This window comes from Azospirillum sp. (assembly GCF_035627195.1).
Lineage (GTDB): Bacteria > Pseudomonadota > Alphaproteobacteria > Azospirillales > Azospirillaceae > Azospirillum.
In genome coordinates this window covers 1-54,642 of record NZ_DASPMG010000099.1, presented here as the reverse complement: position 1 = coordinate 54,642, position 54,642 = coordinate 1, and the positions used below count along the sequence as shown (strand labels likewise).

At 70.5% G+C, this 54,642-nt stretch carries 56 protein-coding genes (1 of these 56 only partly in view); 24 read left to right on the top strand and 32 right to left on the bottom strand.

Going from position 1 to position 54,642, the window contains the following annotated elements; translation table 11 throughout:
• The 4 genes from VED21_RS09095 to VED21_RS09080 form a co-directional block, all read left to right on the top strand.
• Positions 1-127: the final stretch of a hypothetical protein gene (locus tag VED21_RS09095; protein ID WP_324882019.1), read on the top strand. It extends 185 nt beyond the left edge of the window; 127 of the gene's 312 nt are visible here — the last part of the coding sequence; its start codon lies off the left edge, out of view; its stop codon occupies positions 125-127.
• A gap of 1,134 nt (positions 128-1,261) precedes the next feature.
• Positions 1,262-1,525 carry a hypothetical protein gene (locus tag VED21_RS09090; RefSeq protein ID WP_324882018.1) on the top strand — a complete coding sequence of 88 codons (264 nt, stop codon included), beginning with the start codon at positions 1,262-1,264 and terminating at the stop codon, positions 1,523-1,525.
• Between the two features lie 17 nt (positions 1,526-1,542).
• Positions 1,543-1,929 (top strand): response regulator, encoded by a 387-nt coding sequence (locus tag VED21_RS09085; RefSeq protein WP_324882017.1) that lies wholly within the window; start codon positions 1,543-1,545, stop codon positions 1,927-1,929.
• A gap of 1,117 nt (positions 1,930-3,046) precedes the next feature.
• Positions 3,047-5,569, top strand: coding sequence for a PAS domain S-box protein (locus VED21_RS09080; protein ID WP_324882024.1), 2,523 nt, complete (start codon positions 3,047-3,049; stop codon positions 5,567-5,569).
• Between the two features lie 84 nt (positions 5,570-5,653).
• Here the strand turns inward: VED21_RS09080 and VED21_RS09075 are convergent, their stop codons facing one another.
• A complete protein-coding gene (locus VED21_RS09075) occupies positions 5,654-6,547 on the bottom strand; it encodes a LysR family transcriptional regulator (protein WP_324882016.1) in 894 nt (297 codons plus the stop codon).
• Positions 6,548-6,683: 136 nt separating this feature from the next.
• On the opposite strand from VED21_RS09075, the gene VED21_RS09070 reads away from it, so the two are divergent.
• Entirely contained in the window at positions 6,684-7,301 is a 618-nt protein-coding gene (locus VED21_RS09070) for a class I SAM-dependent methyltransferase (protein ID WP_324882015.1), read from the top strand.
• Positions 7,298-8,746, top strand: coding sequence for an MFS transporter (locus VED21_RS09065; RefSeq protein WP_324882014.1), 1,449 nt, complete (start codon positions 7,298-7,300; stop codon positions 8,744-8,746). Before VED21_RS09070 ends, VED21_RS09065 begins: the two co-directional genes overlap by 4 nt.
• A 75-nt stretch (positions 8,747-8,821) precedes the next feature.
• Here the strand turns inward: VED21_RS09065 and VED21_RS09060 are convergent, their stop codons facing one another.
• A complete protein-coding gene (locus VED21_RS09060) occupies positions 8,822-9,889 on the bottom strand; it encodes an EndoU domain-containing protein (RefSeq protein ID WP_324882013.1) in 1,068 nt (355 codons plus the stop codon).
• Positions 9,890-10,114: 225 nt separating this feature from the next.
• Here VED21_RS09060 and VED21_RS09055 point away from each other — a divergent pair, with 225 nt between their 5' ends.
• Together VED21_RS09055 and VED21_RS09050 are read left to right on the top strand one after the other, a co-directional pair.
• Complete coding sequence (locus VED21_RS09055) at positions 10,115-10,666, top strand: pyridoxamine 5'-phosphate oxidase family protein (RefSeq protein ID WP_324882012.1); 552 nt, start codon at positions 10,115-10,117, stop codon at positions 10,664-10,666.
• Positions 10,663-11,523 (top strand): RibD family protein, encoded by an 861-nt coding sequence (locus VED21_RS09050; protein WP_324882011.1) that lies wholly within the window; start codon positions 10,663-10,665, stop codon positions 11,521-11,523. The genes VED21_RS09055 and VED21_RS09050 overlap by 4 nt, the downstream gene beginning before the upstream one ends.
• Here the strand turns inward: VED21_RS09050 and pqqE are convergent.
• From pqqE to pqqA, 4 genes are all read right to left on the bottom strand, one after another.
• Positions 11,516-12,628 (bottom strand): pyrroloquinoline quinone biosynthesis protein PqqE, encoded by a 1,113-nt coding sequence (gene pqqE, locus VED21_RS09045; RefSeq protein ID WP_324882010.1) that lies wholly within the window; start codon positions 12,626-12,628, stop codon positions 11,516-11,518. The genes VED21_RS09050 and pqqE overlap by 8 nt on opposite strands.
• On the bottom strand, positions 12,625-12,945 hold the full coding sequence (gene pqqD, locus VED21_RS09040) for a pyrroloquinoline quinone biosynthesis peptide chaperone PqqD (RefSeq protein WP_324882009.1): 321 nt from the start codon (positions 12,943-12,945) through the stop codon (positions 12,625-12,627). Before pqqD ends, pqqE begins: the two co-directional genes overlap by 4 nt.
• The gene (gene pqqC / locus VED21_RS09035) at positions 12,942-13,688 is read right to left on the bottom strand and encodes a pyrroloquinoline-quinone synthase PqqC (protein ID WP_324882008.1); all 747 of its coding nucleotides are present in this window, start codon (positions 13,686-13,688) and stop codon (positions 12,942-12,944) included. The genes pqqD and pqqC overlap by 4 nt, the downstream gene beginning before the upstream one ends.
• Before the next feature lie 104 nt (positions 13,689-13,792).
• Positions 13,793-13,873, bottom strand: a complete 81-nt coding sequence (gene pqqA, locus VED21_RS09030; RefSeq protein WP_324882023.1) for a pyrroloquinoline quinone precursor peptide PqqA — start codon at positions 13,871-13,873, stop codon at positions 13,793-13,795.
• A 439-nt stretch (positions 13,874-14,312) separates the two neighbouring features.
• Here pqqA and VED21_RS09025 point away from each other — a divergent pair, with 439 nt between their 5' ends.
• Positions 14,313-14,654, top strand: a complete 342-nt coding sequence (locus VED21_RS09025) for a hypothetical protein (protein WP_324882007.1) — start codon at positions 14,313-14,315, stop codon at positions 14,652-14,654.
• A gap of 14 nt (positions 14,655-14,668) precedes the next feature.
• Here the strand turns inward: VED21_RS09025 and VED21_RS09020 are convergent, their stop codons facing one another.
• The 4 genes from VED21_RS09020 to VED21_RS09005 form a co-directional block, all read right to left on the bottom strand.
• Entirely contained in the window at positions 14,669-15,493 is an 825-nt protein-coding gene (locus VED21_RS09020) for a quinoprotein dehydrogenase-associated SoxYZ-like carrier (protein WP_324882006.1), read from the bottom strand.
• 14 nt (positions 15,494-15,507) lie between these two features.
• On the bottom strand, positions 15,508-16,407 hold the full coding sequence (locus tag VED21_RS09015; RefSeq protein WP_324882005.1) for a quinoprotein relay system zinc metallohydrolase 2: 900 nt from the start codon (positions 16,405-16,407) through the stop codon (positions 15,508-15,510).
• A gap of 79 nt (positions 16,408-16,486) precedes the next feature.
• A complete protein-coding gene (locus VED21_RS09010) occupies positions 16,487-17,593 on the bottom strand; it encodes a hydantoinase/oxoprolinase family protein (protein ID WP_324882004.1) in 1,107 nt (368 codons plus the stop codon).
• Complete coding sequence (locus VED21_RS09005; RefSeq protein ID WP_324882003.1) at positions 17,575-18,600, bottom strand: ATP-grasp domain-containing protein; 1,026 nt, start codon at positions 18,598-18,600, stop codon at positions 17,575-17,577. The genes VED21_RS09010 and VED21_RS09005 overlap by 19 nt, the downstream gene beginning before the upstream one ends.
• Positions 18,601-18,621: 21 nt before the next feature.
• On the opposite strand from VED21_RS09005, the gene VED21_RS09000 reads away from it, so the two are divergent.
• A complete protein-coding gene (locus VED21_RS09000; protein ID WP_324882002.1) occupies positions 18,622-19,320 on the top strand; it encodes a HisA/HisF-related TIM barrel protein in 699 nt (232 codons plus the stop codon).
• Between the two features lie 36 nt (positions 19,321-19,356).
• Here the strand turns inward: VED21_RS09000 and fae are convergent, their stop codons facing one another.
• The 7 genes from fae to VED21_RS08965 are packed head-to-tail and all read right to left on the bottom strand — an operon-like array spanning position 19,357 to position 25,702.
• Positions 19,357-19,884, bottom strand: coding sequence for a formaldehyde-activating enzyme (gene fae, locus VED21_RS08995; RefSeq protein ID WP_324882001.1), 528 nt, complete (start codon positions 19,882-19,884; stop codon positions 19,357-19,359).
• 57 nt (positions 19,885-19,941) lie between these two features.
• Positions 19,942-20,808 carry a triphosphoribosyl-dephospho-CoA synthase gene (locus VED21_RS08990; RefSeq protein ID WP_324882000.1) on the bottom strand — a complete coding sequence of 289 codons (867 nt, stop codon included), beginning with the start codon at positions 20,806-20,808 and terminating at the stop codon, positions 19,942-19,944.
• Entirely contained in the window at positions 20,780-21,694 is a 915-nt protein-coding gene (locus VED21_RS08985) for a RimK family alpha-L-glutamate ligase (protein WP_324881999.1), read from the bottom strand. Before VED21_RS08985 ends, VED21_RS08990 begins: the two co-directional genes overlap by 29 nt.
• Entirely contained in the window at positions 21,684-22,649 is a 966-nt protein-coding gene (gene mch / locus VED21_RS08980) for a methenyltetrahydromethanopterin cyclohydrolase (protein WP_324881998.1), read from the bottom strand. Before mch ends, VED21_RS08985 begins: the two co-directional genes overlap by 11 nt.
• Before the next feature lie 10 nt (positions 22,650-22,659).
• On the bottom strand, positions 22,660-23,802 hold the full coding sequence (locus tag VED21_RS08975) for an ATP-grasp domain-containing protein (RefSeq protein WP_324881997.1): 1,143 nt from the start codon (positions 23,800-23,802) through the stop codon (positions 22,660-22,662).
• Positions 23,777-24,673, bottom strand: a complete 897-nt coding sequence (locus VED21_RS08970; RefSeq protein WP_324881996.1) for an NAD(P)-dependent methylenetetrahydromethanopterin dehydrogenase — start codon at positions 24,671-24,673, stop codon at positions 23,777-23,779. Before VED21_RS08970 ends, VED21_RS08975 begins: the two co-directional genes overlap by 26 nt.
• Before the next feature lie 15 nt (positions 24,674-24,688).
• The gene (locus tag VED21_RS08965) at positions 24,689-25,702 is read right to left on the bottom strand and encodes a beta-ribofuranosylaminobenzene 5'-phosphate synthase family protein (protein WP_324881995.1); all 1,014 of its coding nucleotides are present in this window, start codon (positions 25,700-25,702) and stop codon (positions 24,689-24,691) included.
• 237 nt (positions 25,703-25,939) lie between these two features.
• Here VED21_RS08965 and VED21_RS08960 point away from each other — a divergent pair, with 237 nt between their 5' ends.
• The 9 genes from VED21_RS08960 to VED21_RS08920 all read left to right on the top strand — a co-directional run bounded on the left by VED21_RS08960 (position 25,940) and on the right by VED21_RS08920 (position 34,858).
• The gene (locus tag VED21_RS08960; RefSeq protein WP_324881994.1) at positions 25,940-27,178 is read left to right on the top strand and encodes a formylmethanofuran dehydrogenase; all 1,239 of its coding nucleotides are present in this window, start codon (positions 25,940-25,942) and stop codon (positions 27,176-27,178) included.
• Positions 27,172-28,833: a formylmethanofuran dehydrogenase subunit A gene (locus tag VED21_RS08955; RefSeq protein WP_324881993.1), complete on the top strand. Its 1,662-nt coding sequence runs from the start codon at positions 27,172-27,174 to the stop codon at positions 28,831-28,833. The genes VED21_RS08960 and VED21_RS08955 overlap by 7 nt, the downstream gene beginning before the upstream one ends.
• A complete protein-coding gene (fhcD, locus tag VED21_RS08950) occupies positions 28,833-29,729 on the top strand; it encodes a formylmethanofuran--tetrahydromethanopterin N-formyltransferase (RefSeq protein WP_324881992.1) in 897 nt (298 codons plus the stop codon). The genes VED21_RS08955 and fhcD overlap by 1 nt, the downstream gene beginning before the upstream one ends.
• Positions 29,726-30,532, top strand: coding sequence for a formylmethanofuran dehydrogenase subunit C (locus VED21_RS08945; RefSeq protein ID WP_324881991.1), 807 nt, complete (start codon positions 29,726-29,728; stop codon positions 30,530-30,532). Before fhcD ends, VED21_RS08945 begins: the two co-directional genes overlap by 4 nt.
• 78 nt (positions 30,533-30,610) lie before the next feature.
• Positions 30,611-31,801: an ABC transporter substrate-binding protein gene (locus tag VED21_RS08940; RefSeq protein WP_324881990.1), complete on the top strand. Its 1,191-nt coding sequence runs from the start codon at positions 30,611-30,613 to the stop codon at positions 31,799-31,801.
• Between the two features lie 301 nt (positions 31,802-32,102).
• Positions 32,103-33,014 (top strand): PQQ-dependent catabolism-associated beta-propeller protein, encoded by a 912-nt coding sequence (locus VED21_RS08935; RefSeq protein WP_324881989.1) that lies wholly within the window; start codon positions 32,103-32,105, stop codon positions 33,012-33,014.
• A complete protein-coding gene (locus VED21_RS08930) occupies positions 33,011-33,775 on the top strand; it encodes an ABC transporter ATP-binding protein (RefSeq protein ID WP_324881988.1) in 765 nt (254 codons plus the stop codon). Before VED21_RS08935 ends, VED21_RS08930 begins: the two co-directional genes overlap by 4 nt.
• Positions 33,772-34,587 (top strand): ABC transporter permease, encoded by an 816-nt coding sequence (locus tag VED21_RS08925; protein WP_324881987.1) that lies wholly within the window; start codon positions 33,772-33,774, stop codon positions 34,585-34,587. The genes VED21_RS08930 and VED21_RS08925 overlap by 4 nt, the downstream gene beginning before the upstream one ends.
• An 88-nt stretch (positions 34,588-34,675) precedes the next feature.
• Complete coding sequence (locus VED21_RS08920; RefSeq protein ID WP_324881986.1) at positions 34,676-34,858, top strand: hypothetical protein; 183 nt, start codon at positions 34,676-34,678, stop codon at positions 34,856-34,858.
• 223 nt (positions 34,859-35,081) lie between these two features.
• Here the strand turns inward: VED21_RS08920 and VED21_RS08915 are convergent, their stop codons facing one another.
• From VED21_RS08915 to VED21_RS08885, 7 genes are all read right to left on the bottom strand, one after another.
• Positions 35,082-35,276 (bottom strand): hypothetical protein, encoded by a 195-nt coding sequence (locus VED21_RS08915; protein ID WP_324881985.1) that lies wholly within the window; start codon positions 35,274-35,276, stop codon positions 35,082-35,084.
• 53 nt (positions 35,277-35,329) lie between these two features.
• Positions 35,330-36,073, bottom strand: a complete 744-nt coding sequence (locus VED21_RS08910) for a (5-formylfuran-3-yl)methyl phosphate synthase (protein WP_324881984.1) — start codon at positions 36,071-36,073, stop codon at positions 35,330-35,332.
• Entirely contained in the window at positions 36,070-36,648 is a 579-nt protein-coding gene (locus VED21_RS08905) for a DUF447 domain-containing protein (protein ID WP_324881983.1), read from the bottom strand. Before VED21_RS08905 ends, VED21_RS08910 begins: the two co-directional genes overlap by 4 nt.
• Complete coding sequence (locus VED21_RS08900) at positions 36,645-38,063, bottom strand: DUF6513 domain-containing protein (RefSeq protein WP_324881982.1); 1,419 nt, start codon at positions 38,061-38,063, stop codon at positions 36,645-36,647. The genes VED21_RS08905 and VED21_RS08900 overlap by 4 nt, the downstream gene beginning before the upstream one ends.
• On the bottom strand, positions 38,056-38,703 hold the full coding sequence (locus VED21_RS08895; RefSeq protein WP_324881981.1) for an aspartate/glutamate/uridylate kinase: 648 nt from the start codon (positions 38,701-38,703) through the stop codon (positions 38,056-38,058). Before VED21_RS08895 ends, VED21_RS08900 begins: the two co-directional genes overlap by 8 nt.
• A complete protein-coding gene (locus tag VED21_RS08890) occupies positions 38,700-39,122 on the bottom strand; it encodes a dihydroneopterin aldolase (protein ID WP_324881980.1) in 423 nt (140 codons plus the stop codon). Before VED21_RS08890 ends, VED21_RS08895 begins: the two co-directional genes overlap by 4 nt.
• Positions 39,123-39,187: 65 nt before the next feature.
• A complete protein-coding gene (locus tag VED21_RS08885; RefSeq protein WP_324881979.1) occupies positions 39,188-39,673 on the bottom strand; it encodes a DUF3280 domain-containing protein in 486 nt (161 codons plus the stop codon).
• Between the two features lie 60 nt (positions 39,674-39,733).
• Between VED21_RS08885 and VED21_RS08880 the strand changes: the two genes are divergently transcribed.
• Entirely contained in the window at positions 39,734-40,345 is a 612-nt protein-coding gene (locus tag VED21_RS08880; protein WP_324881978.1) for a hypothetical protein, read from the top strand.
• Between the two features lie 6 nt (positions 40,346-40,351).
• On the opposite strand, the gene VED21_RS08875 is transcribed toward VED21_RS08880, so the two are convergent.
• From VED21_RS08875 to VED21_RS08865, 3 genes are all read right to left on the bottom strand, one after another.
• On the bottom strand, positions 40,352-41,668 hold the full coding sequence (locus VED21_RS08875) for a quinoprotein dehydrogenase-associated putative ABC transporter substrate-binding protein (RefSeq protein ID WP_324881977.1): 1,317 nt from the start codon (positions 41,666-41,668) through the stop codon (positions 40,352-40,354).
• 10 nt (positions 41,669-41,678) lie between these two features.
• A complete protein-coding gene (locus tag VED21_RS08870; protein ID WP_324881976.1) occupies positions 41,679-42,149 on the bottom strand; it encodes a cytochrome c in 471 nt (156 codons plus the stop codon).
• Positions 42,150-42,216: 67 nt separating this feature from the next.
• Positions 42,217-44,100, bottom strand: a complete 1,884-nt coding sequence (locus VED21_RS08865; RefSeq protein WP_324881975.1) for a methanol/ethanol family PQQ-dependent dehydrogenase — start codon at positions 44,098-44,100, stop codon at positions 42,217-42,219.
• Between the two features lie 402 nt (positions 44,101-44,502).
• On the opposite strand from VED21_RS08865, the gene VED21_RS08860 reads away from it, so the two are divergent.
• A complete protein-coding gene (locus tag VED21_RS08860; RefSeq protein WP_324881974.1) occupies positions 44,503-44,697 on the top strand; it encodes a hypothetical protein in 195 nt (64 codons plus the stop codon).
• Between the two features lie 85 nt (positions 44,698-44,782).
• Here VED21_RS08860 and VED21_RS08855 read toward each other — a convergent pair whose 3' ends face one another.
• The 5 genes from VED21_RS08855 to VED21_RS08835 all read right to left on the bottom strand — a co-directional run bounded on the left by VED21_RS08855 (position 44,783) and on the right by VED21_RS08835 (position 49,711).
• On the bottom strand, positions 44,783-45,001 hold the full coding sequence (locus VED21_RS08855; RefSeq protein ID WP_324881973.1) for a hypothetical protein: 219 nt from the start codon (positions 44,999-45,001) through the stop codon (positions 44,783-44,785).
• A 155-nt stretch (positions 45,002-45,156) separates the two neighbouring features.
• Positions 45,157-46,995 (bottom strand): ABC transporter ATP-binding protein, encoded by a 1,839-nt coding sequence (locus VED21_RS08850; protein WP_324881972.1) that lies wholly within the window; start codon positions 46,993-46,995, stop codon positions 45,157-45,159.
• Positions 46,996-47,227: 232 nt separating this feature from the next.
• The gene (locus VED21_RS08845) at positions 47,228-47,998 is read right to left on the bottom strand and encodes an enoyl-CoA hydratase (RefSeq protein ID WP_324881971.1); all 771 of its coding nucleotides are present in this window, start codon (positions 47,996-47,998) and stop codon (positions 47,228-47,230) included.
• 31 nt (positions 47,999-48,029) lie between these two features.
• Positions 48,030-49,004 (bottom strand): nitronate monooxygenase family protein, encoded by a 975-nt coding sequence (locus VED21_RS08840; protein WP_324881970.1) that lies wholly within the window; start codon positions 49,002-49,004, stop codon positions 48,030-48,032.
• A gap of 101 nt (positions 49,005-49,105) precedes the next feature.
• A complete protein-coding gene (locus VED21_RS08835) occupies positions 49,106-49,711 on the bottom strand; it encodes a lysophospholipid acyltransferase family protein (protein WP_324881969.1) in 606 nt (201 codons plus the stop codon).
• Between the two features lie 295 nt (positions 49,712-50,006).
• Here VED21_RS08835 and VED21_RS08830 point away from each other — a divergent pair, with 295 nt between their 5' ends.
• From VED21_RS08830 to VED21_RS08820, 3 genes are all read left to right on the top strand, one after another.
• Positions 50,007-51,776, top strand: a complete 1,770-nt coding sequence (locus tag VED21_RS08830) for an acyl-CoA dehydrogenase (RefSeq protein WP_324881968.1) — start codon at positions 50,007-50,009, stop codon at positions 51,774-51,776.
• 49 nt (positions 51,777-51,825) lie between these two features.
• The gene (locus VED21_RS08825) at positions 51,826-53,445 is read left to right on the top strand and encodes a 3-(methylthio)propionyl-CoA ligase (RefSeq protein ID WP_324881967.1); all 1,620 of its coding nucleotides are present in this window, start codon (positions 51,826-51,828) and stop codon (positions 53,443-53,445) included.
• 138 nt (positions 53,446-53,583) lie between these two features.
• A partial coding sequence (locus VED21_RS08820; protein ID WP_324881966.1) for an NAD(P)/FAD-dependent oxidoreductase occupies positions 53,584-54,642 on the top strand: 1,059 nt, incomplete at its 3' end.

Below are 54,642 nucleotides of genomic sequence, written 5' to 3'. Positions count from 1 at the left end.
CGACGGGCGGTACCACGCCAACCTCCGGCTGTTCGGGGATCACCCCGACCGGGAGGCCCTCTTGGCCGGCCTGGAACCGGTGCGGATCGACCCCGAGCCCTCCACCCCGTCGCGGGTGTGGGCCTGACCCAGGGGGCGGCGTGCTCCTGAGCGGGGCCGTCTGACTGGTGGCCGGCGTGCTGGCCGTGACGGTCGGGGTTATGCTGTTCCGGCGGTTCGGTGACGCCCGGCAAGCGGCGAAATGAATCCGGCACATTTCAGGCTCGATGATGTTGGTGGTGAGGTTGCGTTGTCATCCTCCCTGGCCTTGCCTCCCCTCCCGCTCCCGCGGGAGGGGATTTCTTGCGGGCCGCGTCGTAGCCCCCGACGACATTGGCGGCCCGGCGGGGGAGGGGGCGAGCGGCTATGCTCGATGCCCTTCCCCCGCTCTTCGTCTTTCTATGGGATATTTCGCGTTTTCGCTTGGGCTGTGGTAAATACCCATCAGCATAGGGTGCAGGTGGCGGAAGTCGTCACCTCTGTGTAAAGGCTCGGGGGGAACATGACCCCCGGTATCAGGAGCGGCACCCCCCCGAACTCGGGATTTAGTAGTCCCTCCGTGATTGGAGCGAGTGGGGCGAACGGTCGGCCGAGTGTAAACAATCCGACGCAAACGATCCGGGCTCTGGGCTAGACACCAACCCGGACGGACGCGGACAGGTCTCGCAGCTTGCCGTGTCTCGCCGCTGGTCCCCATAGGGGAATAATCAAGACGTAAAGAGGTACAGCCCAACCGCCTCCGCCAAGGTCAAACTTGGTTGTCTCTGCGAGAGTCCAGGCTCCATACCGGAAGTCTGCGGACAGATCGAGCCCTGGAAAGGGCTTGGTCTGTCCGCACCACCCGGAAGGGTTCGAGACTTGAGTTTGACCTTGGGTCAAGCCCAGATCGAGAATGCCGGCGAGCGGACCGGACGCGAGCGACAGCGAGCGGGCGGGGAGCGAGACCGGCCGGGCGGACGCGAACGCAGTGAGCGGACGGCCGTTGGACCGGAACGAGGCCAGGACCCAGGTGGTGATCGAGACCAGCCGGAGATCTGGGCCAAGCTCAAGCCGTCACGCCACGGCGGCCCACTCTTGTCGGGCCGGGGCCAACCTGAGGTAATGCCGTGCTGGTCATAGGCTCACCGGCCGATGAAGCGGCTGGCCTTGACCAACGGACGGATTGCCTGCCGCTGGTTGCCAATGCACATAAGGTTGACGCGAATGTCTGCGACCGCCGGCCATGCACCGACTCCACGAAGATCAACGTCGGCTCCTGGAGTCGCTGAAACGGGCGGAGGAACTGGCCCGGACCATCGCGGTTGATTCGCGGCGGGACGCGGCGAGCGGACACCCGGAAGCCCAGGAGCGAGCCCAGCGGGCCAAGGAGATCCTGGACCGGGCCATGGAGTTGCGAGCCCAGGTCGAGGCCGCGGTGGAGCGGGCCATGCTGACCCAGGCCCAGGCCGCGGATCAGGTCCAGCCGCTCTTCCAGGCTCGGACCTGATTGGCAGGGACTGGGCGATGGACGATGATGGCGGACCGCGGGTCCACATTCTGATTGCGGAAGACGAGGCCCTAGCCGCCATGGCCCTCCAGGATGTCCTGGAGCGAGCGGGATTCCGGGTCACGCTATCCCATGACGGTCAAGCGGCCCTGGCTGACGCCCAGGCCGATCCCCCGGACGCTCTCCTGACCGATCTGAAGATGCCCCGCCTGGGCGGACTGGGCCTGATCCAACGCCTGCGGGCAAGCCGCCTTGACCTCCCGGTGGTGATCATGAGCGGGGACCCGCCGGCTGACTGGGCGGAGCAAGTCGTGGACGATGGCCTAGGCCGCACTGTCCTACTGGTGAAGCCGGTCAGCCCCTTGGAGGTCGTCAAGGCCATTCAGGCCGTTCTGGCGGTCTAAAAAGGCTACACCGTTTTGTAGTGGGAACCATATTCGTCGCATATTGTTTCGCTGAGGCTAAATGACAGCCTTTGCCCTCACCCCCTCTCTCCGAAGGAGAGGGGGTGTTTTGTTATTCAGCGGAGAGGGGTGCACCTCTCGGTAGTCCATTCCGGCAGCAGCATGTGATCGGTGGTCAGCTTCCGACTGCGACCGTGGCCCGAAGCCATTTAGGGAAATACCCCGGAACACCACGACGTGGCCGGCCGGGTTTAGCAAGCGGTGGTGAGGGTGGTGGCCGGCGATAAGTGACCCGTGCAGGCCATCATTGAAAGGCGGCGAGGGGCTTTGGCCCTTCGCCGCCTTTCTCTTCTGTGATGCCCCTGGTGTGCTCCCGGCAAGTACCTTGTCGAAGCTTGCCAGGGGTCCAGATCTGGGGGTACAAGATGGGGGTCCAAACTTGAACTTGACCCCTCTGTAAGGTGCTGAAAAACAAGGGAAATCGGGATTGCTAGGCAAATCCCCTTGGGGACGCCAACCTTTTCAACAGGTTGGCAAAAATCGCGAAACGGCTTTCCACAGAAGTTCCACAAGCCCGTAGCCCAGTGTGCGCCACACCGGGCCCCGAAATCATGCACTCCCTGCTCCCGCGAGGCACCAGGGAAACACATGCATCGGGTTCGATGACGGATGCGGCGATAACGCGGCATAGCAACGCGTTCTCGCTGCACAATGGCCATCCAAATCAATAGAGAGCCGGGGCGGCGAATCCGGATCAGAGCTTTCCAGCGCCCGGCGGCACGCGAGCGGCAGGTCCGCATCGCGGCTGGTGACCGACTCGGGAGGTCGTGTCCTTAGCGCTTGGCGGTACGCACGGCGGGAACGCGGAAGTGTTTCGACTTGGAAGGGAACCGTTGGCGGGTTCGGATCATTTTGTCGACCGTGAGGGTAGATGGTGTGCAGTCAGCCATCCAGTATGGAGGTTGTATATGCCTATCATGCGTTGCTAATACATTGCCTGAAAAAGATGCGTTGGCAGGCGTTCAGTCAAAGGACTGTAGATCTTATGACGCATGCTTTGCGTACGGAGCGAAGAAGTACTCAATCTCCTCGTTCCTATCGGGTGCAGACGTGGTTGGTGCTGCTGGTAATTGCATGCCTCATGCCGCTTTTGCTGTTCTCGGCGGCGCTCCTCCTCCGCAACACGGCGGTCGAAACGAACCAGACGGAACGGCTGGTTCGTGACAGGGTAGACCAGTTGGCGGAGGATGTAGACCGGGAAGTCGCACGCCTCATGGCGGCCGCCGATGTCCTGGCCACCAACGAGAACCTTTTGCGGGGTGATCTCGCCGCCTTCCACCAGCGCGCTTTGATGCTCCGCGACCGGCTCAACACCAATGTCGTGGTCCGTGATCTGTCCAGCCAGCAACTCGTCAACACCCGCGTGCCATGGGGAACCGTGCTGCCCCGCAATCCCGTGTCCGAGGTCGATAGGCGGGCCATCGAAACTCGACAGCCGCAGGTTTCAGGGCTGCTGACGGGTGCGATGGCGCAAGACCCATTGCTGATCGTCGTTGTGCCAGTGATCCGTGATGAGGAGGTCCGTTACCTGCTCAGCCTTACTATCGGACTGGAACGTCTCCAGGCGCTTGTTGCACCTGAGCGGCTTCCGCCGGGCTGGCTGGCCGGTGTCGTTGACGGCGACGGCCTCTACATCGCTCGATCCGCCAAGTCCGAGCAGTTCGTCGGCACCCGCCTCCCAAGCGAGATCTGGGAGCGGAGCAGGGGCGTCCCCGAAGGTGTTCACCGCATCTTCGATGCCGAAGGAAATGCGGCCTTGCAGGCTTACAGCCGCTCGCAAGTCTCTGGATGGCTGATCGGTGTGAGCGTAAAGGAGGACCTGATCGCCGCGCCGTCGCGGCAAACCCTCCTGCTCTTTTTGGCTGGTGGGCTTGTCCTGCTCCTCACCGCCATCAGCGGTGCCTTCATGTTGGGGCGCCGTCTGACGCGCCCGGTCCTACAACTCGTCCAGGCGGCAGAGGCCATGGGAGCCGGGCAACGGCTTCCGATCCAAGGTCGAGGGGTTATCGAGATCGAGAGGGTCAGCGATGCCCTGCAGGATGCTGCGGACCTCATCGAGAACCGCGCTACAGCCCTGAGCGAGAGCGAAAGTCGTTACCGCGCCATCGTGGAAACTGCGGTGGATGCTATGGTGGTCATTGATGAGGCGGGCATCATCCAGGCCATAAACCCGGCGGGCGAGCAACTTTTCGGCTATCAACCCGATGAAGTGATCGGGCGGAACGTCTGCATGCTGATGCCGGAGCCGTATCGTTCCGAGCACGACGGCTACTTGGCGAACTACCGGCGCACCGGCGAACGGAAGATCATCGGCATCGGTCGGGAGGTCGCAGGGCAGCGCAAGGACGGCTCGATCTTCCCGGCCGAACTGGCGGTTGCGGAATGGATTGCCGGCGGGCGCCGCTTCTTCACTGGGATCATGCGCGACATCACCGAGCGCAGGCGTGCCGACGAAGTCCTGCGCACTTCAAAAGCCGAGGCAGATCGGGCCAACCTTGCCAAATCCAAGTTCCTCGCTGCGGCCAGCCACGACCTGCGCCAGCCCGTACAGGCTCTGATGCTGTTCCAAGGCGCACTTGAGGGGCAACTCGCCGGCCATCCTGCCTTCCGCATGGTGGAATCCATGGGTGAACCGCTGGGTGGCCTGCGCATGCTGCTCGACAGCCTGCTCGATGTGTCCAAGTTGGACGCCGGGCTGATCGCCGCCAAGCCGGTGGACATGCCGATCATGATGCTCCTTGACCGACTTGGCGCCGAGTACCATCCCCAGGCCGTGGCAAAGGGGCTGCGCCTGCGCGTCGTCGGATCGAACGCGGTGGTGCGCAGCGATCCCGTCCTGCTGGAACGCTTGCTGCGCAATCTGATCGAAAACGCTTTACGCTACACCGAGCAAGGTAACCTGCTGATTGGTTGTCGGCGTCGTGGTGACCGGCTGCGGATCGAGGTTGTCGATACGGGTATCGGCATCGACCCCGCGCATCAGGCCGACATCTTCGAGGAATTCGTGCAGGTCGGGAACCCGGAGCGGGACCGCACCAAGGGGCTTGGGCTTGGCTTGGCCATAGTCAAACGGCTGGCTCGGCTGCTCGGCCACGAGGTGGTGGTCCGCTCCTCACTGGGGCGTGGCTCAGCCTTTTGCGTCGCGGTGCCCCTGGTCACCCAACCTGTGCATTACGGTTGGCGGAAGACCGAACCAACCAACGAAGATAAGCGCGGCCTCATCCTCGTGATCGACGATGAGCCGCTGGTGCGCATGGGCTTGGAAGCCATGCTGGAGGGCTGGGGTTATCGGGTGCTGACTGCCGGGTCCACCGATGAGGCTGTCAGCCACGTGGAAAGTGGGGCGTGGCCGCACGCCATCCTGGCGGACTACCGGCTGCGCGGGGGTGAAACGGGCCTGGATGCAATCCGCGCGGTGCACAGCCGCCTCGCCAAGCCGGTGCCCGCGACTGTCATTACCGGAGATACCGCGCCCGACCGGCTGGGTGAGGTCCGGGCGGGCGGCTTTACCCTGCTCCACAAGCCAGTTGCGGCTGACGAGTTGCGCAATACGGTCGTGGAGATGATGCGGCCAGACTGATTGCCGCCCCTGTGGCGACCCGGCGCAGGGCTGCTGGCGCCACACGAATTTGCGGCGGTGAAAGATGAGCGCCGCCGGGGCGCTTCACGGCCGCGCGCAGACGTCGCGAACGCAGCGGCGGAGCCAGCGGTGCGCCGGGTCGGCGTCGAGCCTGGGGTGCCAGAGCATCGACACCGTGATCCGGGGGGCGGTCATCGGAAGCGGAAAGCTGTGCATGCCGTCGCGCAGGTTGCCGGTGTGCCGCTCGGGAACGCTGGCGATCAGGTCGGTGGCGCGAGCCAGTGCCAGCGCGGTCGAGAAGCCGCCGACGATGGTGGCGACGTCGCGTTCCAGGCCGAGCGTCTGCAGGGCGTCGTCGATCAATCCCCGGTCGAGGCCCCGCCGCGAGACGAGGACATGCTTGCCGGCGGCAAACCGGGTGGGGGTGATGTCGCCCCGGCAGAGCGGGTGGCCCAGGCGCACGACGCCGATGAATTGGTCCTGGAACAGGGCCTGCGTGCGCACCTCCGGGCCCGTGGTGTTCGCCACGACCCCGGTTTCCAGGTCGACGGTCCCATCGCGAAGCGGGGCGCTGTCCTTGTCCTGCTTCTGCACGAAGCGCAGCCGCACGCCGGGCGCGTCCTCGGCCAGCCGCGCGATGAGGCCGGCGCCGAAGTTCTCCACGAAGCCGTCGCTCGTCCGCAGCGTGAACGTGCGCGCGAGCCGTGAGAGGTCGAGCGCCTCAGCCGGCCGCAGAACCGCCTCTCCGTCCTGCACGAGCCGGCCGACCAGGTCGCGGAGTTCGAGCGCCCGTGGCGTCGGCACGAGGCCGCGTCCGGCCCGCACCAGCAGCGGGTCGCCCGTCGCGTCGCGCAGCCGCGCCAGTGCCCGGCTCATGGCCGACGGGCTTAGGCGCAGGCGCCGGGCGGCGCGCGCGACGCTGCCTTCCGCGAGCAGGACGTCGAGCGTGACGAGCAGGTTGAGATCGGGCCGTGGCATGCAGCGATCCTAGCACCGTTCGGTGTGGCGTTGCGTGCACGAATACAATGCAAACGGTGCGTCTTCCGCCATGTCCGGCGCGGGGGCAGGCTTCCCGAAGCCCCATTCCGGGAGCAGAGAGGGAAAGGAAGCCAGCATGCCGAAGCCAATGGAACGCGAGGACTGGAACCGGCGCTACGCCGCGCAGGACTTCATCTGGACGGTCGAGCCGAACCGCTTCCTGGTCGCCGGGGTCGCGGACCTGCCGGCGGGCCGGGCGCTGGAACTCGCATCCGGGGAGGGACGCAACGCCGTCTGGCTGGCGGAGCAGGGCTGGACGGTGCGCGCCGTCGATTTCTCCGACGTCGCCGCCGAAAAAGGCAGGCGGCTGGCCGCCGCGCGGAACGTCGCCGACCGGGTCGATTTCCAGGTGGCGGACCTGCGGGACCATACGCCCGAGGTCCAGCGCTTCGACCTCGTCGCGCTGACCTACCTGCAAATCCCGCTGGCCGACCTTGCGCCGATCCTCGCGCGGGCGGCGCAGGCCGTGGCGCCGGGCGGCACGTTCCTGCTGGCCGCCCACGATCCGGCGAACCTGGAGCACGGCCATGGCGGCCCGCGGGATCCCGGCGTGCTCTACACGGCGGAGCAGGTGGTGGCGGCGCTGGGCGGAGAGCTCGTGATCGAAGAGGCCGGCCGCGCCGAGCGGCCGGTGACGACCGGTGACGGCGTCAGGATCGCGATCGATTGCGTGGTGCGGGGGAAGCGGCCATGACGGCGCGGCCTGATCCGGCAGCGGCCGGGGGCGCCGAAGGGGCGCCCGCGGCACGATGGGCGCTTGCCGGCCTTTCGGTCGCCATGCTGCTGTCCTCCCTCGGGACCAGCATCGCCAACGTCGCCCTGCCGACCGTGGCGGAGGCGTTCGGCGCGTCCTTTCAGGACGTCCAATGGATCGTCGTCGCCTATCTCCTGGCCAGCACCACGCTGATCGTCGGCGTCGGCCGGCTGGGCGACCTGTTCGGGCGCCGCCGGCTGCTGCTGGCGGGCATCGTCCTGTACACGGCGGCCTCGTTGCTGTGCGGGGCGGCGCCCACGCTGTGGCTGCTGATCGCCGCACGGGCGGCGCAGGGCCTTGGCGCCGCCGTCATGATGGCGCTGGCCATGGCCTTCGCCGGCCAGATGGTTCCCAAGGCCAGGACGGGCAGCGCCATGGGGCTGCTCGGAACGATGTCCGCGGTCGGCACCGCTCTCGGCCCGTCGCTCGGCGGCGTCCTCATCGCGGGCTTCGGCTGGCGCGCGGTCTTCCTGGTCAACCTTCCGCTGGGCGTGCTGGCGCTTCTCCTCGCCGCCCGCCGGCTGCCCGCCGATCGCGGGGCGCCGGGGGCGGAGCGGGGCGGCTTCGACGGGTCCGGCACGCTCCTGCTTGCGCTGACGCTCGGCGCCTATGCGCTGGCCTTGACGGCGGGGGGTGGCGGCTTCGGTCCGCTCAACGCCGCCCTGCTGGCGGCGGCGGCGGTCGGCGCCGGCCTGTTCGTGCGCGCCGAAGCGCGCTCGGCATCGCCGCTGATCCAATTGGCGATGTTCCGCGACCCGGTGCTGAGCGCGGGCCTCGCCATGGGCATGCTCGTCTCGACGGTGATGATGGCGACGCTGGTGGTGGGGCCGTTCTACCTGGCGCGCGGCCTGGCGCTCGACACCGTGCTGGTGGGCGTCGTCATGTCGGCCGGTCCCCTGACGGCCGCGCTGGCCGGCGTGCCCGCCGGCCGCATGGTGGACCGCTTCGGCGCGCGGCGCGCGACCATCGGCGGGCTGATCGCGATGGGCACGGGGTGCGGCCTCCTCGCCGCGATCCCGGCGACGCTCGGCATTGCCGGCTACGTCGCCCCCATGGTCGTCACCACCGCCGGCTATGCGCTGTTCCAGGCGGCCAACAACACCGCCGTCATGCTGGACGTCGCGCCGGACCGGCGGGGCGTCGTTTCCGGGATGATCAACCTGTCGCGCAACCTCGGGCTCATCACCGGCGCCTCGGTCATGGGGGCCGTGTTCGCCCTTGCGTCGGGGATGACCGGCATGGCCACGGCGCATCCCGAGGCCGTCGCCGACGGCATGGGCGTCACCTTCGCGCTGGCGGCGGCCCTGACCGCCCTGGCGCTGGGCATCGCGGCGGGAAGCCGCGCGCCGTCGCGGGGGGACGCCCGCGCCGCGTCGCGGGCATGAGGACCGGCGGCGCGGCGCCTGCCGTCGCCGTGCCGCCGTCCTTCCTTATCGGCCGGCCTTATCGGCCGGTCCGCTTCACAGGCGGCACAGGCAGGCCTTGGCCGGCTTGCCGCCGTCGCAGGACGGAGAGGCGTCCGGATAGAAGGTGCGGACGCCATGGTTCTTGATGACGGACACCGCGAAGTAGTCGATGCCCGGCGCCTTGACCTCCTTCAGGCACATCTGCTTGTCGGACGCGTTCTTCATCGCCTTCATGGCGGTGGTCGCGTCGACCAGGATCGTGCGCGCGTCCACCCCGTAGGCGTAGCCCTTCATGCAGTCGGTCTTCGGAGCCCCGGCGGGATCCAGGTACGACACGCCCAGGGTGTAGATGGGCGGGACGATCTCCCGCTGCGACGGATTGCACCGGTCGGCCGGGGCGAGCCCGGCCCACTTCTGCTCCTGCGCCTGCAGGTAGCGCGCGGCGAAGTGGAAGCCGCCCAGCGCCTTGCCCGCGGGCTCGCCGCAGAAGATGTGGACGAAGCCGGCGCTCTTGAACCAGAGCTGGGTGAGGCGGCCCTTGAAGCCGGGCAGGTCTTCCGGCCCGTCGCCGGCCACGCTGCGGCCGAGCGCCTCGTAGATGTTCGCGACGTCGTCGGCGAGGTCCGGACGGTCGAGCAGCTGGCGGAAGCTGGCCTCCGTCGGGTGGCTGCCCCACGGGCCGCACACGTCCAGAACCGCCTTGTCGAAGGCGCTGAGCGTCGGCGGCGGCGGCGTGGGGTCGTTCGGGCCGTCGTCCCTGGTGTCGAAGAAGGGCAGGAAGGCGGTGGTCCCGCCCACCGGCGGCTTGTCCGTGGCCGGCACGGGTGACGCCGAGGCCGACAGGGTGCCGCAGGTCAGGTCGACCCAGCGCGCGGGGCCGGAGGCGCCGGGGATGTCCAGGTCGACGTGGGTGCCGCCCTCCTTGTTGAGGCCGCGGACGGCGTAGGTCTTGCCCGGCTCCACCATGGCGGATCCGGGGTTGGTGCCGTTGCGGATGCTGGTCACGGCCGGGCAGGATGCATTCGCCGTGAAGGTGCCGGAGATGCCATAGTATGCGGCGGCCGGATGGCTGATGACGGCGCCGCCAACGGCCAAACAGGAAATGACAAGCATTCGCAACATCGCGTTATCCCCCAGGATAATGGTGACGAATCAAGAATACTTTGCCGCGAGCGCTTCGGTAAGACATATTGTGGCGGGCGTCGTTGGCGGAATGTGGGTTTCTTTGCTGCGGCAGGGTTTGGATGTCTTCAGGTTGTGATCGCGGCGCCCGCAGGTTGTCGCCGCAGGTTGTCGCGGGGGGCGACACCTTGCCCGGCGAAACGGAGCGGTGATACAAGACGTACCATGGCCAAGCATCACGACAGCATCACGGACGAGCTGGCGGATTTCATCCGGACCCAGCCGATGTTCTTCGTCGCCACCGCGCCGATCGAGGGACGTATCAACCTCAGCCCGAAGGGGCTGGACGGCAGCTTTCAGATCCTGGGGCCGCACGGCGTCGCCTTTCTGAACGTCACCGGCAGCGGCAACGAGACGGCGGCGCACCTGCTGCAGGACCCGCGCATCACGCTGATGTTCTGCTCCTTCACGAAGAAGCCGATGATCCTGCGGCTGTACGGGCGGGGCCGCGCGGTGCACCGGCGCGACGCGGACTGGGCGGCGCTGGAGGCCCGTTTCCCCGAGCGGCCGGGCAAGCGGCAGATCGTCGTGGTCGAGGTGACCAGCGTCATCACGTCCTGCGGGTTCGGCGTGCCGATGATGGATCTGGTCGGCCAGCGGACGATGCTGCCCGATTGGGCGGAGCGCCGGGGCGAGGACGGCATCCGCGACTACTGGCGCGAAAAGAACCTCACCAGCTTCGACGGCCTGCCGACGGGCCTGCTGGACGGGGAATGAGCGGCGCGCCGGGCGCCCACCTTCTCAAGCTGTTTCCGGGGCCGCCGGACGAGGTGGCGGTTGCCGGCACCTGGCTCGCCCACCGGCTGCACGCGCAGGGCGGCGCCGGGGCGCCGTTCGTCTACGCCAGCTTCGTCGCCAGCCTGGACGGGCGCATCGCGCTGCGGGACCCGGCGACGGGGGAGAGCCGCCTGCCGCTGGCGCTGACCAGCGAGAACGACCTGCGGCTGTTCCTGGAGCTGCAGGCGCAGGCGGACTGCCTCGTCACCAGCGCCGGCTACCTGCGCGACCTTGCGGCCGGGCGGCTGGACGACGTGCTGCAGGTGGGGACACCGGATCTGGCGCAGTGGCGCGTCGCGAACGGGCTGACGCCGCAGCCGGCCGTGGTGGTGGTCAGCGCCGGGCTGGACTTCCCGCTGCCGGCCTCGCTGGTGCTGAACGCGCAACGGCTGCTGGTCGCCACCACGGCGGCGGCGCCGGCCGGCAAGGTGGCGCGGCTGCGGGCGCGCGGGGTTCCGGTGATCGTCGCCGGGACGGGGGATACGGTGGAGGGGGCGCCGCTGGCGCGGGAACTCGGGCGGCGGGGCTACCGCAGCCTGTACCTGCTGGCCGGGCCGCGGCTGTTCGAGGCGATGCTGCGCGATGGGATGCTGGCGCGGCTCTACCTCACCACCACGCACCGGCTGTTGGGCGGCGCGCATTTCCAGACCATGATCGGCGGGGCGGCCGGCGGGGCGGAGCTGGGCGACGCCGGGCGGCTGCGGTTGGCCGAGCTGTACTACGACGCCGGGCCGCCGGACGGCACGGGGCAGTGGTTTGCCCAATATGACGCGATGTTGCACGACGTGATCAGGTGATGGTGGCCGGCGCCCGCTCGCGGTAGGTGAAGGGCACGTCGCCGGTGGCGGAATCGCGGGCGGCCAGCGCGCCGACGGCGGCGTGGTTTTCGGCCAGTTCGCACACGGGGTCCGGCAGGGCGGCGTCGCCGGAGATGGCCAGCGCCTGGCAGCGGCAGCCGCCCCAGTCGATCTCGCGCCGGTCGCACTCCCGGCAGGGCGACGGCATCCAGTCGGTGCCGCGAAAGCGCTGGAAGGCGGGGGAATCCTGCCAGATGGCGCCGAAGGGACGGTCGTGCACCGTCTCGAACGACATGTCCGGAATGGTCTCGGCCGCGTGGCAGGGCAGCACCTTGCCGGACGGCGTGATGTTGGCGAAGCGCCGTCCCCAGCCGCCCATGCAGGCCTTCGGCCGGCGGGCGTAGTAGTCGGGCACCACGTAGTCGACCACCAGCCGGCCCTTGAGGGCGGGCAGGCGGGCGCGGACCACCTCGTCCATGCGGATCAGCTGGTCCTGGGTGGGCATCAGCGCGGCGCGGTTCAGCAGCGCCCAGCCGTAATACTGGACGTTGGCGATCTCGATCCGCCCGGCGCCGAGGGCCAGGGCGAGGTCGAAGAACTCGTCCACATGCTCCACGTTGTGGCGGTGCACGATGGCGTTGACGGTCAGCGCCAGCCCGGCCGCCACCACCTCGCGCGCGGCGCGCTGCTTGCGCTCGAACGCGCGGGGGAAGCCGGCGACGCGGTCGTTGGCCTCAAGCCGGGTGTCCTGGAAGCTGATCTGCACGTGCTGGAGGCCGGCGGCCTTCAGCCGGTCCAGCCGCGCGGCGTCGAGCGTGACGGCGGACGTGATCAGGTTGGTGTAGAGGCCGGCCTGGGACGCGTGCGCCACCAGTTCCTCCAGGTCGGTGCGGGCGCAGGGCTCGCCGCCGGAGAAGTGGATCTGCAGGGCGCCGGCCTCGGCCACCTCGTCCAGCACGCGTTTCCAGGTGGCGGTGTCCATCTCGCCGCTGCGCGGCTCCAGCGCCAGGGGGTTGGAGCAGTAGGGGCAGGCCAGCGGGCAGCGGTGGGTGAGCTCCGCCAGCACGGCGTAGGGTGGTTCGGGGGGCGGTTCGGGCTTGGTCATGAGGTGATGAATCCCCGGTCGCGCAGGGTGTGCAGCAGGTCCAGCACGTCGGCGGCGATCTCCGCGCGCGGCGCTTCGAACTGGGCGGCCAGCCGGTCGATGGCGGTGCCGACACTGGCGGCGTCGGCGGTGCAGGCGCGCACCACGTCGAGCGCCACCTCGTCCAGCACCAGCACCCGTTCGGGCGCCAGCAGCGTCCACTGGTCGCGCGCGCGGTCGTGGCGCAGCATGACGCCGGGGGCGAGGCGGACGCGGTCCTGCTCGGTGATGATACCGGTGGTCGGGCCGGTGGCGGTTCTGGTGGTCGTGTCGGTCATCGCGCGTACTCCGTCGGCGTCATCCCCTCCGGCACGAAGGCGCCCGGAGGGATGTGGCCGGGGTCCACGTAGGCGTGGTGGAGCGCGTCGAGCTGCGCCCACAGCACCTCCGTCTTGAAGCGCAGGGCGTCCAGGGCCTGCTGCTGCTGCTCGGGCGTGCGGGCGTTGTCGAGCACGTAGGCAAGGCCGAACGACACGTCGCGCGGCGCCTGGTCGAGCCGCTTGCGGAAGTAGGAGAGCGTCGCGTCGTTGGCGAAGGCGTAATAGGCCTCGAACCCGTGGATGCGCTGCTCGTGGATGGCGGGGGCGAACAGCTCGGTGAGCGACGAGGCGACGGCCTCCAGCGTCGTGCGGGTGCCGACGAAGTTGACGTAGGCGTCGACGGCGAAGCGGGTGGCCGGCAGGATGCCCTTCAACGAGGTCACGTAGCCACGGTCGAGGCCCAGGCCGTCGGTGAGGCGCAGCCAGCGTTCGATTCCACCGGTGGCGCCATCCCCCGTTCCGTCGTGGTCGAGGACGCGGTGCATCCATTCGCGCCGCAGGGCGGGATCGGTGACGCGGGACATCAGCGTCAGATCCTTGCGGGGGATGGAGACCTGGTAATAGAAGCGGTTCAGCGCCCAGGCCTGGACCTGCCCCTTGTTCAGCTTGCCGCCGTGCAGCAGCGCGTGGAAGGGGTGGAGGTCGTGGTACTGGCGGGCACCGATGGCGCGGAGCGCGCCTTCGAACTCCTCACGAGTCATCCGGTCCGCTCCCTTTCGGGATAACTCCGCGTCGGCGCGGCGGCGGTCCGGGCGGGTGCGCGGCACCCGCGGGAATCCGCCGCCGGCCATGGCTGCCTTGCCCCTTAGAGGTCGGCGCAGGCGTAGGCGTTGATTTCGTTGCCGACCGCGATTTCGCGAATCTTCGGCTTGCGCCACGTCTTCATGGTTCGTTTCCTCCATGTCCGGTACGGGCCGGTTGCCACTCCGGCTCAATAGGAAAGCGTACCGGGGCTGGGCCGGTGCGGCCATCATACTTGCGGGGTAGTGTGGGGAAATTATGGGTAGTTTATTGTGCAGTGCAAAATAAAACAGGGCGTGTCGGCAGCTTGGAAGTGGAATAATTCTAAATGGATCATGCTGATAACCATCGATGTATTAAACCTTGGGGATTTACGCTGAATGCAGCGGAATGGCCGCCTTTCCTGTGCTGAGCGGGTCAAGGTGAGTGGTACGTTGCGCAAAAGGGGTACTTCCGAAGGATTTTGCTCCTCATGGTACGCTGATGCTTGAGCTTGTCCGGCGGGGCGCCGCATCATACCTGATGCATTGGGCCTGATGCGTCGGGCACCCGATGTCGTGGGCGGAACCGTTCGGACGCAGGCCATGGGCAAGCACGCTTTCCTCCTCATGCTCGTCGCGCTCCTGTTCGGCGCCGGTGGCGCGCGGGCCGACGAGGGGTATCCCACGCTGGCGCGCGTCGATTACGTGCTGGGCTGCATGGCCGCCAACGGGCAGACGCCCGACGTGGTGCGCAAATGCGCGTGCAGCATCGACGCCATCGCCGCCCGCCTGCCCTACGACAAGTACGTGGCGGTGGAGACCGCGCGCACCATGCAGGACGCGCCGGGCGAGCGCGCGTCGCTGATGCGCGGGGTCGGCTGGATCAAGGACCTGCTGGACGAGTTCCGGCAGGTCCAGGTCGCCGCCGACCTGAAGTGCTTCTGAGGGCATGCCCGTACCTACGACCCCTGCGCCGCGCGGATCGGCCAGCTTTCCTTGAAGACGCGGCCGCGGGAGTCCTCGGCGGTGACCTCCAGCGTGCCTTCCTTTTCCGGCACCAGGGAGAAGTGGATGCTGGGATCCTCGCTGAGCGAGATGTCGGACGTCACGTCCAGCACCGGCGCGCCGTTGTAGCGGACGGAGACGGTCGTCACGTAGTGGGCGGGGATGTAGTAGTAGTTCAGCTGGTCGTACTGCATCCCGGTGTTGTTGGGGTGGCTGATCAACAGCTGCGCGGTGACCGGCTGGCCGGCGACCAGGGTGTCCGGCAGGTTCAGCTTCATCTTGCCCATGCGGGCCAGCGTCAGTTGCGGGTTCTTCAGCGCGGGCGCGGAGCAGCCGCCGGCCGCCTTCACGAACTGCGCGGTCTTCAAGAGGCGGCCGTCGCTGGTTTCGGCGATCGCGGTGACGTTGGTGTAGGCGTTGACGCGGATGCGCGTCTCCACCGCCTGCGGCCCGCCGTCGGCGAAGCGGAAGATGGCGGCCAGCGGGACCGGGTTCTCGTCCACGATCAGGTGCACGGCGTTCACCTTGACGTCCGAACCGGGTGCCGTGGCGATGCGGATGGGCACCAGGGCCGCGTCGTGGGCGCGCGTCGGCGCCTCCAGGCTGAGGAGGGAACCGGCGTCCTCCACCGTGCGGCCAGCGAAGTACATGTCGCGCAGCATCTCCCAGCGCGCGGCGTCGTCGGCCGGTGCGGCCTGCGCCGTGGTGCCCATCATGACCACGAAAGGCAGGGCGGCCAGGGCGGCGCCCGCCAGCGTTGCGTGCCGTAATGACGTCATCGCATTCTCCCTCCCTATTCCCACTCCAACTCGGCGAAGACCGCCGTGACGTTGCGCGGGTGGTATTCATCAAACAGTTGCCAGCGTGTTTTCTCCTGTGCCGCGACCTCGGCGATCGCCCGCTGAATGGTGCCGCCGGATTTCTGGACGGCGCGCACGCCGGTGACGAGCTGCTCCAGGTAGCGGCGCAGGCCGGCGGCGGCGTCGGGCCAGGGGGCGGCGGGCGGGCCGTGGCCGGGGACGGCGCGCTGCGCCGGGAGTGCCGCCAGCGTGTCCAGCGCCTTCAGCCAGCCGAGCGCGGTGCCGTCGACGGCGGGTGCCCGCTCCATGAACACGAGGTCGCCGGTCCACAGCGTGCCGGTTTGCCGGTCGAACACGGTCAGGTCGTTGTCCGTGTGCGCGGGCGGATGGGCGACGAGGTCGAGGATCCGCCCGCCCAGGTCAATCTCCAGCCGGTCGGACACGGCGATGGCGACCGGCAGGAAGGCCACGTCGCGGGCGGCGTCGGCACCGGCGGCGTCCTCGAACATGCGCAAGTAGTGGCTGCTGCGCGCCATCAGCGCCGCCTGGAAGCGCTGGTGCGCCACGGTCCTGGCGCCGTCCTCCTGGAAGGCGGCGTTGCCCAGCACGTGGTCGGGGTGCATGTGGGTGTTGACGACGTAGCGGATCGGCAGGGCGGTGCGCGCCCGCACGGCTTCGCGCAGGTGCCGGCCGACGGCTGGGCCGCCGCCGGTGTCGATGACGGCTACAGCCTCGGCACCGACGATGAAGCCGCAGTTGGCGATGTCGCCCTCGTTGCCGGCGTCCGTCTCGGCGTGGCGCCCGGCGTGGACGAAGACGCCGGGGGCGACCTCAATGACGGGAAGGACGTCGGCGCGCGCGGGTGCGGCCCACAGCGCCCAGGCGCCGAGCACCACCGCCGCAACGCGCAGCCCAAAGGGCGCGCTTGCCGAAGGTCTTGCCGCTGTCTCCCTCACCGAAAAACTATGGGACTCATTCGAAGGTTGGGGCAACGGAGCAAAGGTGGTCTTGCGGCGCACAACGCCGCGCCAGCCAGCCGACGCTGACGGCCGGCGCAAACCAGCCCACGCGTTCGCGCAAGTGCCGGTTGACGGGCAGGTGCGCCTCGAAGTCGCGGTAGGGCACGCCGCGCCGCGCCGCCAGACGGCGCACCAGGAAGCGGCCGGCCCCGGCGCCGACCAGCGGGACGGCCTGATCGGTGGGGGTGTGCGACAGCACCTGGTCGAGGGCGTCCTCGATGTGCCGGAGTTGCCGCTCCGCCAGATGACGGGCGAGGTGGCGGGCGGCGGGCAGGCTGTCCGGGCCGCAATCCTCGCCCACCATGCGCAGCAGGCGCCGGGCGCTGGCGTCGGAGCCGCGGTCGCGGCCGTCGGCGGTGGGGTGCTGGTCGGCGCCGTCGGGCAGGCTGCCGGTCAGGCGGTGCACGTCGGCCATGGTGGCGAACAGCTCCGCCATCAGCGTGCGCGGGCGGCCGGCGAAGGGCACGGCGCGGGCCACCGCCATGACGGGGGTGCGCACGGTGCCGGTGTAGACCAGTTCCCCGGTCTCCAGACGCTCGGCGTCGGTGTAGCCGGCGTGGCGCGGGCGGCCGGCGGCCAGCGGGACGATGTCCGTCGTCGTGCTGCCGACGTCGACCAGGATCCCGTCGCCGGCCGTGGCGGCGACCAGGGCGGTGGCGTACCAGTTGGCGGAAGCCACGGCGTCCGGGTGATCGGCCGCGGCGCCGGCCGGGATCAGGCCGAAGGGGCCGGCGAAGACCTCCAGGTCGGTGGTGGGAAGGGCGGAGCGGGTGGCATCGGCGATGCGGCGCACGCCGTCGGCACGGTCGTCGAACAGGTCGGCCAACTCGCCGGTCATGGTCGCGGCGGCGCGGGCGGGGGTGCCCCAGCGGGCGAGGATCGCCGCGATGGCGGCTTCCAGCCGGTCGAGCCCCTGCCACAGCGGGCACGGCACCTGATCGAGGTCGCGCAGCGTGCCGGACGCGTCGAACAGCGCGGCCTTCAGGTGCGCGCCGCCGATGTCGAAACCGACCAGAGCAGGGCCGGCCAGCGCGGGGCCGGTCAGAGCGCCGCTTCCCATTCCAGCGCCTCCAGGTTCAGGGTGACGGGACGGGCCGGGTCCGGCAGCGGTGGTGCCACGGGCGGTTCTCGCGCCAGACCCAGCACGGCCGCCGCGACGTTCATTCCGATGGCGCGCCGCAGGCCGGCGTAGGAGGTGGTGAGGCGCGGGTTCACCTCCAGGATTGCGGGGCCGCCGGACGCGGCGATGAAGTCGACGCCGACGTAGCCGAACAGGCCCGGCAGCGCCGCCGCGATGCGCCCGGCGAGGCCGGCCAGCTCGCGCGTCGCGGTCAGGCCGCCCACCACGCCCCCGCGGTAGACGAGGGCGGAGCCGGACACGCGGACATGCTGGCGGTTCGCCGCCAGCAGCCACGCCCGCCCGTCGCGGCAGAGCATGGACAGGCTGGCCGGGGCGCCGGGGACGAAGGGCTGCACGACGAAGCCGGTTCGGTCGGCGCCGATGCGCCAGCGGTCCCATTCCGTACGGTCGCGCAGCAGGCGGGTGTCGGTGCAGCCGGCGCCGTCGTCGGGCTTCACGATCCAGGGGCCGTCGCAGGGCGGCTCCTCCACCTCCTCGACGCGCCACGCCGGGACGGCGGGCAGGCCGGCGGCGGACAGGGCGGCGGCGGTCGCCGCCTTGCTGGCCGTGACCGCCACGGCGTCGGCGCGGCTGTTGAGCAGGCGGCGGCCGGCGGCCTCGACCATGCGGGTGAAGCGTTCCAGCGCGCCGTCGGTTTCCGGGGCGATGGGCCAGACGGCGTCCACCGTCCGGGCGAGGTCACCCCAAAGCGCCCAGGACTCCGCCGGGTCGCGGACGGTTATGCTGTGCGCCATGCCGTGCACCTGGGGCGGCAGCGGGGGCAGGCGGGCGTCGCGGGTCACCACGGGTGCCACGCCCGGCACGTCCCCCAGATCGGCCAGCAGGGCACGCAGCATCAGGTCGCCCTCGCGCGCCAGGCTGGCGGGGATGGGCTGGCCGGGCGGCATGCCGCCGCCGGTCACGAACTCGCAGACCAGGATGCGCATGCGGAACTCCGGGAGGGGGACATGGTCCAGGTCATACCGGTGCTCGACCTGCGCGGCGGCGGCGTGGTGCACGCGCGCAAGGGCGAACGGGGGCGATACCCCCCGCTGGCCTCGGCGCTGTGCGCGGGCAACGCGCCGGAGGCGGTGGTGCGGGGGCTGCTGGGGCTGTTCGCGTTCCGGGTCATCTACGTGGCCGACCTCGACGCCATAGAGGGGACGGGGGACAACGGGGCGGCGCTGGCGCGGCTGGAAGCGGCCTTCCCGGACATCGGCTTCTGGGTGGACGCCGGCTTGTCGGACGCGGCGTCGGTCCGCGGGTTCCTGGCGCGGCACCGTGGCGACGCGGTGATCGGCAGCGAGAGCCTGGACGGCGTCGAACCGCTGGGGGAACTGGCGGGGGAGCGGCGCATCGTCCTCTCGCTCGACTTCCGCGACCGCTTCGTCGGGCCGCCCGGCCTGTTGGGGCGCGCCGACCTGTGGCCGGACCGGGTGATCGCCATGACGCTGGCCCGCGTCGGGTCCGGCGAAGGGCCGGACCGGGCGCGGCTGGCCGAGCTGCGCCGCGCGGCGCCGCACGCACGGCTGTTCGCCGCCGGGGGCGTGCGCGGCGCCGGCGACCTGCGGACGCTCGCGGCCGACGGCGTCGCGGGGGCGCTGGTGGCGACGGCGCTGCACGATGGGCGCATCAGCCGAGCGGACCTGGAGGCGCTGGCCGGCTGACGCTCCCCCCGCCGCTGCGGGAGGAGCGCCGGGGCGTTACGCCGCGAACGGGTGCTTGACCCGGTCCTTCTGGTTCATCAGGTCCTGCGCCGTCGGGTAGCCGCTGACCGCGCGCTCGATGGCTTCCTTGGTGGCGCGGTAGTTGTAGTCCTGGATCTTGGCGTTGTCCTTGGCTTCCCAATGGATGAAGACGCCGACGCAGATGAAGATGTTGTCCACCTCGTCCTGCGGGATGGTGCCTTCGGCGACGCAGTCGGCCACCGCCTTGGCCACCGCGTGCTGCGCGGGGCCGAACATCTGCACCGCCTGCTCGGCCCCCTTGATGGTGACCTTGTTGAACAGGATGGTGGATGGCTTGCACTGCAGGTTCGGGGCGACCACGGCCAGAAGGGACGTGAAGCCGTCCTTGTTGTTGGTCAGCGCGTTGCAGAACGCGGTCTCCACCGCGCTGCCGCGCGGCCCCATGATCAGGTCGATGTGCGCCACCTCGTTGCCGTCGCCGACCAGCGACTCACCGACGAGCACACGGTTGATCTTGGCGGATGATCCCCCCCACATGGCCATGGCGTTTCTCCCTTGCGTTGATGGCGTTGGTTATGGGCGCCGTCTGTCGTGGGTGGCTCAAGTCCGTGGCATCAACCAGAGGGAAAAGAGGCAGGCCACGACAATATCGGCGGTAGTGCCTGGATTTACGCCATTGTATTTGAGTTCGCGGTCCAACTCCCCCAGGCGCGTTCGCGTTAGCTTTAAAGCGCGGTCGGAGCGTTCTTCTTCTCTCAATTCCGCGGCGCGGCGGCATAGCCGGTCAGCCGCATCCACCCCGTATTTGCGGATGACATGGCTGTCCGGAATGGTGGCGAGAAGGTCGAGGGTGAGGAGTTCCGCGGCTTCCTCGCACGTCGCCCCGGCGGCCAGCGCATCGCGCAGGCGCGGGACGCCGGTGTCGAAGACATCGGCGTAGGCGGTGGCGTACTGGAAGGCGATGCGGTCGCGGTCCTGCGCTTCGCGCATGGCCTCCAGCAGGGTGACGGCGGCGGGGGCGTGCACGTCGCTGCCCTCGACCCGGCCCAGGCCGGCGGGGGCGGCCAGCGCGATGGCGCGGAAGGCGAGGTCCGCGTCGGCCACGGTGAGGGCGGCGAGCACGCGGCGCAGCCGGTCGCGCAAGGGGCCGGTGGTGTCGGACAGGGCGGCCTGCGCCAGCGGGGCGGCCAGCAGGACGATTCCGAGGTTGGTGTTGCAGCCGGCCACGGCCTGCGTGGCGCGGATGCATTCGAAAATGCGTGCGCCCACCGTCAGGCCAGGGTCGGCCAGGATGGAGGCGGTCGCCTCCGCGCTGGCGAGGAACTGGTCCACCGTCATGCCGTGGCCGGCGGCGTGGACGTGGACGTTGCCGGGCTTCAGCGCCCGCAACTCCGTCTGGCAGGCGGCGAGGTAGGCGCCGGCGACGCCGGTGGCCGGATCAGGCGGGCAGGGCAGCCAGTTCGGCATGACGGTTCACCCGTTCCACGAAATCCTCCGCCAGGGCGTCGGCGATGTCGACGGGGGCGACGCGCTGGAGGCCCTGCCACGCCGGCATGCTGTTGACCTCCAGCACCAGCCAGCGGCCGTCCGCGGCCTGGATCAGGTCGACGCCGGCATAGGCGGCGCCGACCGCCCGCGCGGCGCGCACGGCGAGTGCCGCGGGTTCGTCGCCGGTGGGGGCTGCCTCGCACACGCCGCCCTGGTGGACGTTGGTGATCCAGGTGCAGCCGTGCCGGGTCATGGCGGCGACGGCGCGGTCGCCGACGACGAACACCCGGCGGTCCTGCCAGCCATCGGCCGTGCGCGGGGGAATGAAGGGCTGCAGGTAGTAGACGCCGGCCACCGTGTCGGGGTCGGGCAGCGCGTCGGGGCCGCCCAGGCGCCGCAGGCCGCGGCCCTGGGCGCCGAACAGCGGCTTCAGCACCTGGTCGGGCGTGGCGGCCAGGGACTGCCGCGCGCGTTCGGCGCTCTGCGTGGCGAGCGTGGGGGGCGTGGGCAGGCCGGCGCGGGCGAGCAGGAAGCTGGTCATGCTCTTGTCCACGCAGCGCTCGATGGCGCGGGCGTCGTTGCACACCGGCACGCCGAGCGCGGACAGCGCGTGCAGCACGGTGAGGCGCAGCGTCACCTGTTCGAAGCTGCCCTGGCCGACGACGCGCACGAAGACGCCGGCCGGCGGCGCGTCCTCGAAGCCGGGGATCGACAGGCCGGTGGCGGTCAGGCCGGCGGCCACCCCGCAGTCGCGCGGGGACACGCAGCGGCAGGGCAGGCCGCGCGCCTCGATGGCGCGCTTCAGGCGCGGCGTGTGCCAGTCCGACCGGTCGGTGAGGATGAGGGCGGTGCGGTCAGGGGACATGCGTGAACGACCGCTCCACCAATTCGGGGGCCAGGGTGCCGGCATGGAAGCTGTGGCCGCTGTCCAGCGCGGTGACGGTGACGCGCGCGGGGCTGAACAGCATGGAATCGATGGCGTAGAAATCGCCCTTCACCGCCGCGAACACCTCGGCGAACGGCCGGCCGTGGTCGCGCGAGGCGGAGGAGGGCAGGCGGTTGGCCAACTCCTCGGCCTCCACGTCCGGACCGGTGACGTGCAGCTGCACGGTGCCGCCGTAGAGGATGGCGTCGTTGGTGCGGCCCATGGCGGTGAGGAAGCCGCCGCCCGGCGGCGGCAGCGGCGCCATGCCGATGCCGTCCACGACGCGGTCCAGTGGGAAGCCCAGCGCGTGCACCTTGTGCAAGGCCACCTCCAGCACGCGGGCCACCACCTGCACCGTGCCGGCGAGGCTTTGCGTGGGCGTCAGGACCAGGGTGAGGTTGTCCGGCGCGATGGCGCAGGTGGAGGCGATGTGGGCGACGAGCTCGGCCGGTGGGGGCTTGTCCACCTCCAGCACGAAGGCGGCGTTGTCGGCCGCGTTGGTGTAGCCGAGTTCGTCGAACAGCGCCTCCTGCCGCGCCAGGGCGCGGCCGGGGCCGGAGCCAAGCGCGAAGAAGTCGCCGTGGCTGAGGCTCCAGCCCGCGTACTGGCTGGCGAGGCAGGCCAGCACCGGCTGGGCGCTGTGCACCGTCACGCCGAACGGCCACGCCGCCGTGCCGGGAACCGCGCCCAGCGTGGCGCGGCCGAGGCCGCCCATGCACAGTTCGGCGATCCGCCGCCCGGCCTCCAGCCCGCCGGGGTGGCGGATGCCTGCGTCGACGACGCGGGCGCCGCCCACGCGCTCGATGCCCAGGCGGAGCGCCGGGGCGTCGTCGATCAGGCGCGCGACAAGCGGGGCGGAGAGGGCGGCGAGGCTGGGGCGGGCGTCGGCGGTCATGGCTGCATCTCTATGGCTGCATCTCTAGGGTGTCGGCGGCCAGCAGGGCGGTCATCAGGTGCCGGCACCGCTGCTCCGCCCGGCGGCGCGCGCGGCCGACGCTGGTACCCTCGGCCAGCACCGTGCACACGGGTTCGCCGGGCGCGATGCGGGCGGGGGTGGCCGGGCGGTCGGCTGTCCAGGCGGGCCAGTCGGCGGCGTCGATGCCGAGGGGGGCGGTGGCGTAGTGGACGAGGGCGGCGCGGCAGTTCCACAGGGACGGCAGCCGGTCGGGCAGGCGGCCGGCGCAGGCGTCCGCGTGCAAGGCGAGCAGCGGCGGCATCGGATCGCGGTCGAACACGTCGAGCGAGGCGCCGGGGCGCGGATTGACCTCCAGCAGGTGGAGGGTGTCGCCCGCCACCAGGAAATCCGCGCTGTTGAGCCCGACGAGGCCGAGCGCTTCGGTCAGGCGGGCCACCATGGCGGCCATCGGGCCGGCCACCCGTTCCGGCAGGCGCAAGGGGCCGGCGGCGCCGCCGTAGCGGTAGGGGGCGTCGGGCGCGGGGGATGCCCATTGGCGGCTGAGGCCGACCACGCAGGCGCGACGCCCATCGGCCAGGAAGAGGACCGACACCGGGTGGCCGCCGACGCGGCGCTGGACGTACCAGCCGGGCGGGGCCGGGCCGGGCGGGGCGGTACGGATGTGGCCGCCGCCGCTGCCGCCGATGCGCTTCAGCTGGTGGCCGTCGGCCGGGGTGGGTGCCTCCGCCCGCACCTCCGGATGCGGGATGCCGAGGCGGTGCAGCAGGGCGGCGAGGGCGAACGGGTCCTTGGTGCGGGCGACGGCGTCGGGCGGGTTGCCGAGCAGCGGGCGGCCGGCGGCGATGCGGGCCAGCAGGGTCGGGTCGTCCTCGAAGCCGGAGCCGTGGACCAGCGGCACGCCGCGCAGGTCTGGCGCGGACAGCGCGTCAAGCAGGGCGTCGGCGTCCAGGCGCAGGCCGGCGGACGGCAGGCGGACGCAGGAGGCGGCGAGGCGGCGGGTGTCGCCGTCGGCGAACAGGTCGACGGCGGCGGGGCGCAGGCCCGCGCGCACGGCGGCGGCGGCCAGGGCGCGGGCCGACAGAGCCACCACCACGACGTCTGGGCGGTCAGCCGGCGATGTCGCGGGCGGCATCGTAGGCATCGCGGAAGTCGAGGTAGACCGCCGCGTCGGCCTGCGCCATGCGCTGCAGCAGGGCGTGCTGGACGCGGAACTTGACGCCGCCCACCGCCAGCGCGCCGATGCCGACGCCGCGCCCGCCGGGCAGGGGCGTGCCGTCGTCCTGCGCCGCCACCCCCTCGATGCCGGACGGCGGCACGGCGTTGATGTCGGCCGCCGCGAGCAGACGGGGGGCGGCGGCGAGGTGGCGGGCGGAGAGGATCTGCAGGCCGGCCTTGCCGCAGGCGAACACCACCTCGGCATCGGCCAGCAGCCGCTCCTTGGACGCGTCGTCGGGGGCGTCGGCGCAGGCCAGTTCGACGTTGAAGCGGCGGCGGAACTCGGCCGCCTTGGGCTCCACGCCGGACAGGCCGCGGTGGCTGACCAGGGTGACGCGCCCGCCGGCCAGCGCCGCGATCACGCCGGCCGTGCCGCCGACCACGCCGGTGGCGCCATAGACCTGGACGTTCAGGCCCTTCAACCCCTCCGGCCGGGCGCGGCGCAGCGCGCGTTCCACCACCGCGACCAGGGCGGCGGCGGTGGTGAAGGCGCCGGAGGGATCGACCATGGCGGAGATGGTGAAGGGCGGGAACATGGAGATGCGGGCGGATTCCAGCATGTCCAGCGCCACCAGCGCGTCGCGCCCGCCGATGAACAGGCCGGTGCGCGCGGCGTTGGCGGGATCACGGGAGAACATGGCGTCCTGCGTGATGCCGGCGACCTCGCCCGGTTCCACCTGTGTGTAGGGGAACAGGGTGGTGATGCCGGCGTCGGCGGCCATGTTCACGTCGAAGGCGCTGACGTGCTTCAGCGGGGTCAGCATGTGCAGGACGTAGGGCGCGGGCATGATGTCCTCCCCCGGTCAGGTGGTTGCGCGGGCGGCGGCGGTGTCCACCGTGGCGCCGTCGTTGCGGCCGCGGCACAGGCGGAACTCCAGCGCCGTGCCGGGCCGGCGGCGTTCGGCCTCCACCAGCAGGGATTCGGCGCGGGCCGGGTCGCCGACGATGGCGAAGCCGGTGGGACCCCAGGAGCTTTGGCCGATGCCGGGGATGCCCTGCGCCTCCAGCCAGGACAGCGCGTCGGCGACCTCCGGGCTGGTGAAGCGGCCGCCCTGGACGGGGGCGAAGTGGTCGCCGACGGCGCGCTGCAGCTCCCCCACCGCGCGGCCGAAGCCGTCGGCGTCGCCCTCCGCCAGCGCCGGCAGGGCGGCCATGACCATCAGGCGGCACAGGTGGCCGGCGCGTTCGGCGGGGAAAGGCGGCAGGGCGGTGAAGGCCTGCGTCTCGGCGCTGCCGTGCAGGCCCTGGCCATCGCGGTGCAGGATCAGCAGGACGCGCCAGCTGTCCGGAAAGGGCAGGCGGGCGACGATGGGCGGCGGCGCCTCCCCCGTGCCGCGCCCGCCGTCGAGGATGACGCCGCCCGCCTCGAACGCGCCGATGCCGATGCCGGAGCGGGCACCGCGCTCCAGCTCGGCCGCCACCGCGCGCACGGGCATGGGGCGCCCGTAGAGGTGCGACAGGGCAGTGCCGACCGCCAGCCCCATCTGCGTGCCGGAGCCGAGGCCGACATGTTCGGGAATGGCCTCCTCGACGCTCAATTCCGCGCAGGCGGGCCAGCCGAAGCGGTCGCACAGCGTGCGCGCGGCCTTCAGGGCGCGCTCGGCGGAGGGGCCAGAGGTGCGCAGGCCGCCAGTATGGGGGGCGGCGGGGCGGGCGCGGATGGTGGTGGCGAGGCCCTCCAGGGTCAGCCCGAGGCTGCCGAAGCGGCGGCCCAGGCCGCCGTTCATGTCGAGGAAACCAAGATGCAGTCGAGCGGGCGCGGTGACCCAGACCTCCCCGGAATGGACCTCCCCCAGATAATCGACGCCGCGAGGCATGAGAACCTCATCTGTTTAAGGAAAGTTGCGTCGCTTTTTTCACCATGATAATCTTGAGTTAAAAAAACGCCCCAATCCAATAGTATATACCTCTTTCGGAATGCGGGCTGTTCGGTTCTTCTGGGGAGGAAGACATGGCCGATGTGCGGGAAAAACCCCATTCGGATGCGGAAATCCCGGATCGTGTGAGGCCGATACTGTCGCGCTGGCGTTTCAGGCGCTGGTGAGGGCGCCGCCATGGCGACCCACCGGGACGTCGTGTGCCCGTTCTGCGGCCTCGGCTGCGACGACCTGACGGTCAAGGCGGCGGCGCGTAGCTTGGCGGTGCAGTCCACGGATTGCCCGATCGCGCGGGACGGCTTCGGCCGCATGCGGCCGGCGGAGCCGCCGCGCGCCGGGGGCGCGGCCGTGGCGCTGGAGGACGCGGTGCGGGCCGCCGCCGGGGCGCTGAGCGGCAGCCGGGCGCCGCTGGTCGCCGGGCTAGGCACCGACGTGGACGGCGTGCGCGCCGCGCTGGCGCTGGCCGAGCGGCTGGGGGCGGTGGTCGACCACGCGGGGTCGGAAGGGCTGTACCGCAACCTCGCGGTGCTCCAGCGCACGGGGTGGATCGCCACGACCTTCGCCGAGTTGCGCAACCGCTGCGACCTGCTGCTGGTCGTCGGGCCTGACCCTGCGGCCTTCCACCCGCGCCTGTACGAGCGCTGGGTGGCGCCCGCGCCGGCCTATCGCGAGCCGGGTTCGCGCGCCGTGGTGTTCCTGTGCGGCGAACCGGCGGAGCGCACGCGGGCGGCGTTGGCCGGCATTCCGCTGACGGTGCTGTCCGGTGCGGCCGGGGAGGTCGGCGACGCGGTGGCGGCGCTGTTGGCGGCGCTGGGCGATCCGGCCGCGGCCGGGGGTGAGATGGGCGCTCTAGCCGAGCGCCTGCGGGCGGCGCGCTACGCCGTGGTGGCGTGGGCGGCAGCGGGGTTCGAAGGGGCGCACGCGGACCTGATCGTGGAGCGGCTGTCCGGGCTGGTGCGGGAGGTAAACCGGCACACGCGCTGTGCCGGGCTGCCGCTGTCGGGGCACGACAATTTGGTCGGCGCCAACCAGGTGTGCACGTGGCAGCTGGGCGTGCCGCTGCGCACGTCGCTGGCCGGCGGGGTGCCGGTGCACGACCCGCATCGTTTCGCGTGGCAGCGGTTCCAGGAGGTGGCGGACGCCGTGCTGTGGATCTCCGCCTTTCGGCCGGAGGTGCCGGACTTTCCGGCCGGCAGGCCGGTGGTGGCGCTGGCGCCGCCGGGGACGGCGTTCGCAGCCGAGCCGGCGGTGTTCATCCCCGTCGGCACGCCGGGGATCGACCACGCCGGGCACGTGTTCCGCGGCGACACGGTGGTGGCGATGCGCACGGGGCGGCTGATCGACCGCGGGCTGCCGGACGTCGCCACGGTGCTGAACGCCATTCTGGCCGCGCTGCCGCAGGAGGTTGCATGCTGACGAAGCTGGCCGGGGGGCGCGTCTACGATCCCGCCAACGGGCGTGACGGGGAGGTGGGCGACCTGTACGTGCGGGACGGGCGGATCGTCGCCGATCCCGGCCCAGGCGCGGCGCCGGACGAGACGGTGGACCTGACCGGCAAGGTGGTGATGGCCGGCGCCATCGACATCCACAGCCACATCGCCGGCGGCAAGGTCAACATCGCGCGCATGCTGATGGCGGAGGAGCACCGCGCCTTCCCCGTGGAGGCGGAGGGGCTGTGCCGGTGCGGCGGCGGGGTGGCCAGCCCGTCCACGCACGTGACCGGCTGCCGCTACGCCCAGATGGGCTACACGGCGGCGTTCGAGCCGGCCATGCTGCCCAGCAACGCCCGCCACGCGCACCTGGAGATGGCGGACATCCCGCTGATCGACACCGGCGGCTACGTGGTGCTGGGCAACGACGATTTGTTCCTCGACCTGCTGGCCTCGGGTGCGGGGGAGGAGGCGATCGCCGACTACGTCGGGTGGACGCTGAACGCCACGCGGGCGCTGGCGGTGAAGGCGGTGAACCCCGGCGGCATCAACGCCTTCAAGTACAACCAGCGCCGCCTGGACGTGGACGAGGCCGGGCCGTTCCACGCGGTGACGCCGCGCCGCATCCTGACGGCGCTGGCGGGTGCCGTGCAGCGGCTGGGCATCCCGCACCCGCTGCACCTGCACGGCTTCAACCTGGGCGTTCCGGGGAACGTGGAGGCGACGCTGGACAGCATCGCGGCGGTGGACGGGATGCGCCTGCACCTGACGCACGTGCAGTTCCACGCCTATGGCGCCGAAGGGGACCGCCGGTTTTCGTCGGCCGCGGCGCGGGTGGCGGAGGCGGTGAACCGGCGGCCGAACCTGTCGGTGGACGTCGGGCAGATCATGTTCGGGCAGACGGTGACGGCGTCCGCCGACACCATGGCGCAGATGGGCAACACCGGCCTCGCGCACCCGAAGAAGTGGGTGATGATGGACATCGAGTGCGACGCGGGATGCGGCGTCGTGCCCTTCCGCTACCGCGACAAGGCGTTCGTCAACGCGCTGCAGTGGGCGATCGGGCTGGAGCTGTTTTTGCTGATCGACGATCCCTGGCGCGTCTTCCTGACCACCGACCACCCCAACGGCGCGCCCTTCACCAGCTATCCCGAGCTGATCCGGCTTCTGATGGACCGCGACTATCGCCTGACCAAGCTGGCGGAGCTGCACCCGGCGGTGCCGAAACACACGATCCTGGCGGAGCTGAAGCGGGAGTACACGCTGGGCGAGATCGCCACCATGACGCGGGCGGCCCCGGCGCGGATCCTGGGGTTGAGCGACCGCGGGCACCTGGGGCCGGGGGCGGCGGCGGACGTGGTGGTCTACACCGACCGGGCGGACCGCAAGACGATGTTCGAGAAGCCGGACATGGTGTTCAAGGACGGCCGGCTGGTGGTGCGCGACGGCGTTGTGGTGGCGCTGGCCCGCGGGCGCACGCACGTGGTGGAGCCCGCCTTCGACCCGTCCATCGAGGCGCGGATCGCCCGCCATTTCGACGAACGCATGGGGATGAACCTGCGCCACTTCCGCATCGACGAGGACGAGATCCGCGGCGGCGACGGCCTTGTCCGCCACGACTGTACGCCGGGGGCGTTCTGATGGAGCTGAACGGCGTGCGCATCGAGGAGACGTTCGCCGAAGCATTCCCCATGCTGGGCACGCGGCTGGTCGTCACCGCCGACACGCCCACCTGGGTGCAGGCGGCCGTGGTCAGCATGACGGGCTTCGCCACCTCGGTCATCGGCTGCGGCTGCGAGGCGGCGCAGGAGCGGCTGCTGTCGCCGGACGAGACGCCGGACGGGCGGCCGGGGGCGGCGGTGCTGCTGTTCTCCATCTCCAAGGCGGAACTGGCGAAGCAGGTGGTGAACCGCGTGGGCCAGTGCGTGATGACGGCGCCGGGCACCGCCTGCTACGCCGGGCTGGCGGAGGGGGAGCCGATCGCGCTGGGCAACAGCCTGCGCTACTTCGGCGACGGCTGGCAGATCGCCAAGCGGATCGGCGGCCGGCGCTACTGGCGCATTCCGGTGATGGACGGGGAGTTCCTGTGCGAGGCGACCGCCCCCGTGGCGCCGGGCGTGGGCGGCGGCAACTTCATCATCCTGGCGGCCGACCGGCGGGCATGCCAGACCGCGGCGCTGGCGGCGGTGACGGCGATCCGCGCGGTGCCTGGCGCCATCCTGCCGTTTCCGGGCGGGGTGGTGCGCTCTGGCTCCAAGATCGGGGCGAAGTACAAGGGGCTGATCGCGTCGTCCAACACCGCCTACTGCCCGACTTTGCGCGGCGCGCTGCCGTCCCTGGTGCCTGAGGGGGTGGAATCCATCCTGGAACTGGTGATCGACGGCATGAGCGCGGACGAGGTCGCGGCGGCCATGCGCGCGGGCATCGGCGCGGTGGTGGCACTGGGGGCGGCGGCGGGCGTGGTGGCGGTGACCGCCGGCAACTACGGCGGCAAGCTCGGCCCCTATCACTTCCATCTGCACGAGGTGATGGCATGACCGGCCTGATCCTGACCGCGCGCGACCCCGCCGGGCCGCCCATCGACATGACGGGCGTGCTGCCGGGGCGCGACGGACTTGCCGACCTGCCCCTGCTGCGCGGGCGGGAGCGGCGCCGGCTGGCCGACCTGTTCACGGTGGCGGACGGCGGGCCGGACGGGGCGCTGATCCTGCGGCCGGGCGGTGCGGTGCTGGACGGTGTCGGTGCGGGGATGACGGCGGGCGAGATCCTGGTGGAGGGCGACTGCGGCGCCTACGCCGGGCGCGGCATGCGCGGCGGCACGCTGATCGTCGAGGGATCGTGCGGCGCCTATGCGGCGGCGGAGATGGCCGGGGGGCGGGTGCGCATCGCGGGTGATGCCGGGGACTTTCTGGGCGCACCGCTCGCCGGCAGCCCGCGCGGGATGACCGGCGGCTCCGTCGTGGTGGGCGGCAACGCCGGAGACCGGGTGGGGGAGCGGATGCGGCGCGGCGTGATCAGCGTGCAAGGGCAGGCCGGCGCGCTGTGCGGGGCGCGGATGATCGCAGGCACCATCGTGGTGGGCGGCGGCTGCGGGGCGGGGGTGGGCCTCGCCATGCGCCGGGGGAGCATCCTGCTGCCTCGGGCGCCGGCGGCGCTGCCGGCCGGGTTCGCCGACGGCGGCGAGCACGACTGGCTGTTCGTGGAGCTGTTGCGCCGCGACCTGACGGCGGCCGGGGCGTGGCCGGCGGGCTTCGCGGCGGAGGGGATTCGTGCGTGCCGGCTGCTGGGTGACCGTTCGGCGGGGGGTATAGGCGAGGTGCTTATCCTTTCAGGGGTATAGCTTGGGCGCGGCGGCAACGCCAGATTGATGGGGGTGCGAACAAAAACGCCCGGTAAAGGCGGCTCGGGAGGGAGTGTGATGGGGGCTTGGCGTCTGCTGGTCGTCGCGTGCGCGCTTGCGCTGGCCATGCCGGCTTTCGGCGCCGATCCGGCAGCGGTCCGCATCGGTTACCTGACGCGGGAGGAGGAGCCGGTCATCCCGCAGACCTTCCTGGAACCGGTGGTGGACGACGAGGGGGTGCAGGGTGCGCGCCTTGCCATCACCGACAACAACACGACCGGCCGCTTCCTGAACCAGAGCTTCGAACTGGTCGAGACCGTGGTGCCGCAGGACGGCAGCGTGGAGGAGGCGGTGCGCGCGCTGGCCGCCGACGGCGTGCGGCTGCTGGTGGCCGACCTGCGCGCCGACGCGCTGGCCGCCGCCGCGGCGGTGCCGGAGGCGCGGGAGATGCTGATCCTCAACACCCGCGCGCCGGACGACGCGCTGCGCAACGAGGGCTGCCGCGCCAACCTGCTGCACGTGGCGCCCAGCCGGCGGATGCTGGCCGACGGGCTGGCGCAGTACCTGGCGCTGCGGCGCTGGTCGAACTGGCTGCTGGTGGTCGGGCGCACGCCGGAGGACGCGGCGTACGCCGAGGCGCTGCGCCGCGCCGCGAAGCGCTTCGGCGCCAAGATCGTCGAGGAGAAGACCTGGACCTTCGAGGACGCCAACCGCCGCGTCGACACCGGGCACGTCACCATGCAGTCGGAGGTGCCCGTCTTCACACAGGCGCGCGAGCACGACGTGCTGGTCGTCGCCGACGAGGCGGATGCGTTCGGCGAGTACCTGCCGTACCGCACGTGGTCGCCCCGGCCGGTGGCCGGCACGCACGGGCTGGTGCCCACCGCGTGGTCGCGCGTGCACGAGCAGTGGGGGGCGACGCAGCTGCACAGCCGGTTCGAGCGGCAGGCCGGGCGCTGGATGCGGGCGCGCGACTACACCGCCTGGATGGCCGTGCGCGCGGTGGGGGAGGCGGCGACGCGCACCAACTCCACCGACGCGCAGGCGCTGGCCGCCTTCATCCGCGGGCCGGACTTTGCGCTGCCGGCCTTCAAGGGGCAGGGGCTGACCTTCCGCGAGTGGGACGGGCAGCTGCGCCAGCCGGTGCTGCTGGCCGGGCCGCGCACGCTGGTGTCGGTGTCGCCGCAGCCGGGCTTCCTGCACCAGTTCTCGGAACTCGACACGCTGGGCGACGACCGGCCGGAGAGCCGGTGCCGCAATCGATCATGACGATGCCAGTCATAATGATGATGGGAGGGAAAGTGCCATGTGGACCGTCCGGGGCCCTGGGCAGTCGCGTAAAGCCCCTCTCCCCTTGAGGGAGAGGGGTTGGGGTGAGGGGGATTACGGCTCGGAGAGCCGGGAAAGGACTCTTTTCCGCCCTCCGGGCGTAAATACCCCTCATCCCAACCCTTCTCCCTCAGGGGGAGAAGGGCTTTACAGGCGGTCGACGCACGCGAATGCGCTGCTTCGGGGCGCCCTGATCGCGCTGCTGAGCCTCGCCGCCGTCGAGCCCGTATGGGTCGAGCCCGTGTGGGCCGACACGATCTTCGTGTCGAACGAGAAGAGCAACACCATCTCCGTGGTGGACGGGGAGAAGCTGGCGACCGTGGCGACGATCAAGGTCGGCCGGCGTCCGCGCGGCATCACCTTCAACCAGGACATGACGCGCATCTATGTCTGCGTCGGCGACGACAACCGCATCGACGTGGTCGACGTGGAGACGCGCAAGGTGGTGGACCGCCTGCCGTCGGGTCCCGATCCGGAGCTGTTCGTGCTGGAGCCGGCCGGGCGCCTGCTCTACGTCGCCAACGAGGACGACAACATGGTGTCGGTGGTGGACACCGAGTCCAAGAAGGTTGTCGGCGAGATCCAGGTGGGCGTGGAGCCGGAGGGGATGGGCATCAGCCCGGACGGCAAGATCCTGGTGAACACGTCCGAGACCACCAACATGGCGCACTTCATCGACACGGCGACGCACAAGATCACCGACAACGTGCTGGTGGACGCCCGGCCGCGGGTGGCGCAGTTCACGGTGGACGGGAAGTTCGTCTGGGTGTCGTCGGAGATCGGCGGGACGGTCAGCGTGATCGACACGGCGACGCGCAAGATCGTCCACAAGATCAGCTTCGCCGTCCAGGGCGTGCCCAAGGAGGCGGTGCAGCCGGTGGGCATCGAGCTGACGCGCGACGGTGCGCGCGCCTTCGTGGCGCTGGGACCGGCCAACCGCGTGGCCGAGATCGATGCGAAGACGTACGAGGTGAAGCGCTATCACCTCGTGGGGCAGCGGGTGTGGAACCTGGCGCTGTCGCCGGACGAGAAGCGGCTGTACAGCACCAACGGGGTCAGCAACGACATCTCGGTCCTGGACCTGGAGCGGGGGCGGGTCGTGAAGTCGGTGGCGGTCGGGGGCGCGCCGTGGGGGGTGATCGCCAAGCCGTGAGGGACGACACCATCCAGGCCCTGGAGGTGGAGGCGCTGAGCCACCGGTTCGGCGCCCGCACGGCGCTGGACGGCGTGTCCTTCGCCGTGCCGGCGGGGCGGTTCGAGGTGCTGCTGGGGCTGAACGGGGCGGGGAAGACGACGCTCTTCTCGCTGATCACGCGGCTGTACAACAGCCGCTCCGGCGCTATCCGTGTTCTCGGCTCCGACATGCGCCGGCAGCCGACGCAGGCGCTGGCGCGCATCGGCGTGGTGTTTCAGCAGCCCACCCTCGACCCCGACCTGACGGTGATGCAGAACCTGCGCTACCACGGCGGGCTGCACGGGCTGGCCGACGCCGTGATCGAGGAGCGGGCGCGCGAGGAACTGGCCCGCATCGGCTTGACCGAGCGCGCGGGGGAGCGGGTGCGCGCCCTGTCCGGCGGGCAGCGGCGGCGGGTGGAGATCGCCCGCGCCCTGCTGCACCGGCCGCGGCTGCTGCTGCTGGACGAGCCGACGGTCGGGCTGGACGTGGATTTGCGCCGGCAGGTGATCGACCACGTCCACGCGCTGTGCCGGGAGCAGGGGCTGGCGGTGCTGTGGGCCACGCACCTGCTGGACGAGGCGCGGGCGGGGGACGGCGTGGTCGTGCTGCACCGCGGGCGGGTGCTGGCCGACGGGACGGTGGCGGAGGTGTGCGCGGCGGCGGGGGCGGAGACGCTGGACGAGGCGTTCGCCGCGCTGACCGGCCCCCGATCCACCGGAACGGGAGGGCAGCCATGAACGCGGCGCTCTACTGGCGCTGCCTGCGCAGCATCATCGTGCGGGAGGGGCTGCGCTTCGTGCACCAGCGCGAGCGGTTCTTCGCCGCACTGGTCCGGCCGCTGGTGTGGCTGGCGATCTTCGCGGTGGGGTTCCGCGCCGTGCTGGGCCTGTCCATCATCCCGCCCTACGGCACCTACATCCTGTACGAGGAGTACGTGGTGCCGGGGCTGGTCGCCATGATCCAGCTGTTCAATGGCATGCAGAGTTCGCTGTCCATGGTCTACGACCGCGAGATGGGCAGCATGAAGACGCTGCTGGTCAGCCCGCTGCCGCGCTGGTACCTGCTGGTGTGCAAGCTGCTGGCCGGCGTGCTGGTGTCGATCGCGCAGGCCTACGTCTTCATCGCCATCGCGTGGTTCTGGGACGTGCGGCCGCCGCCCCTGGGCTATCTGGCGGTGCTGCCGGCGCTGGTGCTGGGCGGGCTGATGCTGGGGGCGCTGGGGCTGTTGCTGTCGTCCTTCATCAAGCAGCTGGAAAACTTCGCGGGGGTGATGAACTTCGTCATCTTCCCGATGTTCTTCGCCTCCTCCGCGCTCTACCCGGTGTGGCGCATCCGCGAGGGCAGCCCGGCGCTGGCCATGGTCGCGGAATTCAATCCGTTCACGCACGTGGTGGAGTTGATCCGCTTCGCGCTGTACCTGGACGTGAACCCGACCTCGGCGCTGGTGGTGGCGGGGGCGACGGTGCTGTTCCTGGGGGCGGCGATCCTTGCCTACGATCCCGGCCGCGGCTTCTGGGCGCGGCGCGGCGGGCCGGCCGAACAGGCGTGAGCGGGCGGAACGGCGCGGCGGTTCGTCCGGTTGACTCCTCAAGGCCCCCCGGCCGCCGGCCGGGCGGCGATTGTGGGAGGACGGTATCATGGCGACCGACAAGAAGCAGACGACGCCGCGCGGCGAGCAGGGCGTGCTGGGCAACAAGCAGGAATTCAAGAAGGACGAGGCCCAGGGCCGCAAGCCGGGTACGGACGAGCAGGCCAAGGACGAGATCGGCCACATGGGCGAGGCGACCAAGCGCAACACCAAGGCGAAGGACGTGCGCTGATCGCCCAGCATTTATTGTGCGCTGCAATTGACGGTGGTGGGTGAATCCCGTGACGGTGACTATTGGGCGTTTCCCCTGTTGAGTGTTGCGAGGCTTGAGCGTCAGGGGATGCCGGGCCTCCCAACATCACATTGGAGGAAAGACCCATGAGGGATTTGCGACGCGCGTCCATCACGTCCGTGCTGGCCCTTGCACTGGCCTGTGCGGCGGTTCCCGCGGTGGCTCAATCCTCGTCGGGCAGCACGTCGTCGCCGGGGGCGAGTTCGACCACCGGCACGCTGCCGGACAACTCGCTGGCCGGGCAGCGGCAGGGCACCATGAGCGGCGGCAAGGCCCCGCAAACCGGTGACCAGAACGCGGCGCCGGGGGCGGCCGGCACATCCGGTTCGTCCGGCTCGTCGGCACCGACCGGCGGCATTCCGGACAACTCGCTGGCTGGGCAGCGCCAGGGCGCCATCGGTGGCGGTTCGGTCAGTCAGGGTGGTGCGGGCTCCACGGAGTCCCCGCAGCAGTCCAAGCCGGGATCGGGGCAGTAGTGCCGGATGGCGGGATGGAGAGGCGGACGGCGGCCAGCGCGGCCGGATCCAGGACGCCTCTCCGGTTCCCGCCGGCGCACAGCGCCGTGCGGAAGCCCAGGTAGTCCGGGCCGAGCGGCAGCAGCGCCGGCACGTCGGCCAGCGTGAGCGAGCCGGCGAGGCCGGTGAGCAGGCCAAGGCGGTGCGCGTCGACGACGAACCGCGCCACCGTGCCCAGGTCCTTGTGCCGCAGCAGGGCGCCGGACACCTTTCCGGCGGTGTCGAGCATCGCGCCGGCGAAGCCGGCCCGCGCGACGGCGTCCAGCAGGCGGAAATCCGGCCACAGGTCGGCGAACAGCACGGCGACCAGCCGGACGCCGTGGTGCGCCTGCGCGGCCAGCGCGGTGATGCAGCCGGCGGGATCGCCGTCCGGCGTCAGGCCGATCTTCACGAAATCGACGCCGAGGGCGTGCGTTTCGGCGACGCGCGCGGCGACGCGCGCCGGGTCCATCGGCAGGTCGCCGATGGTGGCGCTGAGGGGACGGGCGCGGACCAGCGCCACCGCTTCCGCGATCCGCTCCAATGGCCAAGCGCCCAGGGCGCCGGCCGTGGGGTCCTTGAGGTCGAGGATGTCGGCGCCGCCCGCGGCCGCCAGTGCCAGTTCGTCCAGGTCGGCGACGCTCGCCAGCAGGCGGGTCATGCGGCGTTCCCCGTGCCGGCGCGGTGTTCGGCGATGCGGTCCATCAGCCAGCCCCAGGCCTCCAGCTCGACCGGGCCGGCGGTCTTGCCGATGGCGATGGACAGGTATTCCACCTCGCGGTCGATCTTCTCGGGCGGCAGCAGGTGCAGGCGGCTGACCAGGATGGCGCCCTCCACCACCGCCGCCTGCGCGCGGTTGAAGCCGCGGAACGGGCGGTGGTTCACCAGATGCACCGGCCGGCAGGTCAGGCGCGGGCGCATCGCGTCGTCCTCGATCGCCGTCACCTCGATCTCCTCGTGCGCCAGGGCGCCGTCGAGCACGGCGCCGCGGATGCGTTCGGCCGGGACGGTGGGCCAGTCGCGGCGCCGGCCGGTGACGCAGCCGGCGTAGACGCGCACATCGTCGGTGACATTCACCACGGCGCAGCGCGTGGCCAGCAGGTTGTCCAGCGTGCGCGAGGGGCGGAAGGGGGCGAGGATGTAGCCGCCCGCGACAACCGTGGCTCCCATGGGGGCGACGTGCACGTTGCCGGCGGGATCGAGGCTGGTGATGACGGTCTCGCGGATGAAGGTCACGGCGGGGCGCTCCCCGGCTTGGGCGGCTTCGTCGGGCCGGCGGCGTGGAAGCCGGAGGCGTCCTCGGCCGGCGGATCCACGGCCACGCCCCAGCGCAGCGCGTTGTCCTGGCTGTAGCGCTTGCCGAGCTGCCAGGCGATCTGCGCGCGTGCCAACTCGACGCCCAGGTAGAAGGCGTGGCCGGCGTCGCCGCGCGCGTCGATGCGCGGGTAGAGGTCGAATGGGTCGGTGCCGACGTGGTGGCCGTCGCGGTTGTAGAGGTGGACGCCCTGCTCGGTCACCTCGATCCGGTAGTTCGGGTCGCGGACCTGGGCGGCGAGTGCCGCCACATCGTCGGGGGTGCTGACGAAGGGCTTGCGGTCGCGCAGGCACAAGAGCGCCTCGCCGAAGTTGCGGGGCAGGGCGCCGGCCTCGTGCGCGGCGAGGAACTGGCGGCGCGCGGCGTCGAACTCCCGGATCGCGCGGCGGCAGTGCGGGCTGACCTGCACGGCCAGGACGTGGTCGATGCGCAGTTCGGAGATGATGCCCATGAGCAGCGCGTTCATGCCGGGCGTATCGGCGTCCGTCAGCTCCGTCACGTTGCCGATGCCCATCAGGATCTCCAGGTCCGGGTAGCGGGCGCGGATCGCGTGGTAGCGCAGCAGGGAGTCGGTGAAGCCGTGGTGGATCGGCTCCAGCACCGGGTCGGCGATGCAGCGGCGGCCCTCGGCGGTCAGGGTGTCGACGGCCCGGTGGAGCGAGGGCAGGTCGGAGGGCGTGGTGGGGATCAGCACGGGGACGGCGTCCGTCTCGCGCGCGACCCACAGCGTGTCCTCGGTCAGGCTGAGCAGGTAGGACGCACCGGCGCGCGCACCACGCAGCAGGAAGTCCGGCTCCAGGGAATCGACGCTGACCGTGTGGCCGGCGTCGCGAAGCGCGGCGACGGCGTCTTCCAGGTGGGGGAAGGGATCGTCGGGCAGCGCGCCGAGGTCGATCACGTCGGCGCCGTCGGCCCGGAACGCGGCGGCGCGCGCGAGGATGGCGGGGGTGTCCAGGCGGGGGGCGTCGACGATTTCGGCAAAGATGCGCGTGCGGTAGCGGCTGAGGTCCAGCGGGGCGGCTTGCCGGCGGAAGTGCTGGGGCAGGTCCTCCACCTCCTCCGGGCCGCGTTCGAAGGGCACCTGGAAGTGCGCGGAGAGACGGGCAAGGTCGCCGCGGAAGCGGCCGGGCAGCAGGACGAGGTCGGCGCCGTGAGTCGACTTGAGGCGGCGCAGGACGATTTCGGTGGTCGCCAGCGCCGCCACCTTGATGCCGAGGTTCACCACCGTGGTTTGGAAGTCGAGCGGCTGGAGGCCGTCCAGCACGCGGCGCAGGCGCGGTTCGGCCAGTTCGCCGGTGAGGAACAGGATGTGCTCAGGCCCCCCATTTCTAGACATCGGCGGTGCTCGTTTCGGGCAGCAGGCGCGTGCCGGTGGGCGTGCCCTGCGCCAGGGCCTGCGCGAAGCGGCGGTGGTCGGCGCGCGACACGCACCAGACGGTTCCCGAATAGCGGGCCAAGCGGCCCGGCAGCGCGGGGTCGACGATGCCGTCGGCGACCATGCGGGAGACGGGGGACGGGGCGTCGGGCAGCGGGGCGGACTTCACCAGCACCGCGCAGGCGGCGCCCAGCGCCCCGGCCAGCCAGACGGCGAGGCTGTCGGAGGTCACGTCCCAGCTTTCAGCCACGTCGGCCGTGTCGGCGAGGGGGAGCGGCAGCCAGACGGCGGGACCGGGCGCGGTGAGCAGGCCGTCGCGCGTGCGGGCGGGGGTGAGGCGCGGTTCCAGGTCGGCGAGCGCCGTGCCGTACTGCTCCATCGCCAGCAGCGCCATGCGGTGCGCGGCGCGGTCGCCGAAGCCGAGGCGGGGTTGCGCGTCGCGCACGGCGTCGGCGAAGGGGCCGCCGCCGGGCACGACGACGACGCGCACGGCGCGCTGCGCCGCCAGCAGGTCGAGCCACGCGCGCAGTTCGGGGGCCGCCCACAGGCTGCCGCCCAGCTTGACGACCCACGCCATCATGGCGCCTTGCGGCGGGGTCATGGCGCCTGCCGGCGGGACCGTTCGAGGACCACGCCGACGCCGCCGGATTCCGGCACCACGTCCAGCTTTTCCACCTGCACCCGCGCCTTGACCACGCGCGGATCGGTGAAGCACAGCGCGGCGATCCGGTCGGCCAGGGATTCCACCAGATGGATGTGCTCCCCATCGCGCAGCGCGCGGATGCCGTCGATCAGGAAATCGTAGGACAGCACCTCGTTCAGGTCGTCCGTCAGCGGCTGCTCCGGCCAGGGCAGGGTGAGGCAGACGTTGATGCGCACGCGCTGGCGGCGCCCCTTCTCGTGCCCCCACACGCCGATGCGGAACTGGTCGACGTAGTCGCGCAGGGTGATGTCGTAGTGCCGGACGTGGTCCGCGGCGGGACGGAACGGCACGTAGCTCAGCAAGGCATCGTCGGCCACACGGTCCCTCCCTTCTGGGGCGGGGGTGCGTCCCCCGTCTTCGTTCGCTGGTGGATGAGGCGCGGTCACGGCGGTGGCGCGAGGCGATGGCGCAGCAGCCATTCGACGCCGTGCCGCCACGACCGTTCGTTGTCGCCGCGGATGTCGGCGACGCCGACGGCGGCGGGCTCTCCATCGCCGGTCCGCCGCATTATAATCTGCATGCTCAGCACCAAGGTGCTGATCTTGTGGATGAACCCCGTTACCACGATATCGGCGCCGGCCTTGCGGCCCAGGTCGATCTCGCAGCCGTTGCAGAAGCGCATCGCGTTGGGCAGTTCCGCCGCCAGCGGCGTTTCGCGGACGCGGGTGACGGCGTAGCGGCCGGAGGCGGCCAGCCCTTCGGCCAGCACGGCGGTGATGCGCTGCAGCCGGCCGGCGTGGTCGGGATGTTCGCCCTCGCCGCTGGTGTCGGTGATCTCCAGGTCGAAGACCAGGACGCGCGGAAGCGGATCGGCCAGGGTGGGGGTGGGGAGGAGCAGGAGGACGGCGGCGAGCAGTGCCTGTTTCATCGTGGCCCCCTATCCGAAAGGTCGACTAGCCAGCGCCGCCGCAACGGGCAGAATTGCGGGATGGACCATCGAACGCCGTTGCCGCTTCTCGGTTTGCTGGTGCTGCTCTCCGGCCCCGCCTGGGCGGCCGAGCGCAACCCGGACTGGCCGTGCGTGCAGATCCTGGTGCCCACCCTGGAAGCCGGCCAGATCTGGGCCGGCGACCCCATCGCGGGCAAGGAGGGGGCGTGGCGCGACCTGCCCGCCGTGGCGCCGCTGGTGCGGATGGCGCTCGACCGCTCCGTCGAGGTGGAAACGGTGGAGGCGGAGATCGAGCGCTTCGCCGGGACGCTGGGTGCGGATCGCAACGCGGTGCTGACCGCGCTGTTCGCCGGCATCTTCGAGGGCATCAACCGGGAGCGCGGGGAGACCCTCGCCGCCATCCAGCGCTACGCCCGCCAGCAGCGCGGCATGCTGGACCGCGTGGCTGGGGATCTGGCGCGGCTGGAGACGCTGCCGCCGCAGTCGCCCGAGGCCGGGGAGGTGCGGGAGCGGATCGCCTGGACCCGCCGCATCCTGGACGACCGGCGCCGCTACCAGACGGCCGTGTGCGAGCAGCCGGTGCAGCTGGAACAGAGGCTTGGCCGGCTCGCGCGCGCGATCGCCGCACATCTGGCCCCCCATCAGGAATGAAGCCCTTCAGTTCGAGGCGTGGCGTTCGAAGGGCGCGGCCGGTTCCAGCGGGAAGCCGGCCTCGCGCCAGCCGTCGGTGCCGTCGGGGAACCAGCGGACGTTGCGGTAGCCCCACTCCACCGCGCGCTTTGCGGCGTTCCACGACATCCAGCAGTCGCGCTCGCAGAAGATGACTAGCCCGGCGTCGCGGTCGCCGCGGCTGACGGCTTCAAGGCCAGTGCGGAAATAGCGCTCCTGCTCCGCCGATAAGGCGCCGTAGCCGACGTTGGGCAGCCAGACGGCACCCGGCAGGCTGCGGCGCGGCGGCGGAATCCACACGGCACCGGCCGGGCGGTCGGCCGGGCGCGGCGGGGCCGGCATGACGTCGACCAGCCGCGTGTCGGGGGCGCGGTCGAGCAGGGCGCGCAGGTCCTCCGCCGTCACCGTGGCGGCGCCGGGCAGACTTGCCGGCGTCGGCGCGCGGTAGTCCTCCATGCGGTAGCCGGACGGCGTCCTGGACGGATCGGCGGCCGTGAGCTTCTTCAGGGTGCCGTCGGGGGCGACCAGCGGCACGTGGTAGCGCGCCAGGATGCGGTCGATGTCGTCCTGGCGGCGGGCGATGAAGTCGTTCAGCCAGTGCTTCCACTCCGGCTCTTCGGCGCGGATGCCCATGGAGATGTTGAACTGGAGGGGGACGGGACCCTTCTCGCCCACCAGCGGGACGACGGTGAGCGGCACGGACTGGCGGGCGGCGAAGTAGCCGGCGATCGGACCCCAGATCACCGCGGCGTCGGTGCGCCCGGCCGCGACGTCGGCGATGGCGTCGGCCGCCGGGTTGTGGGCGCGCGTGTCGGTGTTGAGCTGATAGGGCTCGGTCTTCGTGATGCCGTAGCGGCGCAGCAGGTTGACGGCCGGCGTGCGCTCCACCACGCCGATGCGGGCGTTCTGGAGCGACGGGTCGCCCACGGTCTGCGCCTTGATGCCGGAATCCGCGCGGTACACCAGGGCGTAGACGGTGCGGTAGTAGGGGTTGGTGTTCTGCATCAGTTCCTCGCCCGACGCGGTGCCCATCACTAGGTCGCACTGGCGGGCGCGCAGCGTGTTGCGGACGAAGCCGATGGTCTGCGGCCACCAGAAATAGGTGACCGGGCGCTTGAGGTCCTCGCCGATCAGGCGGGCGATCTCGTTCTCGAAGCCTTCCAGCCGTTCGTTGGAGAAGGGCAGCAGGTTGCCGTCGGCGCAGACGCGGACCGCGTCGCGGTCCGTCGCTTCCACGGCCAGGGCCGGGGCGGCCAGCGCGGCGGCCAAAATCCCGCAGGCAAGGGCGAGGTGCCGCGCGGCCATGGGTGCCTCCCTAGCTGCCGATGCGTTGCGGGCGGCCGCCGGGCAGGGCGCCGTCGGCGCGCGACTTCAGGTAGCGGTAGATGTCGTCCAGGTGCTGGACGACGTTGGGGTCCGTGCCGAAGGACGGCATCACCCGGTCGCCGGTGGCGCCCGCGACCTGACGGCCGTTGATCACCACTTCCTTGAAGTCGTCGTAGCTCAGGCGTTTGAGGGAATCCACCAGCGACGGCGCGAAGGAACCGCCGGCGGCGTCGAAGCCGTGGCAGGTGTGGCAGACGGAGTGAAAGCGGCGGTAGCCGTTGTAGGTGCCGCGGTCGACCTGGTTGTCCTTGACGATGTAGGTCGGCAGCCCGTCCTTGCCGACCGGCGCGTCGTCGTCGGCCACGGCCGGGCCGGACAGGGCGGCGGCGAGGAACGCCAGGGCGAGCACGCGGGCCGGAAGGCGGACGCAATCCATCATGGTCATCGCATTTGCGAGCATTAAAAAATTCCTCTGGAGAAAAGAAACCCCGGTGTTCCGAGGAACACCGGGGTTTGCCGTCCGAAGGCTATTTCTGGTCGGGCACGTGGAACACGGTGAGCACACCGCCGAGCTGCGTGTATTCACCCAGCGACTTGTGCGCGCCGACGGCACCCAGGCCGGCCGTCTCGACGCCCGTGCCGCTCTGCCGGTTCGGGTGCACCGCCTGGTGCCAGGCGCCGGCGCCGGATTCCTGCGTCAGGCCCGCCGCCAGACCGATGCCGGCCCAGCCGCCCACGCCGGACAGCACCGCGATGTACTGCTTGCCGTTGTGGGTGTAGGTGTTGATGTTGCCGATGATGCCGGACGGGGTCTTGAAGCGCCACAGCTCCTGCCCGTCCTTCATGTTCACGGCGACGACGTAGCCTTCCAGCGTGCCGTAGTAGACGACGCCGCCCTTGGTGGTGAGCGCACCGCTCCACACCGCGAAGCGCTCGGGCCGCGACCAGACGATCTTGCCGGCGGCGGCGTCCCAGGCGATGAAGTTGCCCATGCCGCCGTGCGAGTTCGGCGTCGGGTACATCGACACGGTGGAACCGACGTAGGCCTGACCGGCCGTGTAGGACACCGAGAACGGCTCGTAGTCCATGCAGATGTGGTTGGTCGGCACGTAGAACAGGCCGGTGTCCGGCGAGAAGGAGGCCGGCTGCTGGTCCTTGGTGCCGAGTGCCGCCGGGCAGACCGCAGCGGTGTTCTTGTCCTCGCCGTTGGCGAAGGTGCTGTACTTGTCGACGACCTTCGGGCGGCCGGTCTTCATGTCGACTTCCGTCGCCCAGTTGACCGTCGGGTCGTACTTCTGCGCAACCAGCAGCTCGCCTGTCGCCCGGTCGAGGGTGTAGGCGAAGCCGTTGCGGTCGAAGTTGACCAGCACCTTGCGCTGCTGGCCGCCCATGGTGATGTCGGCCAGGATGTTCTCGTTGACGCCGTCGAAGTCCCATTCGTCGAACGGCGTCTTCTGGTAGACCCACTTGGCCTCGCCGGTTTCCGGATCACGGGCGAAGATGGTCATCGACCACTTGTTGTCGCTCTTGTTCCGGTCCTTGTCGACGGCGCGTTGGGTCGGGTTCCAGGAACCGGGGTTGCCGGTGCCGTAGTAGATGAGGTTCAGGTCGGGGTCGTAGGTGTACCAGCCCCAGGTGGTGCCGCCGCCGCGCTTCCACTCGTCGCCGGGCCAGGTGCTGACGCCCAGGTCCTTCTGGCCGATGGGCTTGCCCATCATCAGCGTCTTCGACGAGTCGATCTTCACGTCCGCGTCGGGACCCGTGGAGAAGGCGCGCCAGACCATCTTGCCGGAGTTGGTGTCGTAGGCGGTCAGGTGCCCGCGCACGCCGAACTCGCCGCCGGAGATGCCGACGAAGACCTTGTCCTTGACCACCAGCGGGGCGGCGGTAAGCGTCTCGCCCTTGGTGTGGTCGCCGTTCTTGACCTTCCACAGCTCCTTGCCGGTTTGCGCGTCGAGCGCCACCAGGGTGTTGTCCGCTTGTGCCAGGAAGACCTTGCCGTCGGCCACGGCGACGCCGCGGTTGACGGTGTCGCAGCACATCACGGGAATGACGGTGGGATCCTGGACCGGTTCGTACTTCCACACCACGCGGCCGGGTTCTTTCAGGTCCAGCGCGAAGACCTTGTTGGGAAACGGCGTGTGGATGTACATCATGTCGCCGATGACGATCGGCCCGCCCTCGTGCCCGCGCAGCACGCCCGTCGAGAAGGTCCAGGCGACCTGGAGGTTCTTGACGTTGTTGGTGTTGATCTTGTCCAGCGGGCTGTAACGCTGGCCCTGGTAGTTGCCAAGCTGCGTCGCCCAGTTGTTGGGGTTCGCTTGGTTCTTCATGATGCTGTCATTCGCGAATGCCGGCCCGGCAACGAAGAAAGCAGCCGAAACCAGCAGCCACCGCGACAAGGCTTTCATGGCGTTCCCTCCCATTTTGGCGTTTATTGCCACCGAATAACGAATGGCGCTTGCTCTATGGAAGCTTTTTGGACGCGCAACAGGGCTCTGGTCAGACAATCGCTTGTCACCGATTAGATGCTAAATCTATATTGGGCCGCCATCGCAGTCAAGTCGAGGGCGGAAAAGAATCCGCATCCTTAAATGATACTTTGGTCTCGATCGGTTTCTCGCAAATAAGAGGTAATAGGACGTTCGAGATTACTCATAAGTATAGTGTTGTTCTTTATATTGTCTTGTTGCTTTTATTGCAGTGCAAAAAATATATTGCAGCGCAGCGAGGGGTGGCCGGCTGTTTTCCTGCGGATAGGGCCGCAACGCCGGATGCGGGTGCGTGTTAACCGTAAAACAGATGGTGTTTCTATGATCGAATTGGTTTTGGTGGTCTGCCTGCTGTCGCAGCCCGACGAGTGCTCCGTCGAACGCCCGGCCTTCCAGGAGCCGTACCACAACGTCGTGTCATGCACGCGCAACGGCTATATCAGCGCGGTGCAGTGGCAGATGAGCCATCCGCGCTACAGCGTCCGGCGCTGGCGGTGCGAGCCGCCGTCAACCTGACAGGGGGCGACCTGACAGGGGTCGATCTGACCGGATGCGCAAGGCGCGAGGGGCGGCCCCGGCGAACGGGCCGCCCGTTTCTTCTTCAGACGCCGCGCGGCTTGGGCCGGTTGCCGGCCGTGCACTGGACGCGCGCCAGCTGGTACTTGGGGTGGTCGACGACCCACTTGGCGCCCTCGATCTGTCCGGCGATGTGGCAGCTGGACATGGTCAGCGGCTGGTCGTCGGGGATGTAGGGGGTGACCGTCTGGCACTGGGTCGGTTCGGTCGCCAGGCAGAACATCAAGGACAACGTGACAAGCATCGGGCACTCCAACGCGCGAAGCACTGTGGACCAGGGTGACACGGGGTGGTCCTGGCAAGTGCTGTGCCATCCCGCACGAGGGCAGGATGGCGGCGCGCTGGCTGTCCGGACTATGACCTGCACCGCATCTTTGTGCAGAAATTAGACAGCAAAGCTTAATGGTGCCTAAACGGAGGTCGTAGGCCGTGCGACCGAGCCCACTGCGCGGCGTCTATGACCGTGGCGCCGCGCTCGGCCTTCGCCGCCGGCTCCTTCGCCGCGGGCTGGCGGTTCTCGACGTGCACGCGGCCGCCCGCCACGCGCAGGATCATGTCGGCCCGGCGCAGCGTGGACACGCGGTGGGCGATGATGAAGGTGGTGCGGCCGCGCATCAGCTCCTCCACCGCGTCGGCCACGGCGGCCTCGGTGTCCTTGTCGAGGGCACTGGTCGGTTCGTCGAGGATGAGGATGGGGGCCTGCTTGAGGAAGGCGCGGGCGAGGCAGATCCGCTGGCGCTCGCCGCCCGACAGCATCAGCGCCCGCTCCCCCACCAGGCTGCGGTAGCCGCGCGGCAGGGCGGCGATGAAGTCGTGCGCGTGGGCGCGGCGCGCCGCCTCCTCGATCTCCGCCATGGTGGCGTCGGGGCGACCGTAGGCGATGTTCTCGGCGATGGTGGTGGAGAACAGCGCCGGCTCCTGCTCCATGATGGCGAACTGGCGGCGCAGGTCGTCCAGGCGGTATTCGCGCAGGTCGACGCCATCCAGGCGGATGGCGCCGTCGACGGGATCGACGAGGCGGACCAGCATGTTCACCAGCGTGCTCTTGCCCGATCCGGTGCGGCCGACGATGCCCACGCAGGTCCCCGGCGGCACGGTGAAGGAGGCGTTGCGCAGCACCGCCGGCCCGCCGCCGTAGGCGAAGGAGACGTGGCTGAACTCCACCGCACCCTTCGCGGCATGCAGGGGCAGGGCGTCCGGCTTCTCGGGAATGGCGGGCGGCGCCTCCAGCAGTTCGAAGGCGCGTTCGCCGCAGGCGAAGGCGGACTGCTGGGCGACGATGTGCTCGGCGATCGCCTTCAGAGGCTCGTAGAGCTGCGCCATGTAGGCCAGCAACACGACGAGGTCGCCGACGCTGAGCGCGCCGGCCTGCACGCCGCGCACGCTGATGTAGAGGATTGCCGCGGTGCCGGTCGCCACGGCCAGCGCCAGCGCCACGCGGAAGCCGGCGTCGATCAGCATCACCGACAGCCGCGCCAGGAACACGGCGCGCCCCTGGTCGACCAGGCGCTGCGCCTCCTGTCGCTCGCGGCCGGTGGTCAGCACGACGCGGCGGGCACCCAGCACCTCGTAGGCCAGTTGCGTAAGGCGGCTTTCCAGCTCGCGCACGCGGTGCCAGCGGTCGCACAGCGGGCGCTGCTTCAGGACGATGAGCACGATGAGCGGCACGGCGGTCGCCAGCGCCACCGCGGCCATGCGCGGGTCGATCAGCGCGGTGACCCACACCACCCAGGCGACCGAGCCAGTCTTGGTGACCAGCGGGATGACGCCCCAGATGGTCATGGCCTGAAGGGCCGGAGCGTCCTGGCTGACGCGGAAGACCTGGTCGACGACGCCGCGGTCGTCGTGGCGGACGGGTGCCTGCGTCAGCGCGGTGCCCAGCACCTTGCCGCGGAAGCCGCGCACCATCTGGTCGGCGATGGTCTCGCGGTACAGCCATTCGACGGTGGTGTGGGCGATGGCCAGAAGCGCGATCAGCACCCCGGCGGCGATGCAGAGGTGGAGGATCGCCTCCTTATCGGCGATCATGTCCCAGGGCAGCAGGTGGGTGACGAAGGTGGGCAGGGGATCGTCGCCCAGCACGCTGTCCAGGATGACCTTCACCGGAATCGGCGCCAGGAGGCCGATGGGGGTGGCGAGCAGGCCGAGCAGCAGGATCGCCGCGAGCTGCGGATACCAGGGACGAGCTTCCTTCAGCGCGCGCCAGTAGATGGCGCTCGGCAGCGTCTTCTTCACCATGGTCGGTTCGCCCGCGTTGTCTGTCCCGGCGGCGGGCGAAGGCCGTGGCGCCGCTGGGAGCATCAGGCTCGAACCGGACGCCCGGCCGGGGATCCGCGGAGCCTCCCTCCTCGATATTGTGCCGGAGGAGGGAGGTCTCCATCGATATTGCGGGCAGCGCGGAACCCCCGGTGGCCGTAACCCGACCGGTTACCGTCCCGCGGGCACCTTGCCTTTCAGGCGAGGGAGGCCGTCAGCCCCGCAGCTTGGCGAAGTTCGGCGGGCGCTTTTCCAAGAAGGCCTGGGCGGCCTCCTTGAACTCGGCCGAGCGGAGCTGGGTGGAGAAGCGCTGCAGCTCCTCGGCCATGCAGGCGTCCACGCTGGCGTGGCTGGCCTTCATGAGCGCCTTGGATTGCTGCACGGCGCTGGGCGGCAGGGCGGCGACGGAGGCCGCCGCGGCGCGGGCGGCGGCGAGCAGCTCGGCGTCGTCCACCACGCGGTTCACGAGGCCCAGGTCGCGCGCCGTCTCGGCGTCGAACGGCTCGCCCAGCAGGATCAGCTCCGCCGCCCGCTGGTAGCCCATCAGGCGCGGCAGCAGCAGGGAACTGGCGGCTTCCGGCACGAGGCCCAGCTTGACGAAGGGCAGGGCGAGCTTGGCGCTGCGCCCGGCGTAGACGAGGTCGCAGTGCAGCAGCAGCGTCGTGCCGATGCCGACGGCGGAGCCGTGCACGGCGGCGATCAGCACCTTGCGCGCCTTGGCGATGGTGCGGATGAAGCGGCCGCCGGGGCTTTCCTCCACCGACCGCGGGGCGGAGAGGAAGTCGTTCAGGTCGTTGCCGGCGGTGAAGCTGTCGCCGGCCCCGTGGAACAGCACGGCCAGGATGCCGGGATCGGCGTCGGCGCGGTCCAGCGCGTCGGCCATCGCCGTGTACATCGCGGACGTGATGGCGTTCTTCTTGTCGGCGCGGTCGAAGCGGATCTCCAGCACGCCGCCGGTGTCCGTGACGGTGATGTGTTCGGTCACGTTGGTTCCTCCCTGTTCTGTTCGGCGGCGGTCAGGCGCGGTTGCGGCGGCGCGTCCACCGGGTGGCGCATTCCTCCAGCGCCGCGTCGTATTCGCGGCAGAGCTGGTCGATCACGGCCGCGGCCGGACGCACCTCCCTCACGGCACCGATGCCCTGGCCGGCACCCCAGATGTCCTTCCAGGTCTTGGCCTTGGAGAAGTCCATCTTGGACGGGTCGGACACCTCCAGCGCGTTGGGGTCGAGGCCGGCGCGGGCGATGGACGGCTTCAGGTAGTTGCCGTGCACGCCGGTGAAGAGGTTGGTGTAGACGATATCCTCCGCGCCCGAATCCACGATCATGGACTTGTAGGTTTCCGGCGCGTTGGCCTCTTCCGTCGCGATGAAGGCGGAGCCGATGTAGGCGAGGTCGGCGCCCATGACCTGGGCCGCCAGGATGGCGCGGCCGGTGGCGATGGCGCCGGACAGGGCCAGCGGCCCGTCCCACCACGCGCGGATCTCCTGGATCAGCGCCATGGGGGAGATGGTGCCGGCGTGGCCGCCGGCACCGGCCGCCACGGCGATCAGGCCGTCGGCCCCCTTCTCGATCGCCTTGCGGGCGAAGGTGTTGTTGATGACGTCGTGCAGCACGATGCCGCCGTAGCTGTGCACCGCCTCGTACACGTCGGGGCGGGCACCCAGCGAGGTGATGACGATCGGCACCTTGTGCTTCACGCAGACCTCCAGGTCGCGCTCCAGCCGCTCGTTGGAGCGGTGGACGATCTGGTTGACGGCGTAGGGGGCGGCGGGGCGGTCCGGGTGGGCGGCGTCGTGCGCGGCCAGTTCCTCGCGGATGCGGGTCAGCCATTCGTCCAGCACCTCCGCCGGGCGGGCGTTCAGCGCGGGGAAGCTGCCGACGACGCCGGCCTTGCACTGGGCGATCACCAGGTCGGGGTTGGAGATGATAAACATCGGGGACGCGATCGCCGGCAGACGCAGACGGTCCTTCAGCACACTCGGAACAGCCATGTTTCCTCCCGTGGGGCAGCTGTGGGGCGGTTGGTCCGCCCTATGACGTGACGTATACGTTAACTCGTTAAAGTCGGTTGTCAACCGATCCGGCGCCCATCTTACACGCCGGCGAGTTCCGCCACAGACTGTTCGAGGCGGTCGGTGACGGCCTGGATGCGCGCGCGGGTGTCGTCGCCGGCCCGCCGGTCGGGCAGGATCGGCGCGCCGAAGGCGATGCGGACCGCGGGGCGCTTCAGCAGGTGGGCCGGCTTGATGGTGGTCGGGCCGCTGTACTGCGCGGGCACCACCGGCACGCCGGCCATGGCGGCGATGGTCGCCGCGCCGCGCTTGAAGCTGGCCGCCTCGGCCGTGCGGGTGCCGCCGGGGAAGACCAGCACGACCTGTCCGGCGCCCAGGAGGCGGACGGCCGTCTTGATGGTGTCCGGGCCGGGGCGCTGGCGGTCGACGGGGAAGACGTGGCACTGCCGCATCAGCACGCCCAGCGGGGCGGGGGAGAACAGCTCGCGCTTGGCCATGTAGTGCACGCGGTCGCTGTCGACCGCGAGGCCGAGCCACAGCGGATCGACCCAGCCCATGTGGTTGCAGGCTACGACGTAGCCGCCCTGGTCCGGCAGGTGCTGCCGTCCGGTGACGTCGAGTCGGCCGACGAGCGCCGCGATGGGCCGGACGACGTACCGGCGCATCAGGTGAAAGGTGGTGGTCATGCCGTCCTCGCCGTGGCGGGTTCGAATCCGAGAAGAGGCCGCCGGTGGGGCCGGCGGCCTGAAGTCTCGGAGGAAACGCCCACAAGGGCAACGGGAACATGGTATGCGGCGCCGCAGCATGACGCAATGGGAAGGTGACTGACTTTATGGATATGCAGCATGGTTGGCGGTGCGTCAAAATGCTGTAGAACATTAAAGTGGACTTTATGTAGGCGTTCTGGTTGTATCCCGGCCACCGGAGGAAGGGGGAGCAGCACAAGCCCCCCACGCGCAACCGAGTGCTTGGAGATCGTCAATGCCAGCGTACAAGGCACCCGTCGAGGACATGGTCTATCTGCTGGGCGAGCTGTTCGACGCCGAAGGCGTGCTTGCCCCGCTGTGCGGGGAGAACGCGTCGCTCGACCTGATGTCCGCCGTGCTGGGCGAGGCCGCACGCTTCTGCGAGGAGGTCGTGCACCCGCTGAACCGGACGGGCGACGAGGAAGGGTGCCATTTCGACGCCGGCAGCGTGCGCACGCCCAAGGGCGTGAAGGAGGCGTTCGCCGCCTTCGTCGAGAACGGCTGGGTCAGCCTGTCCGGCGATCCGGAATACGGCGGGCAGGGCATGCCGCGCGTCGTGCAGGTGCTGACCGACGAGATGCTGTCCTCCGCCAACCTGTCGTTCGGCCTGTTCCCCGGCCTGACACACGGCGCGACGGAGGCGATTCGCCACCACGCCAGCGACGCGTTGAAGGCGCTGTACCTGCCCAAGATGGTGGCCGGCACCTGGACGGGGGCCATGGACCTGACGGAGGCGCACGCCGGCACCGACCTGGGCCTGCTGCGCACCCGCGCCGAGCCGCAGGACGATGGCAGCTACAGGATCACCGGCACCAAGATCTTCATCTCGGCCGGCGACCACGATCTGGCGGAGAACATCATCCACCTCGTGCTGGCGCGGCTGCCCGGCGCGCCGGCCGGCACGCAGGGGATCAGCCTGTTCCTGGTGCCCAAGTTCATCCCCGACGCCGACGGCAATCCGGGCGTGCGCAACGCCTTCGCCGCCGGGGCGATCGAGCACAAGATGGGTATCAAGGGCTCGCCCACCTGCGTCATGAACTTCGACGGCGCCACCGGCTGGCTGGTGGGGGAGCCCAACAAGGGCCTCGCCGCCATGTTCACCATGATGAACAACGAGCGCCTGTTCGTCGGCATCCAGGGGCTGGGTGCGGCCGAGGCCGCCTACCAGGGCGCCGCGGCCTACGCCAAGGACCGTCTGCAGGGCCGCGCGCCGGCCGGCGGGCCCGGGCCGCAGCCGATCCTGGTGCACCCGGACGTGCGCAAGAACCTGCTGACCGTCCGCGCCTTCACCGAGGCCGGGCGGGCGCTGGCCGTGTGGACAGCGCTGGAGATGGAGAAGGCGGAGCGCCACCCGGACACCGGGGTGCGGGCGGCGGCCGACGATCTGGTGGCGCTGATGACGCCGGTGATCAAGGCGGCGTTCAGCGACCTGGGCTTCGAGGGCGCGGTGCTGGCCCAGCAGGTGTTCGGCGGCCACGGCTACATCCGCGAGCACGGCATGGAGCAGCTGGTGCGCGACGCCCGCATCACGCAGATCTACGAGGGCACCAACGGCGTGCAGGCCATGGACCTCGTGGGCCGCAAGCTGACCATGGCCGGCGGTCGCCTGCCGGAGCGGTTCTTCGCGCTGGTCGGCGACGTCCTCCAGGCCGGCGAGGGGGTGCCGGGGGCGGGCGAGTTCGTCGCACCGCTGCGCGGCGCGCTGACGCGGCTGAAGACCACCACCGCGCGCCTGAAGGACCGCGCCGCCGCCGATCCGGCGGAGGCCGGGGCCGCCGCCACCGACTACCTGCGTCTGTTCGCGCTGACCGCGCTGGGCTGGATGTGGGCGCGCATGGCGCTGCACGCGCTGGCGCAGGGCGAGGCCGCCGGGCCGCGCCATCGCGCCAAGCTGGAGGTCGCGCGCTTCTTCATGGCGCGGGTCCTGCCGCAGACGGTGGCCCTGGAACTGGCGCTGGACGCCGGGGCCGCCAGCCTGATGAGCCTCGACGCCGACGCCTTCTGATCGGCGCGTTTTGATCGTTCAAAAAAGAAGAAACTGGGGAGCGACGCTGATGTTGCGTGGAATGATGATGGACGTCCCCTTGCTGGTCTCCTCCGTGCTGCGGCACGCGGCGGCCTACCATGGGGACACGGAGATCGTGTCGCGGACGGTGGAAGGGCCGATCCACCGCTACACCTACGCCGACGCCTGGGGCCGCGCGCAGCGGCTGGCCAACGCGCTGGCGGCGCTGGGGCTGAAGCCGGGGGACCGGGTCGGCACGCTGGCCTGGAACGGCTACCGGCATTTCGAGCTGTATTACGCCGTCTCCGGCTCGGCCATGGTGTGCCACACCATCAACCCGCGCCTGTTCCCGGAGCAGGTCGCCTACATCATCAACCACGCGCAGGACGGCGTCCTCTTCACCGACCTGACCTTCGTGCCGCTGCTGGAGGGCATCGCGGAGCATCTGGCGGGCGTGAAGGCCATCGTCGTGATGACCGACGAGGCGCACATGCCCGCGTCCTCCAGGCTGCCGAACCTGCTGTGCTACGAGACGCTGCTGGCGGCCCAGCCCGACGCGTTCGACTGGCCGGTGTTCGACGAGAACACGGCGGCGGCGCTGTGCTACACCTCCGGCACCACGGGGAATCCCAAGGGTGTCATGTACAGCAACCGGTCGTGCGTGCTGCACGGCATGGCGGTGTGCATGCCCGACACCCTCTGCGTCTCGGCGCTGGAGGTGGTGATGCCGGTGGTGCCGATGTTCCACGTCAACGCCTGGGGCCTGCCCTACGCCGCGCCCATGGCCGGCGCCAAGCTGGTGTTCCCGGGGCCGAAGATGGATGGCGCCAGCCTGCACGAGCTGATCGTGGCGGAGCAAATCACCCACACCGCCGGCGTGCCCACCGTGTGGATGGGCCTGCTGAACTGGGCCGAGGCGAACGGACGGAGCCTCGCCCCGCTGCGGCGCGTGGCGGTCGGCGGCTCCGCCTGCCCGCCGGTGATGTTCGAGCAGTTCCGCCGGCACGGGGCTGAGGTGGTGCACGCCTGGGGCATGACGGAGACCAGCCCCATCGGGCTGGCCAGCACGCCGAAGATGAAGCACGTGAGCCTGACCGAGGCGGAGCGCGCGGCGCTGGCCGCCAAGCAGGGGCGCCCGGTGTTCGGCATGGAGTTCCGCGTCGTCGACGCCGACGGCAACGACGTGCCGCGCGACGGCGTCGCCTTCGGCCGCATGCTGGTGCGCGGGTCCTGGGTGTGCGCCGGCTACTACGGGCTGGAGGACAGCGCGGCGCACGCCGTGCCGGGCTGGTTCGAGACCGGCGACGTGGTGACCATGGACACCGACGGCTTCGTCCAGATCGTCGACCGCACCAAGGACGTCATCAAGTCGGGCGGCGAATGGATCAGCTCCATCGAGCTGGAGAACGTGGCGGTCGGCCACCCCGCCGTGCGCGAGGCCGCCGTGGTGGCGCGTCCCGACCCGCGCTGGGGCGAGCGGCCGCTGCTGGTGGTCGTGCCGAAGGAGGGCGCGGCGGTGGGCCGGGACGAGCTGCTGGCCTTCTTCGAAGGCAAGGTCGCCAAGTGGTGCGTCCCCGACGACGTGGTGGTGATGGACGACCTGCCGCACACCGCGACCGGCAAGCTGCTGAAGACACGAATCCGCGAACTGGTCCTGAACACGCGGTGACCTGACCCTGCACACGCAGTGACCTGACGTTGTCCGCCGCACCGGCGTCCCCCGCATGGGTGCGGACCTCGGGCCGGGTGTCCCTCGGCGCCCGGCCCACTTTTTTCCCGCAGGAACCCGTTTGGGGGAGGCTTTGTGATGAGCAATGAACGCGAGGTGATGGAATACGACGTGGTCGTCGTGGGCGCCGGCCCGTCGGGGCTGTCGGCCGCCATCCGCCTGAAGCAGCTGGCCGCGGAGAGCGGCAAGGACCTGTCGGTGTGCGTCATCGAGAAGGGCTCCGAGGTCGGCGCCCACCTGCTCTCCGGCGCCGTCTTCGAGCCGCACGCGCTGGCCGAGCTGATCCCCGACTGGAAGGACAAGGGCGCCCCCCTGACCACGCCGGCCCGGGACGACCGCTTCCTCTTCCTCACGCCGACCAGGGCCATCCGCCTGCCCACCCCGCCGCAGATGCACAATCACGGCAACTTCATCATCAGCCTCGGCAACCTCGGCAAGTGGCTCGCATCCCAGGCCGAGGAGCTGGGCGTCGAGATCTACCCGGGCTTCGCCGCCGCCGAGGTGCTGTACGACGACAGCGGTGCCGTCAAGGGTGTCGCCACCGGCGACATGGGCATCGGCAAGGACGGTGAGCCGACCGGCAACTACACCCCCGGTATGGAGCTGCACGCCCGCCAGACCCTCTTCGCCGAGGGCTGCCGCGGCTCGCTCACCAAGACGCTGATGGCGCGCTTCAACCTGCGCGACGGCGTCGAGCCGCAGACCTACGGCCTCGGCATCAAGGAGCTGTGGGAAATCGACCCGGCCAAGTCCAGTCCCGGCCTGATCGAGCACACCATCGGCTGGCCGATGGACCCGAAGACCTACGGCGGCTCCTTCCTCTACCACATGGAAGGGAACCTGGTGTCGGTGGGCTTCGTGGTGGGGCTGGACTACGCCAACCCGCACCTCAGCCCGTTCGAGGAGTTCCAGCGCTACAAGACGCATCCCGCCATCCGCCCGACCTTCGAGGGTGGGCGGCGCATCGCCTATGGCGCGCGGGCGCTGTCGGAGGGTGGCTTCCAGTCGATCCCGAAGCTGACCTTCCCGGGCGGCGTTCTGGTGGGCGACGCGGCGGGCTTCCTGAACGTGCCGAAGATCAAGGGCAACCACACCGCCATGAAGTCGGGCATGGTGGCGGCCGAAGCGGTGTTCGCG

What these genes read in the sequence shown, in the direction of transcription:
- VED21_RS08835 (WP_324881969.1), bottom strand. Translation starts at nt 49,711, where the DNA reads ATGACCACCACCTTTCACCTGATGCGCCGGTACGTCGTCCGGCCCATC.
- VED21_RS09010 (WP_324882004.1), bottom strand. Translation starts at nt 17,593, where the DNA reads ATGGGAAGCGGCGCTCTGACCGGCCCCGCGCTGGCCGGCCCTGCTCTG.
- VED21_RS08865 (WP_324881975.1), bottom strand. Translation starts at nt 44,100, where the DNA reads ATGAAAGCCTTGTCGCGGTGGCTGCTGGTTTCGGCTGCTTTCTTCGTT.
- VED21_RS08985 (WP_324881999.1), bottom strand. Translation starts at nt 21,694, where the DNA reads ATGTCCCCTGACCGCACCGCCCTCATCCTCACCGACCGGTCGGACTGG.
- VED21_RS09085 (WP_324882017.1), top strand. Translation starts at nt 1,543, where the DNA reads ATGGACGATGATGGCGGACCGCGGGTCCACATTCTGATTGCGGAAGAC.
- VED21_RS09020 (WP_324882006.1), bottom strand. Translation starts at nt 15,493, where the DNA reads ATGACGTCATTACGGCACGCAACGCTGGCGGGCGCCGCCCTGGCCGCC.
- VED21_RS09000 (WP_324882002.1), top strand. Translation starts at nt 18,622, where the DNA reads ATGGTCCAGGTCATACCGGTGCTCGACCTGCGCGGCGGCGGCGTGGTG.
- fae (WP_324882001.1), bottom strand. Translation starts at nt 19,884, where the DNA reads ATGGCCATGTGGGGGGGATCATCCGCCAAGATCAACCGTGTGCTCGTC.
- VED21_RS08880 (WP_324881978.1), top strand. Translation starts at nt 39,734, where the DNA reads ATGGACCATCGAACGCCGTTGCCGCTTCTCGGTTTGCTGGTGCTGCTC.
- VED21_RS08915 (WP_324881985.1), bottom strand. Translation starts at nt 35,276, where the DNA reads ATGCCGCCGGTCGGTGCCGACGAGCCGGACGAACCGGATGTGCCGGCC.
- VED21_RS08975 (WP_324881997.1), bottom strand. Translation starts at nt 23,802, where the DNA reads ATGCCGCCCGCGACATCGCCGGCTGACCGCCCAGACGTCGTGGTGGTG.
- VED21_RS08970 (WP_324881996.1), bottom strand. Translation starts at nt 24,673, where the DNA reads ATGCCCGCGCCCTACGTCCTGCACATGCTGACCCCGCTGAAGCACGTC.
- pqqA (WP_324882023.1), bottom strand. Translation starts at nt 13,873, where the DNA reads ATGAAGACGTGGCGCAAGCCGAAGATTCGCGAAATCGCGGTCGGCAAC.
- fhcD (WP_324881992.1), top strand. Translation starts at nt 28,833, where the DNA reads ATGGAGCTGAACGGCGTGCGCATCGAGGAGACGTTCGCCGAAGCATTC.
- pqqD (WP_324882009.1), bottom strand. Translation starts at nt 12,945, where the DNA reads ATGACCGACACGACCACCAGAACCGCCACCGGCCCGACCACCGGTATC.
- VED21_RS09055 (WP_324882012.1), top strand. Translation starts at nt 10,115, where the DNA reads ATGGCCAAGCATCACGACAGCATCACGGACGAGCTGGCGGATTTCATC.
- VED21_RS09090 (WP_324882018.1), top strand. Translation starts at nt 1,262, where the DNA reads ATGCACCGACTCCACGAAGATCAACGTCGGCTCCTGGAGTCGCTGAAA.
- VED21_RS08850 (WP_324881972.1), bottom strand. Translation starts at nt 46,995, where the DNA reads ATGGTGAAGAAGACGCTGCCGAGCGCCATCTACTGGCGCGCGCTGAAG.
- VED21_RS08945 (WP_324881991.1), top strand. Translation starts at nt 29,726, where the DNA reads ATGACCGGCCTGATCCTGACCGCGCGCGACCCCGCCGGGCCGCCCATC.
- VED21_RS09050 (WP_324882011.1), top strand. Translation starts at nt 10,663, where the DNA reads ATGAGCGGCGCGCCGGGCGCCCACCTTCTCAAGCTGTTTCCGGGGCCG.
- VED21_RS08830 (WP_324881968.1), top strand. Translation starts at nt 50,007, where the DNA reads ATGCCAGCGTACAAGGCACCCGTCGAGGACATGGTCTATCTGCTGGGC.
- VED21_RS09025 (WP_324882007.1), top strand. Translation starts at nt 14,313, where the DNA reads ATGGGCAAGCACGCTTTCCTCCTCATGCTCGTCGCGCTCCTGTTCGGC.
- VED21_RS08910 (WP_324881984.1), bottom strand. Translation starts at nt 36,073, where the DNA reads ATGACCCGCCTGCTGGCGAGCGTCGCCGACCTGGACGAACTGGCACTG.
- VED21_RS08885 (WP_324881979.1), bottom strand. Translation starts at nt 39,673, where the DNA reads ATGAAACAGGCACTGCTCGCCGCCGTCCTCCTGCTCCTCCCCACCCCC.
- pqqE (WP_324882010.1), bottom strand. Translation starts at nt 12,628, where the DNA reads ATGACCAAGCCCGAACCGCCCCCCGAACCACCCTACGCCGTGCTGGCG.
- VED21_RS08965 (WP_324881995.1), bottom strand. Translation starts at nt 25,702, where the DNA reads ATGCCTCGCGGCGTCGATTATCTGGGGGAGGTCCATTCCGGGGAGGTC.
- VED21_RS08955 (WP_324881993.1), top strand. Translation starts at nt 27,172, where the DNA reads ATGCTGACGAAGCTGGCCGGGGGGCGCGTCTACGATCCCGCCAACGGG.
- VED21_RS08825 (WP_324881967.1), top strand. Translation starts at nt 51,826, where the DNA reads ATGTTGCGTGGAATGATGATGGACGTCCCCTTGCTGGTCTCCTCCGTG.
- VED21_RS08875 (WP_324881977.1), bottom strand. Translation starts at nt 41,668, where the DNA reads ATGGCCGCGCGGCACCTCGCCCTTGCCTGCGGGATTTTGGCCGCCGCG.
- VED21_RS08990 (WP_324882000.1), bottom strand. Translation starts at nt 20,808, where the DNA reads ATGCCGAACTGGCTGCCCTGCCCGCCTGATCCGGCCACCGGCGTCGCC.
- mch (WP_324881998.1), bottom strand. Translation starts at nt 22,649, where the DNA reads ATGACCGCCGACGCCCGCCCCAGCCTCGCCGCCCTCTCCGCCCCGCTT.
- VED21_RS09070 (WP_324882015.1), top strand. Translation starts at nt 6,684, where the DNA reads ATGCCGAAGCCAATGGAACGCGAGGACTGGAACCGGCGCTACGCCGCG.
- VED21_RS08900 (WP_324881982.1), bottom strand. Translation starts at nt 38,063, where the DNA reads ATGTCTAGAAATGGGGGGCCTGAGCACATCCTGTTCCTCACCGGCGAA.
- VED21_RS08925 (WP_324881987.1), top strand. Translation starts at nt 33,772, where the DNA reads ATGAACGCGGCGCTCTACTGGCGCTGCCTGCGCAGCATCATCGTGCGG.
- pqqC (WP_324882008.1), bottom strand. Translation starts at nt 13,688, where the DNA reads ATGACTCGTGAGGAGTTCGAAGGCGCGCTCCGCGCCATCGGTGCCCGC.
- VED21_RS08940 (WP_324881990.1), top strand. Translation starts at nt 30,611, where the DNA reads ATGGGGGCTTGGCGTCTGCTGGTCGTCGCGTGCGCGCTTGCGCTGGCC.
- VED21_RS08960 (WP_324881994.1), top strand. Translation starts at nt 25,940, where the DNA reads ATGGCGACCCACCGGGACGTCGTGTGCCCGTTCTGCGGCCTCGGCTGC.
- VED21_RS08870 (WP_324881976.1), bottom strand. Translation starts at nt 42,149, where the DNA reads ATGCTCGCAAATGCGATGACCATGATGGATTGCGTCCGCCTTCCGGCC.
- VED21_RS09075 (WP_324882016.1), bottom strand. Translation starts at nt 6,547, where the DNA reads ATGCCACGGCCCGATCTCAACCTGCTCGTCACGCTCGACGTCCTGCTC.
- VED21_RS08920 (WP_324881986.1), top strand. Translation starts at nt 34,676, where the DNA reads ATGGCGACCGACAAGAAGCAGACGACGCCGCGCGGCGAGCAGGGCGTG.
- VED21_RS09005 (WP_324882003.1), bottom strand. Translation starts at nt 18,600, where the DNA reads ATGCGCATCCTGGTCTGCGAGTTCGTGACCGGCGGCGGCATGCCGCCC.
- VED21_RS08840 (WP_324881970.1), bottom strand. Translation starts at nt 49,004, where the DNA reads ATGGCTGTTCCGAGTGTGCTGAAGGACCGTCTGCGTCTGCCGGCGATC.
- VED21_RS09065 (WP_324882014.1), top strand. Translation starts at nt 7,298, where the DNA reads ATGACGGCGCGGCCTGATCCGGCAGCGGCCGGGGGCGCCGAAGGGGCG.
- VED21_RS08895 (WP_324881981.1), bottom strand. Translation starts at nt 38,703, where the DNA reads ATGACCCCGCCGCAAGGCGCCATGATGGCGTGGGTCGTCAAGCTGGGC.
- VED21_RS08860 (WP_324881974.1), top strand. Translation starts at nt 44,503, where the DNA reads ATGATCGAATTGGTTTTGGTGGTCTGCCTGCTGTCGCAGCCCGACGAG.
- VED21_RS09060 (WP_324882013.1), bottom strand. Translation starts at nt 9,889, where the DNA reads ATGTTGCGAATGCTTGTCATTTCCTGTTTGGCCGTTGGCGGCGCCGTC.
- VED21_RS08855 (WP_324881973.1), bottom strand. Translation starts at nt 45,001, where the DNA reads ATGCTTGTCACGTTGTCCTTGATGTTCTGCCTGGCGACCGAACCGACC.